Genomic DNA, 47,219 nt, shown 5'->3' on the forward strand with positions numbered 1-47,219 from the left:
AAGTTCCTAAAAAGTAATGATTTTTTTTTTTTTTTTTTGCAGATATATGACCCGCGCACCAGTTGTGGGCGTAGCACCACCAACTGGTAACTGCACCAGTTCCTTATTATGTAAAGTTTCACGTTACACTTGCACCATTAATTGATGCGTAATCTTGTAGTATGAATGGTAATTACATAGACATAACTCCTTATGAGGCTTTGGAAAGAATGAGACAACTAACAGATGTTGGCGTTACGTTCTCCTTTAGTTTTGAATCGCTTAACAAAACGCAAGCTTCTTCGAAAGGATTAGTAGTAGTTAGTAGAGCTATTCTCAGACAAGGTTTGAGAGACGACCAAAGTAACTTATCACAACAGTTAGTAGGTTATAAAGATTTAGATCAAGATGAAGCTCCTAGATTCTTTCACATACCATTGCTGATGACTTTTAACGAACACAAAATAAAACCATAATTATGGAAGTATCTTATGAACAGGGTGGAGCTATCGTATCTACGCCTAAAGTATCATTCACTTATCAGGTTGCAGAAACTCCTAGAGACTTTGACAGAAGGTCTAGCAGTAGTCTTGATGCTTTAAGATGGAATAATATTCAGAATCATATTGGTGAATATATTATCTATCCTTACGGTACTAATAATGATTTACCTCAAATCATTGCAGATATAGTACATAATAGTTATAATGTGCCGGGGTTTCTAAAGAGAAAGACTGAGTTGCTTTGGGGCGCTGGTCCTAAATTATATATAGATAAGCTTGAGAATGGTAAAGATACTCGTGTGCGTGTTAACAATTTTAAGATTCAAAATTGGTTGGATTCTATTGATTTTGAAAAGAAACTACTACAGGCGTGCGTTGACTATCAGCATATTCAGGGAACATTTACAAGGTATGAATTGAATAAAGGTTCTCGAATCGGTAAGCCCTTTATAGCAAATCTTCATCACGTACAACCAGATAAAGGAAGATTAGCTCGTTTACGTTCTAATACCAATTTAGACCCCACACATGTTGTAGTTAGTAATTGGAATTTCAATCATATCAATGCTGTTGCAGATAGTAAAGCCTATCCTTTATTTGACTTTAATAAGCCATTTGCAAATGAGAATAGCATCTTGTATTCTAATATGTATTCTTTTTGCAGCGATTACTATACAGTACCTGATTTGTATGGTTCATTAGAGTGGATTAATCGTTCTACTGCTGTGCCTCTTATATTTAAAGCATTTGCTAAAAATTCAATGAATTTAAAGTATCACATTATTTCACCAGCATCTTATTGGGAAAAGAAAAAGCAGGAACTTCAAGCTTATCATAAAGGGGACTATAGCGATAAGATGCTTCAAGATTTAGAAAAGAAAATCCTTGATCAGTTTGCTGATGTTTTATCAGGTGCTGATAACGTTGGTAAATATTTGCATACAACTGAAATTCTTAAAATGGTTGGCCACGACCTTGTTAAAGAAGGTTGGGAAATTAAAGTACTGGACCAAAAGATTAAAGATTTTGTTGAGGCTCAAATAATGATTTCAGATAAGGCAGACAAAGCTATATCTGCTGGTGTAAATATTCATCCTGTATTAGCTAACATTACTGATTCTGGGCGTGCCAATTCAGGTTCTGAACAAATCTATGCATTACTAAACTATCTTAATACTGGTGTGGATATTCAAGAAATGATTATCTGTAAGCCTTGGAACTATGCTCTTAAAGCTAATTTCCCAGACGACAATGTGAAACTAGGTTTTTTTCATAATGTTCCAGAAGTGCAACAAAATACTAATCCTGATAATAGGTCAAAAAACAATCAATAATATGAAATTATTATTCAACATTACAGATGTAGAAATTTCTGCTGATGAGATTAAATCATCATTAGGATACACTGATGCCGATTTATCATTTAAAAATCTGCTTCCTGATATCAATTCAGCAACTACTTTAGTTAGAAAAGTTATTTCTAGAGAAGTTTATATGCATATCTATGATTTTTACAAAGATAATTTAGAAGAAGACGGAACTTACATTTATGATTATGAAGACATCGAGTCCAATATACTAAGACAAACAAGATATCCAATCCTTGTAAAGGCTTATTCATTATTTGCACCATCGAATGATATTTCACATTCAAATGAAGGTCGACGAGCTCGTACATCAGAAAATGAGAAACTACCTTGGCAATGGCAAATAGATGCAGATAACAAAGAGCAAGAAAAACGATTTTACCGTGCTATGGATGATCTTATCGATTTGCTTGATGATTCAATGCCTGAAGGTTATCAAGGAATGACAGATGAACAAAAGAATGCCACTGTTTATTACAAATGGATTAATAGCGCTGCTTACAAGGAACTGAAATCATTATTCGTCAATTCTATTGATAAATTTAATAAAGTCTTTACAATTGAATCAAGTTTATTGCTACACAAGCTAGCTGCTGGGTTACAAGAATGTGAAGAGTTTGAAATCCTCTCTCGTATAGGTAAAGAGAAATTTGAACAATTGAAATCATCCGAACCAATCGAGGATCCTAAAGATGTTCAATTATTAAAATTAATTCACACTGCTTGCGTGTTTTATTCATTGGCGTGGGCTATTCCAAAAATGTCTATTACAATATTTCCTGAAGGAGTTCTTCAGTATCAAGTTTCAGATAGAGCTAATACAATTGCAAAAAAACCAGCGATTGGTAATGAGCACGAATACGCTATGCAATCATTTGCCAAATCTTGTCAATTGGCATTGTCCCTTATTGAAGAGTTGGTTAAGACGGAACCTGAACCATTAACAGACCGTCCGCCTTTTTTTACTCCTACGGATGATTGTGCACCAGGACTATATTTATAAATCAACAAATCAAAATATTATGAAAAAACTACTTCTAAACATTAAGCAATTCTTTTATACACTTTGGCATATTAAGACCTATCTAAAATGGAAGTCCTATGAAAGAAAAATAAAAAAAGGTATTCTGAATAAGGAGCAAGAAAAAATACTTCTTCTTCGTGAAGCAAGTAAATTAATTCCTCCAAAAACTAAAAAAGGAAAATCCGAATTCATTCCGTTCTCACCAACCACCAAAGCGGAAATCAAAGCAATGATACTTTTTGAATTTGGAAAGAAAATGAAAATATTAGGAATGAGAATTACTGATAATTTAGAGTTTGTATAATGCATATCATCGAGACTGATACACTAAAAAGATATATTCCTGCTGACTTATCCGAATGCGACAGTCAGCAGTATATTGATATGTGCGATCTTCTTTTTAAATTTCATACACACCAAATTTCTTCAGACGAGCTTCTTACCCACGCAGTATACAAACTAATGAATATGAAACCTTCAAAAAGTAGTGTCGAGGCGGATGAGTTGAATAAAATGGGAAATATTTCCCTGATTAAAGAATTACTAGAGGAATCTTTTTTTGAAAAAATTGAAATTGAAGGCGGTTATGATTTGAAAGTAATTCAGAATTATATTGATAATCCGGTTCCTAAGTTTCGTCCTTCTTGGCGCACTTATTACGGTCCTGATGAAATGTTTAATAATGTCAAAATTGGAGAATATACGGATGCTCTCAAATTGTTTTTAAAATTCAATTCTACGGGAGAATTAGAAACATTATATGAGTTTGTAGCGACACTTTATCGTCCGAAAAAACCATTTCATTTTATATTTAAGCATTTAGTTAATTACGATGGTGATTGTCGTGTCAAATACAACCCTAACCACGTAAAAAAGAGAATTAAATCATTGAAGTATGCACCCATCGGTTTTATTTATGGAGTCTATTTATATTTTGCGAGCGTTCAAATTATCATTTCTTCAGGTCAAATTGAGTGGGGAGACAAGACACTTGATTTGTCAATCTTGTTTAAAAGTGATGAAGCTCCTATTGCTATTGATGCCGATGACATCGGTTTGGATTCTATTGTTTTCGCAATGGCGGAAAGTGGAGCGTTTGGCGATTATTCTAAAGTTAAGGAAGCTCCTTTTTGGGATATGATGATTAAAATGTATGATTCCAGGATAAAACATTTACAACAAAAAAAATTAGAAGAAGATGCTAAAAGTCAACAGCCTTCGTGAGTTTATAGTAGAGATTAAGGCGCTCATTCCCGAAATAAAGTATGCTCAGGCAATTATTTCAAATAAAGAATTTGTGAAGTTTCTTGAGGAAAGAAAATCTTCAGACAATATAATGATGTTTGCGGTGATTCCAGATCATAAACCATTTGGTAGAGAAGATGCTACTGAATATACTAATTATCTTCAATTTTTCTTTTTGAATAAATCACCAACTAAAGACCTAAAGCACGACCAAAAGCTTGAAATATTTGATAATGTTCAAACTACTGTTCAAACTTTTATCGATTTATTATTAGATGCCAAAGCTGGTGATGTTGAAGAGCTTTCTAATTGTGGTTTATTATCGAAATTAGACGAATCAAGTATTGAGATAAAAGCTTTTTTTGATGATGTGCAATGCAGGGGTTATGAAGTTTTTTTTGATATTATAACTTAATTATGAACGTGCTAGAAAAACGACAAAATAGGTCTGAAGAAATTCTTCAAGGCAAATTTATTAGAAAGGTTCTGGAAGAAACTTCGCGCGATATCCAAAAAGCTCAAAACCAAAGAATGAGTTCTTTTCGTTCTGAATTTTGGAACAATCGCCAGTACAAAGTTAGTGATGGCCAGTTAGTGCACATGCACGATAAGCGTCAGCGTTTTGTTGATATGAGAACCAGAGCCGATAATAAGGGCAACAAAAACAAGAAGAAAAGTTATGTCGTGCATAACCGGATTATTTGGGGACAATATAATAACCTCACTAGAGATTTAGCTTACGGATACACAGATGCAGTTAAAGATGAATTAAGGAAATTAGAAGAATAATTCTAAATAATTAGTGTTTACAATATTTGCAAATATTTGTAGTTATTATTCTACAAAAATTTGAAAGCTATGTCAAAAAAAAACTCTAAACGAAAACTAAAGGCAGCGCGAAAAACTTTAAAAATGTGGTACAAAATTCTGCTTGAATCACCGTTAATGAATGATGAACTTGATAGAATTGAATTCCGTGATGCCTTAAAAACAATCAAAGATTACTCTTAGGAGTAATTTTTTTTTATATTTGAAATCAACTTTAAACACATTTATATGAAAAAATTATTCTTAGTATTATTAGTAGCTGCATATAATTCATTTGCACAGGAGTTACCTACTAACGCTGATGGGAAGATAACCTTTGAAGAAGTAATAGAAGTTCCGAACAAAAATGCGTTGGATTTGTACAAAAAATCACTTGAATGGTTTGCTATTAAATATAACTCAGCAAATGATGTCATCCAATTAAAAGATGAGGACTTAAAAAAGATTATCGGAAAAGGAACTCAAAGTATTCCATATTATATGAGAAGTCCAAAAATATCTCATTTAATTACTGTTGAAGCAAAAGAAAATAAAGTTAGAATTACTTTAACTGATTTAGCTTATGAAGATTCAAGCGATAGTTTTCAATTAGAAAATTTCCCTAAAGGTTGGTTTGGCAAAAAGAAGCTTTTCAATACCGTTAAAGATAAAACTCTTTTTATTATTGCTGATTATAAAAAGTATATGCTTAATGATGCAAATTCTAAATGGTAATGAAACCAATCTACAAAAATAAATATTCCCTAATCTTTGGGATTTTGTTTCTAATCATTGCTGTTATTATTCAATATTTTTTTGGCAAAAATTCTTAAGTGTGCAGATGCACACTTTTTTTATGTGTTTTTTTTGTCACACAGATTTATATTTGTATGTTTGTCTCGCTAAAATATTTAAAGGGACTTCAAAATACACTTTTTTAAAGTAAAAATAAGCGAACCCTCATTACGGTGAAAGGAATGGAAACTATCCTTAAATCTATCCTTTGGATATTTTAGCACACCTAAGAATGGGGGTTTCGTGCATCTAATATTTTCGATTATGCTAAAAGAAAATCAGGACCAAGACAAAAAGTTACTAGATTTAGGCTGTAACTTAGTAACGTCATTTAAAATGACAGAACCAAAAGGTTTGAAAAAAGTTAGTAATTTTTTTCAAAAACAGTACATTGAACTTTCCTACCATCAGGATTTTGAAGACAACCAGTATCGCGAAGAATGGGTAAACAATCTAGCTTATCTTGAAAATTTCACTAAGGCTTTTAAGGGCTATTCAAGAAAAGAAATTGATATCGCATTAGATACTGCATTTAAGGTTTTAGACAAAAATCGTCAAAATGTGATGCAAGGAAAGGAGGTTGAAAATGCCTAAGCCAGTACTTACCTACCATTATGCCAATAAGGTCACATTAACTACGAAAACCAAGGATTTTAAAGAATCGATTAAATTTGTTTTAGACCGTAAAGAACCAACACAATTCACTCCTTACAAAATGGTTGCTGAAAGCACAGGTGTCACATTTTATTTTGACGAAACCAAATTTAAATCCTTTATTGAAGGAAATTATACTGAATCTGAAATTTGTGAAGCAACCAGATGTGAAGGTTTATTTCGTAATACTAATGATTATGTTATCAGTAAGGACGATATTATCGATAAAGGATCACTTTGGAAACTTATCGACAAACATTATGTTTTAGTTGATGATGATAGGTTCTTAGCTTTTAAAGCTCCAGTTGATGGATTTATAGAAATATAATCATACTTTTTTATGATTATAATAATATTTTTGTATGTTTGCGGTGTTGTTCTACCACCAACGTGTAAGATATTGGTTTAGTTGTAAACCTTAAGAATCCCTTAAAGTGTGTGGTAGCACTTTAGGGGATTTCTTTTTAATAATGATTTTTATGAAAAAATTAGAATCAAAAGCACTAGAATTTATCTATCAAGATGTAAAAATTCATTTTTTGTTATCTCAAGATGAAAACGTAATGGTTAATGCTACCGAAATGGCAAAAGCATTTGGAAAAAGAACTGACGTTTTTTTAAAAACCGATGGAGTTAAACAATTTATTAATTTGTTTCAACAAACACCAAATGGTGGTCGTTCAGAAATTAGAGCAACAGAAAATAGAGGTCATGTTGGTATTTATTTTCATAGAATTTTAGCAATAAAATTTGCTGCTTGGTTAGATACAGAATTTGAAATTTGGATTTACTCAAAAATTGATGAAATTCTCTTCGGTCATTACAAACAACATTGGGACAATCACATTAAACAAGAAGATGCAAAAGAGCGAATGGAAAAAGCAAAAAGTAAACTTTTGTTAGAAGCAACTCAAGAAGATGCAATTGCATACTTTGAAGCTGAGAAAGAATACAAAAACGCCAAAAATGAAAAGTTAAAAGCAATTCAATCACAATATAAGTTATTTGAAAACCTATAAAAATTAACTTATAAGTTAATTTTTATTAAATTTACTAAAATTCCTATTGGGTGACTAAGAATAGGAAATCGATTAAAAAAGCACAAAAAGCCACTTTTTCTAAAAAAGTGGCTTTTTTCACGTTACAACTTTTTTTTTCACATTGTCAGAGCTTTGGTAAAATTTCAGACCAATGGCTAGAACGATCACCGACGAAGAAATAAAATTATCCATTATAATAAATGGAAATCCCGCACAAAAGCAACTTATCGATTTAGAAAAAGCGACTCGAAAATTAACCGAGGAAAACAAAGCTCTCAATATTGAGCGCCGTAAACTTGAGGCGCAAGGAAAAAAAGATACTGCCGAATATAAAGCTTTGACAGCTACTATAAAAGCCAATACCAAAGAAATTGATAACAATAAGGCTTCAATGAAAGAACTGCAAAACCAAATTGGTTTAACAGGTCTTACTATCGCTCAATTACGAGATAAAGCCAATCAATTAAAAATGACTTTAAAAAACTTAATTCCTGATAGTGCCGATTTTAAAAAGTACGATGACGAACTTAGACAAGTTAATACTCGTCTGGGTGAGTTAACAAATAAGGCACAAGCGTCAAAGTTTTCTTTATCATCTATAGCAGATGGATTCAATAAATATGCTGCATTAGGAGCTTCTGTTATAGCTACCTTAACAGGCGTTGCTTTATCCATTCAAAAAATCATTGATATTAATGGTAAGTTATCCGATGCTCAAGCCGATGTTATGAAAACTACCGGAATGACAAAAGATGAAGTCGACGAGTTAACCAAATCATTCGGTTTATTAAAAACAAGAACGCAAAGAATAAATCTTTTAGGTATTGCTGCTGTCGGTGGTGAATTAAATATTGCTAAAGATGAAATTCTTGATTTTGTTAAAGTAATGGATAAGGCAGGAGTTTCTTTAGGAGATTCATTTCAAGGTGGTCCAGAAGAGGTTGCCACGAAATTAGGTAAGATAAAAACTATTTACTCCCAATTAAAGGATGCTTCTGTAGAAACTGCTTTTGAGAGTGTTGGTTCCGCGCTTAATGATTTGGGAGCGGCAGGAAATGCAACAGCCGAAAATGTTGCGGATTTTGTTACACGAGTTGGAACAATGCCTGAGGCATTTAAACCAAGTATTGCTGTAGCACTTGGACTGGGTGCTGCATTTGAAGAGACAGGATTGAATGCTGAAAAATCAGCATCAAACTATAGCAAGGTTATTACTATTGCTGCAAATAATATTGAAGGTTTTGCCCGAGTTATGAAAAAACCTGTTAAGGAAATGGAAAATTTAATGAATACAAATACTAATGAATTTTTTCTACAATTTTCTGAATCAATAAAAGATTTAAAACCAGTTGAATTAGCAAAAGTATTAGATAGTTTAAAGTTAAATGATAATGAAGTTAAGCAAGTTATTTCAGCAGCTGGCAAAAATGTAGATTTGTTTAGAGAGAAAATTGATTTAGCTAATAATTCATTAATTGATGCTACTTCATTAACAAATGAATTCAATATTAAAAATTCAACTTTAGGAGCAACTTTAGATAAAATTAAAAAAACAACATCAGGTTGGTTTTCATCCGAAGAGTTTATAAAATGGTTAACTTCTGCTGTTTCTTGGTTGGCTAAATTAATTGGTGCTACAGATGATACAGATGGAAGTGCAAAAAGAATGCGCGATAGATTTATGTTCTTAGTGAAAGTTATTGCAATTGTTGTAGTTTCATTTATATCATACAATACTGCAATTAGATTAACTGCTATTTGGACAAATGCTCTTTCAACTGCAACTACAATTTTAACTGCAATTCAAAATAGAAGTGCTGTAATTACAGGCTTGTTAAGAAGTGCACAATTACTTTTGGCTTCTTCATATTATGCGATTACTGGAAATACAGTAAGAGCTTCTGCCGCAATGCGATTATTTAATGCAACCGCATCAGCTAATCCTATTGGATTAATCCTAACTGCAATTATTGCTGTAGTAGCTGCAATGGCTCTTTTTAGTAAAGAAACTACTAAAGCAAGTAAAATACAAAAAGACTTATCCGACATTCAAACTGAAGTTGCTAAAAGTATTTCAAAAGAAAAACAATCTTTAGAATCTTTAGTAAAAATTGCTCAAGACAAATCGCTGTCAGACAAAGTTAGAACTGATGCTATAAAAGAGCTAAATAGAATTTCTCCAGAATATTTAGGAAACCTAACTTTAGAAAACATTAGAACAATGGATGCTAAGAAAGCCATTGATTTATATGTTAAAAGTTTAGAGAAAAAAGCAGAAGCACAAGCTATTTCAAACAAACTTGATGAAATAGAAAGCGAGTTATTGGATACTAAAAATAAAACAAGTAAAGATTATAATTGGTGGTCAGATGATGTGATAGATGGAGTTAAAAAAGCCGTTGGCGCTAAAGTTGAAGTTTTCAAAGATCGGGCAGATATTGAAAAAGCAGCCGCTGAAATTTTAGGCATGCAAGGTAAAAACATTAAAAGAATTATTGATAAAACTACAGGTGAAGTAACTGGATATAGTGACAAAAGATATCAAGCAATGGTTAACTCATTAATGAGTAAAAAAGGACTAGATCAAAAAGAGAAGGAAATTAGAGAATTAAATAGTAGGAAAAACTCTTTGCAAGAAGATCAAAAGAAGATTATAGCAGAAAATTTAAAAAATGGATTGAATATAGACGGAACTAATTTAGATGATACTACTACTGTAACAGGTGGTGATCCAAAAACACCAAAGAAAGACCCGAACTCTACTCAAGAAGAAATCAATCGTCTACGTGTTGAAAATGATGCGTTGTACAATGATATTCTATTGAAAAATCGTCGTCAATTAGAGGATGATAAGATAGCCGCTATGCAGGATGGATATCAAAAAGAATTAGCCATCGAAAATCTACGTTACCAACGTGAAGTTGATGACTTAGAACGTCAAAAAGTTCATACTGAAGAAATGGCTAAGATGGACGAAGAAATTTCTAAAGCTAAACAAGCTGGTGATATGACTAAGTATAATGCATTGATTGCCATTAAGAATGAATGGAAAAAAAGAAATGAATTAATTGACGACCAAATTAATGCTATTCAAGAAGGTAAGCTAAAAATCCATAATACTAAATTAGGAATCATCTATGAAAATGCTGAGAAAGCACGAATAGAAAAATTCCAAAAACAATTTGAGCGTCAAAAACTTTTACGTGAAACTGATTTCAACAATCAGTTAGCTGCTTTAGGCGATAATGAGGTAGCAAAGGCAGAACTAAAAAAAGCTTACGACGCAAAAGAGTTAGAACTTACCGAAAAGCATTTACAAAAATTAGTAAATCTTTATAAGGCGAATGTAATTTTAGATAATTCTTTTAACCTACTTACACCAGCGCAAAAGGAGAAGTTACAAAGTGATTTAGACTTTGCATTAAACGCATTATCCAAAATTAAAGCCGCCAAAAATGGTGAAGCTGACAGAAATGATTTAAAAAATGCTGCGCGATCTGTTTTTGGTCAAACTGATGTTTTAGGCTTTACCGCTAATCAATGGGAGTCTACATTCAATAATCTTAAATCACTAGAAAATCAATTACAAGCCGTTAATATGGTTGTGACTGGTTTGCAAAATCTATGGTCTACCTACTCCAATTTTCAAACAGCATCCGAAAATCGAAATCTTAAAACTTTCGAGGTTAATTCTGATAAAAAGAAAGCACGGTTAAAACGTCAACTTGATGCAGGTTACATTAATCAAGCGACTTACGACAAACAAATTAAGCGAATTGACGATGAGTATGAAAAACGAAAGCTTGATATAGAATACAAACAAGCTAAAAGAGAAAAAGCTCAGGCGTTGTTTGGTGCGATTGTAAATACTGCCAAAGGTATTACAGCAGCGATTCCAAATCCTTTTTTAATGTCATTGGCGGCGATTGTTGGAGGTTTGCAAATTGCGACTATTGCAAAACAACCTCTTCCTGCTCGTGGTTACGAAGAAGGTCTGTACCCAGTGAAGCGTGAGCAAGACGGAAAGATTTTTCAATCTCGTTTTGGTGGCACTACCAAGTCAGGTTTAGTCACTAAACCAACTTATTTCCTTACTGGCGAAAATGGACCAGAAATGATTATCGATTCACGTGCTTATTCGCAGATATCACCCGAAACTAAAAATGCATTATTACGTGAGCTTCGAGGAATCAAAGGATTTGAAAATGGTTTGTACAATCAAAGTGCACAACGATTTGAAGTTCCAGCTTCCAGTCCATCTTCATCGGGTTCTTCTAGTGATGAGGCATTAAAAATGAATGCTCTTGTTATGGCTGAAGTTCTTGATGTATTAAAAGACTTGCGCGACAAACCAATCAAAGCATTAGTAGACAAAGACGATAAGCGCTCAATGAAAAACATTAAAGAAGGCGTGGATGATTATAACGATTTTAGAAACAAAAATAAATTCTAATGAACTACAACCAAAAACAAGTTTTTGACATTCCAATGGCAAACAACACAATCGATTTGCTATTTTTCTTAATCGAATCCTACGCGACCAAAAATCAAATTGAAGACATCGATTTAACGAAATATTTTGCACTTTCCGGCAAAGCTGCCAAAGTTTTGCAAGGTGGTTCTGTGACGTCAGTCAATAGCATTACCTTAGTTACTAACCAGCAAAAGATTTATAACATCATTGCCATTATAGTAGACGATATTGATAGTAAAGAGACTTTGAAATTCAAAAATAAAATCACTATTGAAAATTCCAATTTCTTTATCGAAATACACAATTTGCTTGATGTATTAAATATAACGTCTATTGATGGCGTTATAGTGCAACAACTAACCGAAATTCCTGAAAAATTACTTGTATGATAACACTTTCACAACCACAATCATTTCAGCCAACACCGAGCAATGGTTCGATTTATCAAAATTGGGGACCAACAAATGCCATTTTGAATTTGTATTACAATCCAACTGCAGGTTTGATACCTAATCCATTTGCAATTGATTTCAAACTAAAGGATGTTGTCAATACTGCTTTGGCGGATATATACAATTCTTTCCGGTTCTACGTGACTCATCCAGTTACACCATCGTCACCAAATTGGTTGACTAATGATGCACTTCCAGCATCAGGAGTTTTTACACCTATTACTGAAGCTGCTATAAGTATATACACTAACTTCAATTTTGAAAATTTGAATTTACTTACTACTGGCAATTATCAGTATAAGTTCTTGTTTAAAATTCAAGGTGAAAATGATTTAGGCAATTTTGTTGATGTTGCGACTTATCAGTATACAATCAATTTAGCTGTTACCAATGATGTTGTGAGCTTCACTCCTTCTACTTTGAATTTTAATTATTTTCCAAACACTCCACTGCCTAGTCAAATTGTTACAATGAATGGCTCAAATTGGACATTAGTGGCATCGATTTTAACAGCAAACGGTGCGCATTTGGAATTATCCTCATCAGATCCTGGCGTTACGTTTGGAACTGATATTTTTAATGGTCAAGAAATTCAATATGCGCAAGGAAGTGGTACTAAGGAAATATCCGTAGCATTGACAGATTATTATGATGGAACAATTGAACCACAATATTTAAGCGGTTCAATGGGAGTTCTTGCAGGTACTACAATTATATCGGGAATTCCTTTTGAAATTAATATTCTGTCAGTTCCTGATTTAGTTCCATCTCCTAATGTTTTAGATTTTTTTGGAATAGTTTCAATACAGGAACCAGTTCCGGCAGTTGTAAATGTTGCGTGCCCTTCTCCAATTTCTGAAGTAACGCATTCTCCTTGGTTAGAAGTTTCTAATGTCGGAAATCAGTATACAGTTACTCCGATATCAACTAATTCAATGTCGGCTGCAGATTATGTCGGGTTTGTGAAATTCAAGGCTACAATTAATTCTGTTGTAGTCGAAAAATCTGTAGTAGTGAACTACAAGCTGTTGAATTTTTTGTCTAATCCTTATGCCAATGGAAGGAAGGCGTTCACATTAGATGTAGATTTCTTTGAGTGTTTCACTGCGACTGCAGCAACCTATTTTCAGATTAATGCTGAGTTGAAAATCTTTGACTTTTTTGCGACAACATTTAAGACGGTTTTAATTCCATTAAAAATTGTTCCATTTCAGGGCAAAGCTAAATTTAATATTGGTCAGAACATCCATCGTTTGATGAGTAGATTTACTGTGCCGACCGAAGCGCTTTTTCAGTATAAAATCGCAAACTTAAATTTGAACGTGCAAGAAAAAAGAATTAGCGATGATTCTCTTGTGCGTGAAAAAACATTACCCAATATTAATTATGTCGCTGGAATTGGCTCTGAAAACACTACAGGTCTTGAGATATTAGCATTTAATAATAAACCGACTTCGGTTAAAAAGAATTCAATTCATTACTTAAATATGTTAGTTAAAGCCGGAACATACGCTTTACACATTTTCAAAAATGGAACATTGGATAGTTCGGAATTGCTACCAAATGCTAATGATTTTATTCTTCAGAAGAAAATTAGTTTTCAAGACTACAACCAGGGCGATTTAATTAAAGTTGTATTATCAGTTCCTGATCCAACTATAGAAATAGCTTTTCCTCAAGAAAAAATATTTTATATTGTTCCTGATGGTCCACAATCTAATTTGATTGAGTGGGAAAATGAATTTTTGCTTTTAGACGCAATAAATTGCACCGGAGAATATTCAATAAAAACTGAACTCGAAGTACAAGAAAATAAGCTATACTCTAATTTGGTTGAGCGATTAGAGCATATTTCAAATACTTCATCTATTAAACTTGCAATTAATACAGGTTGGCTTATCAAAAATGATGTTGATACTATCGAGAGCTTGATGCGCTCAAAGAGAATATGGCTTACGGCTGAAGATTCAAAAATAGAACTTCGACCAGCTACCAAAACTTTATTAAAACAAGATACGCAAAGAGAGTTAATTGAATTTACTTTAGAATTTACTATCAATAAATCATCCAATGAGAAAACTTACACATTCTAAGTTTGAGTTAGATTTGTCTAATTTCAAAATATCCGATACCGATGAAAACTCTTGGTTTTCGGATAGTTTTTTTACGCGCTACAGTTTCCCATTTGATATTGATTTAGAGGATGATTTAAATAAGGCACTCGATTTTATCGACCACCACAACTCTAACCCCGAAACTTATTATGAAGTAATGTACACTCATAATAATTTCATTTCAAAGGCTATTTTTGAGGTGGAGCAGCTTCAGCAAAAATTAACTTGTACTGTTAGATTCGGGTTTGAGAGTTTGCCAAGTTTTGGCAAAAAATTGGCGGATTTATCTCTAGATAAATTCGTATTGCCTGTAGGAACCAATATTTATCAGCACGCTAATCTAATAGTTAACCAATCGTGGCCAGATGTTAATTATAATTTTCCGCAAGTACACACGGATAAATATAATACGGAAGATCCGCAGTGGAATGCTTTTGAGAAAATCATTAATAATAGGAAAGATGGCGACTTTCTTCAAAATGAGGTTAATGAAATTGAAGAGGCTACTTATAATAGAAATATTATGCAGCCACTTCCCTATTTTCTTCATATACTTCAACGAGGTTTCATTGATGACGGTTATGTTTTAGCTGGTCAAATTCTTGACGACGATTTAATAAAAAAAGCTACTCTGTTCGGAGATGTAGATTATTTTACTACCATCCAAAATGAATCGATATTCATTTATAAAATGGTTGAGGATTTTACTGCAACTGGAACCATCGTTTCTCAAGGAACTTTCAAGCTTGAAGTTCCATTTGTGTTTACTGGATCAACACAATATGATTTTGTTGTTAATCCAACAATTCAAACCAAGCAATTCTTGTTTAGCCAAAATTTACCAAATAAGGGAAAGTATAGAATTTCAGGACAATTTTCGTACGTAAGAAATGCATTCATCGATACTTATTTTAGAATTAAATATCGCGATATCATAATTTTTGAATTTAAAAGAAATAAGCAGTTTTACCAAAATGAGTTCGATGTAGTGTTTAGAGGAACTATCAGAAACCAACCAATTGATATTACATTCGAAACTTTAGCTGATTTGAATGCTGATGAGCTGACATTTGATATTTATGGTTCAGATACTTGGATAACTGAAACTAATATGTTGGATATCTCAATAGATATGATTTATCTAAATGACCAGTCGGGTAATCCACAATCAACTATTATTAATAGAAATGAAGTTGACCTGAAGAGAGCGGTTCCGGATATGCTCTTCGATGATTTCGTTAAAGGAATTAAGAACTGGTTTAATTATGATATCACAAAAGTTATCGGAAATACTATCTATATGGATAGAATTGAAGATAGTGTAAATCATAATGATGCGTTGGATTTTTCAATGTTCGAAGTGAAATATCCTGTTCGGAAATATAGCAAAGGAAATTCATTTCTATTAAAATTTTCAGATGTAGAATCTAAAGAGTTCACGTATCTACCGGTATATCAAAATCAAAATTCGGTTGAATCAGCAAATTTTAAAATTGATGATAAGACAACACCAATAGAAATCAACGCATTGCCTTTACCGCATACTTCTAGAAATGGAGTTCAAACTGCTTTTGCATTTGAAAACAATAACTCTAAAATGTATCTTGTGCCTTATGATGGATTGGTTAATAGTAATAATTATTCGCTACCGATTAATGATTACTTGATTCCTGCAGTGCATAAAAAGTATTGGGAAAAATGGTTTGATTTTAGAATTAATTCTGTCAATTATATATGGAGCTTCAAATGCTACGTTGACAAACTAAATGATCTGACAACTAAATCCAAAATTCGAGCGTATGAGAATACACATATTTTGAAATTAGTAAACAAAACTGAGTATGCACCCGATCAATTTGATGTTGAATTTGATTCCTACACGGTAAGAGTTTAAAAAAAGCGGTCAACTGACCGCTTTTTTGTTTTGATAGAATTTGTCAAGAAGAAACATTTCCTCGTTGGCCTCGGCTTGTGTAATGTGTTCGTAAATTTCCGTTTCTCTTACGCTGGAATGACCGAGAATGATTCTTAATTTTTCTATTTTTCCACCGGCTTTCAAAAATAAAGTTGCAAATGTATGTCTAGCCACGTGAAATGTTATCTTCTTATTAATGTTCAAAGCTTTCATTATATTCTTAAGTTCCCTGTTTAAATATTGGTCGCTAAATTTTTCTACAAATAAATTAGGTTCGTGGTCGATGATTAATTTGGCGGTCCTATTTAAGATCATATTTTTATCCTTGTTTCCTTTAACCAGGATAATTGAAAAATCATTGTTCATCAATTCTTCTCTGTTCAAATTTTGAACGTTTGAAATTCGCAAGCCATTCATACAGGAGAATAAAAAATAGCCAAGCACCAATTTATAGCTATGAGGTATATAGCTTGAAAAATAATAGTCCAAACATTTTTCAAGCTCACTCTCCAGTAAGTAGGTTCTGTTGCCTTTCGTATCTCCTACAAACAAATCTTTCACTTCAAAATTCAGTCTAATACCATTCTTGACAGCAATCAATAAAAATTTTTTTAGTACTGAAAAATTTGATGCAATAGTGTTGTCTTTGTTTTTCAATGTAAATTTCAAATACTTTCTATAATCATTAAGCCATTTTATGCTAAGGTCATTGAAGCTTACATAATTATTATACTCTGTCAGTTTCTTCAGCACAACTTCGTAACGCTCAATTCTCGATGCGCTTACAAATGCTTTTTGTTCTGGAATAGCATTTTTAAAAAAAGCCACAAAATTTACTCGCGATAGTTTATTTTCATATTCCTGTCTTAGCAGTTTTGGGGTTAAAGGGATTTCTGCTAATCTGTAAACTGTTTCAATACTTGTCAACTTCGCTTCGATATTTTTTAAGATCAAGTTGATATCCTCCAGTTCCTGCGAACCATTGGATAAAACACGTTGATTTTTTACGTGCCAAATATCTTTGTCCACATAAAGGTTTAGAAATATTCTCTCGGTCAATTTGATATCGCCACCTGATATTCTTAAATAAATTGGATGTTTATCCTGGACAATTACGTCCTTTCTAATAAAAAATGTTGTCTTCATAAACACTCGCTTTCGTTGCGTGTTTATCAGCGTGTTTAAAAAGTGGTCTGAGGCGGTTAAAATCATAGTCAATGATGTATTTAATGAAACAAAAAAAAGCACACTACATAAGGCTTCCCAAATGTTTGTGTGCTTACACTGACTAGAAATAATTCTAAATTGTGATCCCAGAAGGATACTAAACACATCTGATATACAGTTAGTTAATTGTTATACGTGACTTTCACGTGTTAATTCTTCTCTTAAATCGAGTAAAATAGCCATCGCTTTGTTAAGTTTTTGCAACGGTTCCTCTTTAAATTCTTCTTCAGAATCCCTTATAAGCCAAATGTAATCTACATTCACTTTAGGTGAATTTACAAATGCTTTAATCATATCTCCAGACAAGCGATCAATATTTACATTTTTATTAAATAATGTGTATGGAAAGTTAATCGCCTCTGCAAGTTCCTTTTGGCCTTTAAACCCGTTATCGGCGCAAATTTTCTCAATTTTATCTTTTAAATTCATTTAGAACGTTTCTAAATTAATACTCAAATCATATTTTTATATGATTTTATTTGTTTTAAATCATACTTATTTACTATTTTCGTGATGTAAAAAATAATATATGTCAAAGATAATAGAAAAAAAGAAACAAAACGATGTGCATTCGCATATTGATAGAGCCTACTCGATTATCGAAGGTAATCTTCCAAGAAATTACGTTGAAAAAGTCTATGAAATTTTGAAAGATGATAAGACTTTGACAGACGGCATAATTCGCAATACTAAAAATCGTGTTCACCAGTATCCTTCCTCAAGAATTAATGTACTTAATGCTCTTGTGCAAATTTCTAAGGATTATGCAGTTGAGCTTGAAAAATTAGAACAATTAACTAAATAAATAAAAATCGCCATGTACAGTTCAAAAAACTTATTACCAGGAATGGTAGACGGAAATGTGGAAATTTTCGTCGAAAAAAATGATTTAAAAGCTTTGATGGATGGGAAAGTAATTCCATTTGCTCAACTTCCTTTTACAACAATTGCTCTTTTGAAAGAGGAAATGTATAAGGATAATGATGTATTGATAGCGTTATTCGATATGCATCCTAGATCCGAAATGAAAAGAATCGAACAATTTGCAAAATGCAGATTGGGAGGTTTAGATTTTGCTCCGGATATCGTTGATGGTTCATTACAAGATGGTGAGTTCTGGGATTGCCCAAACCGTGGAACTTGTCCGCACGAAGGTATACTCTGTAAACTTCCTGTAATCAATGGTAAACGTCTTGAAAAAAAAGAGGTGAACATTTTACAATTAACTTCTACGGATATGACTAATGAAGTTATTGCAGAAACTCTTGATGTTTCTCTAGGGTTATTGCACAAGCTTAAAAAGAATTTGTATGCAGCACTTCGCATCCAAACTAAACAAGAAGGAACTCTATTAGCTAAATTTTTCAATCTTATTTAAAATGAACCTACAGCAAAAATATGAGCAGGCAATGTCTGCTAAAGGAGAAGCGATGCTTCAAATTTTAGCTAATTTAACTTCAGCAGAGCAAAAATATATTAATGCAAAAATTATAGTGCAATATCTAGAAGAGGATTTAGAAAGATATAATCCAGACCATCCTTGGAGAGATGCACTTTACATAAAAAAACAGATTTACGATTGGACAGAAATCATTCAACAATTAGAATCTCAATTGCATTTAGCCCAGTGCTAGATAATACGTTCTTACCCATTCTTTCGTGTGCTTACACGACTTTTTAAAACTTGAAAGCCACAGCATTGTGAGCGTTGTGGCTTTCTTTAAAAAAAAAATGATATGCCGAACCTCGAAATATATCACGGTGATAGAATAGTTAATCGAATAGACATTAATTCAGTTAGTCAGGCCAAGGAATATGCTAAAAAAAATTCAGAACCTAACGACCAAAAAACCTTTGTCTATTCAACAGTAAATACTGAAAAGATGATAGAAAATACAATGATTATAAAAAGACCACACTATGGATAATTCAGTCAATGAAATTCAAAACCAAATTCATCAGTTAGAAGCTGCTATCAAACAAATGGAAAATCACGAGCTATTTAATGATATGGAAAAGCGCGACAGAATTAAAGAATACAATATCAAACTTGAGGAATTGTATTTAAAGAAAGCAAAAAACATTGAAGTAAACGAAGAAAAACAAGTATAAAAAATGGGTTACATAAAAGAATCTTGTAAAGATAAAATACTTGAAGCTATCCATATTCAGGAAGTTATTGGTGAGTTTGTCGAATTAAAACGTGCTGGTGCAAACTTCAAAGGATTTTCTCCATTTTCTGATGAAAGAAGCCCTTCGTTTATGGTTTCTCCTGCTAAGCAAATATTCAAATGTTATTCTACTGGAAAAGGTGGTAATGCAATTTCATTTTTAATGGAAAAAGGGATGTCATATCCAGAGGCATTAGAGTACGTTGCTAAAAAATATAACATTCAAATTGAATATGAAGCTGTCGAGTTTTCAGAAAAAAAAGTAAAGCAGCTTGAAGAGAAAGACAAGCTTCGTAAAGTTTTAAAATTAGTACACGATTTATATGTCGAACAATATCATAATAGTACACCTGAACATCTATGCAGAAAGGAAGTTGAAGGCAATAGAGAATATAAAAAAGGAAAAATCATCGATTGGGGCATTGGTTTTGCTCCGGATAATTTTCTTTTTGATAAACTTATATCTTCAGGATATCAAAAAGAAGGCGAAGCTCTAGGTTTAATTCACGTTTCAGAAAAAGGAAATAAGTTTGATAAATATTCTAATCGTGTTATATATCCAATACACGATAGAAACGGATTGCTTATTGGCTTAGCTGGTAGAGATATCACAGATAGCTCCAAGATGGGCAAATGGATAAATCCTCCAGTTAATGCTGAGAATATACTATACAATAAATCTCGCGTTTGGTTTGGATTGCATAAAGCCAAAATGGAAATGCGTCGCAAAAGTGAAGTATTTATCGTAGAAGGTTATAATGATGTAATTGCATTTCAGAGCTACGGCGTTGAAAATACAGTAGCGCCTTGCGGAACTGCAATTACTGAAGAGCAAATAAATGAACTTAAAAAATACTGCGAAAAAGTAATTTTTTGTATGGATCCTGATAAAGCAGGAATGGCAGCAGTATTAAAGCACATTCCAAAATTTATCAAGCAAGGATTTAGAGTTGATGTTCTAACTCTTGATTTAGATCCTGATGATTTTGTTAGGAAATATCACGATGTGATTGCTCTTTGTGGTCTTTATGATATGGTCACTGTTCCAGGAGTTCGAGTGGATGGGTTTCAATTATTGATAAATGAGTACATCAGAAAAGACTATCATCAATTAGAGTTAGAACTAAAGAAAGAATCTGAAATACTTAGCCAGTTAGAAGTAAAATTTAAAAATGATAAGCAAAATTTACTAAATGAAGCTACAGAAATTGAAGGAGATTTACTTCAGGCAAAAAGCCTTTTAAAAGAAATTGAGTTAGCAACTGGAAAAAAATCAGACCAATATTTAGAACAAAGTAAAACTACTACTACTCTAAAGGCAAAACTAGATAGCAAAAAGCATAAACTTAAAAACTTTGAGGAACCTTTGGAGCTGAAGCAACAAAGAGATTTGGTTTATTTAATTAAATTAAACTTTGATAATGCATTTAAGAATTCAGAATTAAGAAGATCTGTTGGTGCTAAGCATTTATCCAGTTTAATAATTGACGTGAAAGACAACGCGTTTTTTGAAATTTATTTCAATTGGATCGCTACAGAGGCGAAAGTTTTAAAGTCGACTTTAAATAGCTGGATAAAAGAGTTCAGGTCACAAAATGAAGATATTGAAGAGCCAGAGTATGATATCGAGTACGAGCTCCCAAAAAGTGTAAAAATTCCTTTTAAAGATTTGGAAAGCGATATCAAACATTATGGAATGTTTATGGCCAATAATCAAATTTGGATGTCACTTCCTGAAGGCCGTGATGGAAAGGTATATTTCAATTCAATGTCAAATTTTGAGATTGAAATTTTACAACATATGCAAGATGAGAAGTTTCCAATGAAACTAATCAGAATTAAAAATGTTCACGGATTAGAGAAGATTTTTGATACACAATCAGAAAACCTGAACACACCGCAGGCATTTGATAATACTGTAACAGGTCACGGAAATTTTAGATTTGATGGCAATCGCTCCGATTTACTTCAGCTGCGTACATTTCTATTTGATAAAATGGGTAATGGTAGAAAGATTGATGTTCTTGGATGGCAACCTGATGGGAAATTTTTCGCGTGGAATAATAAAATTACAACTGAAATTGGTGGAGACATACCAATGAATGAGCACGGAATATTTATTAAAGACGATGTTCATTATTACATTCCTTCAGCTAATCAAATTTATAAAAATAATTCTTTTAAATATGATGCTCAGAAGCGTTTTAGAGTAATTCAAAACACGGTTTCTTTCGAGGTATTTTCTTTAAAAGTAAAAGAAGTTCATCGTGATCATGCAATTTCTGCATTACTTTTTGGAATAGCTTCAATATTTCAAGATATCGTCGTAGAAAAATTAAGCAATTTTCCAATTCTGTTTTTTTATGGTCCTGGTTCTTCAGGTAAAGATGAACTGTCAGCAATTGTACAGAGCTTCACTGGTGTTCCGCAAACCGCCATTAACTTAGAAGGTCAGGTTTCTACAATCAAAGCACAGGTGCGAGAATTTGCGCAGTTTAGAAACGGAATTTCCCAATTATCAGAATATAAAGCAGGTAATCCACAGCTAGATGGTATGCTAAAGGCATTATGGGACAGACGTGGTTACAAGCGTGGAAACCTTGAGAGTCACGTAGGAACCGAGAGCATTCCTATTGAGAGCTCCGCGATACTAACAGGTAATCAATTCCCAAATGAAGAGCCTTTGATTCTTCGGTTAATTTGGAACGAAATGACGAAAAATGAATTTAATCCTGATGAAATGAAAGCTTTTGACGAACTAAGAGATATGAGGGAGAAAGGTGTTTCCGGATATTCGGATATGTTCCTAGCACATAGAATACACTTTCAAGAAAATTTCGAAAAAGAACAACGTAGTTGGAAGGGAATTCTTCAGGAGTTATTTCCTGAAGCGAAAAGTAGAATTATATCTAACTTATCTATACTATCATCGGTATACAGTATGTTCAAAGATAAGGTAAATTTTCCATTTACACAAGAAGAAATGATACAACATTTTAGAAAAGGAATCGATCAACAAATTAGAAAAATCAATTCAGCTTCTATTCTTAATCGTTTCTGGGATTGTTTTATCGCTGCTCTTCGTGGTCAAAAAGAACAACGTCTGCAAGTTAATTACATAGTCACCATAAAAGCGAATAATTTATATATGAATTGGTCACATACATATAATAGAATTCAGTTAGAATGGATCACAAGGTATAAAGAACTTGCTCCAACGAAGCCAGTAATTAGAGAACAACTTGAAAAGTCCGGTTGTTTTATCGAAGATTTAAAAGTATTCTCATTTGACGAAGGTCGTGATGCAAACAGAACTTCAGCAATGGTTATCAATTTGAATGCTTTGTCTGAAGAAATTAAACAGGATATTATTGGCTCAGTTATGTATCAGATAAATGAAGGCACATTCTTCGAGAATACACATAAACCGAAGGAGCCTAATGGGCAGGAAGCACTCCCTTTAGATGGTCTTCCCACCGAAATCGGCGACGACAATCCTTTTTGATTTTTTTTTCCCTGCAACCCATTATAAAAAAATAATTAATAAAAGATGTGGAAACACTACAAAAAACTTCTCGACATTCTCAACATATATAAGTTAATGAGAATCAGTTTTTTAAAGTAGTGAAAATGTTGAGAATGTTGTAGAAGGTTGAGAAAGAAATACATTTTTCTGCAACATTCTCAACATAAAAAGATATAACTAACTGATTTTCAATTAGTGAGAAGTCGAGAAGTTGAGAAGCTGATTTTAATATAAATAGAAGTCAAAAAAAAAATTCAATATGGACTCAAAAAAAATTGATTTAGAGATTTTTAATCAAATTCAAACGATGGCGGAATTTGAAAATATATGCGCTAACTATAATTTTCTTATAGTAAATAATCTTATTCCAGAATGTGGATTCGTGAGAGTTCTAGCAACAATGACCTTCAGAAAATTAATACGAGTAAGTAATGGAGACTAAATATTATTCAATCCGCGGCACTTTGGCCAGATGCTATAAAGAAGATTTTCTTCGAAATGGCAAGATAATAGAGAATGCGACATACTATATTAAGGATGAAAGCACCTTTCAATTCAAAGGTAGATATGTAATAAATTCAATTTATTACAATGAGGTTACTCCTGGAGACGATTTATTGACCGAAAAATACTATTTGGATCAAATTGATTATTTGGTTTCCAGAAGTTTAGTTTTTAAGCTTCAAGAAAATTATGACAGTTTGAAGTTCAATTTCAATTTATACCTGCAAACTGCTACAGAATTTGATGTTTTTTATGGTTCTACAAATCATATGATTTTGAACACAACCTACTACTGTATCACGCCACAAAACCAAATCTTAGGACCATTTATGATTAAAGAAAATCATTCCGGTGAAAAATTTAGAGAATGGTTGGTTAAAGGATTGCTCTTGGTTCCTACCAAAAAACAAACATTTGAACCTTTTAAAATTGCTGCAGCATCGTGAGTGTAAAATATCAAAAATACCATCGAAAAGGAAAGAAGGTTCTAGCGCAATTTAAGCCAGGAACTGTTGTGAAAGCGAAGACATTCAATATGTATAAAGTTAAGTATACTTATCTCCTATTTGTCAAGCTTGATGATGATGAAATAGCTCATCCGTACTTTCCGCAAGATGTCGAAGAATTAACAAATAACAAATTATAAATTTTAAAATTACAATTATGAGTAAAGTAAAAGATTATTACGGAGAAAAATTTTTAAGCAAAGAAGACAACATTAAATTGGATTTTATTCACGCAGAATTAGAAAACCCTTATGAAAAAAATGCACAAACATTAAATTGGTGTTTAACAATAAACACTGGTAAAACTGATGAAAAGGGATATGTCGACGCATTAATTATTGAAATTTCACAAGCTCAGTATCCTTCATTTTTTGAAGCTCCAGAAGGAGAATTTAATACTGTTGAGTATAAAACTATTCAGTTACCTACAGGAATGTCTGCTCAAGAAGCAAAAGAATTAATTTCTAAACTTTCAAAAGAAATTGATTTAGCAATAGAAGAATTTGAAAATGATTTAGATTAATTAAATTTTAAAACAAATGCCATGCACACACATTTTTACGTTCATCGTTCGCACGGAACTCAAACATCGAACAAACTTCAAAAAGAAATCAGCGAATTTCTTTGCTCATTAGACGGTAATTTGATAGACGCAGTAGATCTATCTGAATTTCAAAAAATCGTCATTGAAACGATTGAAAAATTGAATCTTAAACATCCAAGGTGCAAACCTTTCAAAGTTGCATTTGAGCGAGTTAGTCAAGACAGAAGCATTAGGCTTAGTGGTTTTTATCACGAGAATTTCTACCTGTACAAAGCAACACTTACGCATCTATCAACAGTCGAATATAAATCACTATCAAACAATTAAATTATGGCAATTACCAAAACATATTACGTAGCAAAAGTTTCAAATACGCAAGGATTCAACTTTATTTTTGAAAGAGAAAAAGTAGCAGAATATATCTTTTATGATTTATTGAAAGCAAAACTAAAGGAGTTAATTGGAGAAGAAAGAAAGGACCAATTTGACAAATGTTTACAAGATGTTACTGAAGCCTTTGAGAGCAAAACGCCAGTTACAATTGGTGATAGAAATTTTGAAATAAAAAGTGTAATCAAAAAATTTAAGCATGAAGCCAAATAAAATATTCCTTCAGACAATAACTCAGCACATTGGTGAGCCAATTACTAATGTTTCACAAGTAGGAACTTTTAAAACTGATGGACCAGAACTTGAAAGAATTTGCGAAGATTATTACAATGCAAAATTAGAGCAGTCAGGGCTCCGTCATTTTTACATCGGTAAAAAAATAGAATTAATCTTAATTGCATTTTTTGCTGGTTTCGTCTTTTCTGCATTATTCACTTTTATAATCTTTTTTTAATTATGGAAATTTTACAAACAAATGATTATTCCAAGTTCCAAAAGATCGTTGGAAACAGAAATATTAACAATGCAAAAATTGATAAAATAATCAATGATATTAATCAAGGATTCAATATGCTTCCGTATTGTCCAATTATAGTTTCTCTTGATAAGAAAACAGAAAAGTTCAATATAATTGATGGACAGCATAGACGGGAAATATCAGAGAGAACCGGGAACCCTGTTTACTATGTAGTCTGTGATACATTATCTCTAAAGCAAATTGCGCAGTTAAATTCCAGAGGAGAAAAATGGAAACCTTCCGATTTTTTAAGCTGCTATATTAACTTAGGTATTGAAGATTACAAAGATATTGTACTAATAATGAATGAATTTGGAATTAATATAAAAGTCACTATCGACTTATTAATGTATTTCTCGCATTCGGAAAGTAAATCTACTGATATTTTTCAATCTGGTGATTTTAAAACTAATTACCTTAAAGAAACAAGAGAATTATTAGCATTGGTTAATGATTTATTTTCTAGATATACATTTTCGAAAGATAAATATCTTATAGGTGCAGTTCAGAAAATTAAAGAAAGAGGGAAATGTGATTTTGAAGTATTAAAAGCGAAGATTTCGTTAGCTCCAGTAATGATGGATAAACAAGTAGATTTAAAAAATTATATATACAACATTGAGCGGGTCTATAATTTCAAAAATCAAAACAGACAAGTAATTTACTAATTAAAATCATAACCAAGCCAATGCAGAAAATACGTGTTCTGCATTGGCTTTAAAACTAAACTAAAATGATAAATACAGAGCTAAGAATTGGAAATTATGTTGAAATAAACAATCAAGTTACTAAAATGGAAGTTGGTTGGTTTTCATCAACAAGCATTCGCAGAATTGAAATTACAGAAAAATGGCTTTTAGATTTTGGATTTGAAAAAATTGATAATCATAGATTTAAAATAAAACCTTCTGATTTTTTTGATTATTACTATACTTATTCAATAACAGACCAAACTTTTAGAGTTTATTTAGATAATGAAAAAACAATTATTTGTATTTCCTGTGCTTTTTCTGTTCACGAATTACAAAACTTGTTCTATTCTATTACCAAGCGTGAGTTAGCTATTGCATAACGTTTGCCACTTGGCGAGGTTGGGAAAAGTAAACCCGAACACTCGATTAATCACTAATTATAAAAACACAAAACAATGCCGAAATTAAAGACCGATACCCAATCTTGCCAAATGGCTGTTACTGGCTGTTTCTCTCTTTTAGCAGATAATCCGATTGTAACTACTGGTTCAGACTTTTCTGGAGTTGGAGCATTTGACCAAGCACTTGAAAGATTAGGAATTAAGCAAAACAAAAAGTTTGCTTGTGATATGGATAAATACGCTCGACAAACTTATATCTACAATTTTGGAGAACCTGATTATTATCCGGAGAATGTTTATGAACGTGAAATACCAAAAGAAAGTTTAGATATTTATATGACTTCTCCGCCTTGCCAAAGTTTCTCGCTTGCAGGAAAACGTAAAGGAGAAGATTCTAAAAATGGAGTTTTGTTCTATAATTCACACGAATTTATTGTAAAAAACAATCCTCGTTATTTTATTTTTGAAAACGTGAAAGGATTACTTTCTGACGATAACGGAAAAACGTTTCAAAGATGGATTGATTATTTAGGCGGAAAATCAGTAAACGGAAATCCTGTAATATTTCCTCACGAAAACGCAACACCATATCACGTTTATTACCAGGTTATGAATGCCAAACATTACGGAGTTCCACAAAATCGTGAACGCATTTTTATTATTGGGATTCGTGATGATGCAGATAATACTTTTAGTTTTCCAAAACCATTTCATTTAGTAAAAAGATTGAAAGACGTTCTTGAAAGTGAAGTTGATGAAAAGTATTTTTTGAGTGATACAATGCTTACTTGGATTGATAAGTATAGAGAAAAAAGAAGTAGTTCAGGAAAATATCCATTTACAGAAGATGATGATTATAGCGGTTGCATTACAGCACGATATAATAAAATGGGTGCAGAAGATATATTTATCGGAGCAATACGAGGTCGTAACCCACAAAATCCATTAAGTAGAGTTTCAGGATTACCAACAGAACAAATGCTTGAAATAAATGAAAACGGAACTTCAAACGCATTAACAACCGTTCAGAAAGATAATGTTGTAATAATTCCTGCTAATAACTCAAAAGGATATGATATTGCACAAGAAGAAGAAGATTCTATAAATTTTAGCAATCCTAATTCAGAAACAATACGAGGACGAGTAGGAAAAGGAGTTGCACAAACATTAGACATAAGCTGCAATCAAGGTGTTTTAGTTAGTATTCCAAATCCAATTGTAGAATATCAATTAACTGGTGGCAAATGGGATAAAACACACGAACAATCAGGACGAGTTTATGATAAAAACGGAATTGCACCAACGATACATACAATGGGTGGCGGAAATCAAGAACCTAAAGTATCAAATATGCAAAGAATAAGAAGATTAACTCCTTTTGAATGTTTTAGATTAATGGATTTTAACGAAAACTTCAAATGGAATGTGAGCGATTCACAAGCATACAAACAAGCTGGAAATTCGATTGTAGTAAGTTGTTTAGTCGAGATTATAAAACGTCTTGATTTACATCAACCGAAATAGCCAGTAACTAATGGATAGGCGCTACTAATAGCGCCTATCACTATAAAAAAAATAAATTAACAATCAAAAAATTATGTATTACAAAATCGAAAACAAAGAAAGTGAAGTATATAAAAAACTACACGAACAAAGAACTAAAGAAGAGCAAATGGAGCTAAAAAATACCGCTTCCATTATTGAAAAAACAGGTTTAAATTTTACTAACTTTTTTGGCAGAATAGGACAACAGAATTTTAGAAGAGTTACTTCTTATAGTGGGTTTGAGTTTACAGAACCTGAAAAAGTAGATTTAAAAATATGGAAACGTCTTAAAGAACATCCTGAAATATTCGTTCCTAATACAAGAACGAAATTAGGTAGAGAAATGCAAGAATTTTTAAGCAATGGTTTAGAAGGAAGTAGATACGATATTATAAACGATATTTTAGGTTTAAAAAGTTTAAGAAGTTTTACTTTTCCATTTGTTGAAATTATTGGAGAAAAAATAATCCTCTATGTAGATGATCAATATGATTTAGACGATAAAGATATTATTGAAATTACAAAACGTGAATTTAAGGAGTTACGTCAATTGCATTAGCAATAATGTTAAGTTATCTACTAACAGTATTTTCAATAAAACACTGTTAGTAGATTGTTTTTTTTAATTTTTATCTGCTGTTGTGAATTTCTTGTTTTCAGCATTATAAAATTCTAAAATTCCCGAATTTGTTAAGATGTAATACTCTCCATTTCCTTCTGATTTTTGGTCAAGTCTAATTCCATCTGTTACTTTTTTTCTGCTCATTTCATCAATCGATGAACTACCATCTTTAAATGCTATTTTAACAAAAGTTTTGTTATCTTTTTCATAAACTGTAAAAGAGGCATTTACGTATTGCTTTTCAAAAAACTCTCCTAATATTTTTCCGTCAACGTTTTTACTTTGACCTTTAAGTTTAGTTTCTTCTTCTAAAGTTGAACCAATTATTTCTACGTTTAAGTTTGGAGTAAAATGTGAAGTTGCCCAAGCTCCTGAATCTACTTTCATTCCAGGCAAATAATAAAATATCCATAAATTATCATAAGTTGTTCTAGTTTCTCTTAATTCATTCGCAATTTTGGTTAATTCATCAACACTAATTTTTTCTCTTAATTCAATGTTAATATTACACTTATTAATTCCAAATTCTGGTTTAACATTTTCCTCTTCAGATAAAATTTCATACTTAATGGTTTTATCTTTATTCTCAATTGTTGTTTCAACTTCGTTCGAAGTTTCTGAATTTTGTTTACAAGAATTTAAGGACAATACACTTGCAGTGATAATAATTAATTTTTTCATAATTTGTTTTTATTAATTTGAATTCTACTTTATATACCTTATCCAAGCTGACTGACAACTAATATAAAGGCGCAATTGATAACGTTATTACCCCAAAATTAGGACAATAAACGATACAATTACTTGTTGAAAGTAGCTTTTTTCATATAATCATATTTTTATATGATTGTAATAATACTTTTGTTATATTTGACTAATCAAATTTTTGGTATGGCATTGTTAGATAAAGTATTAAGCAACGTTCACGCTTGTGGCATCGAGTTAGCATTTGAAGGCGATGCAGTTCCTTCAAACATTATAGGATGGCAGCCATTCTATAATTCACTATTTGATAATGCTACCTTCGAAAAAGCTTACGCTTCTTTATCTTCAATTTTTTTCAATGAAGAAAGCACTCCTACTCCTTCTGGTCCTTCATACAAGCAAAAATTAACTTGGAGATTTCCAGAACACGATCCTTATAGATCCGAAAGAATTGCATTGATTCACAAAATCAAGTTTGTGAAGTTCAAATTTACATCCGGTTTAGATTTGGTAGTAGGTCGAAATGATGTTTTTCAAAATGCTAAGCCTGTGATCAAAGTTTCTTCAGACGGTCAACTGTGTGTTGTTGAAGTTGAGACGATGAGTATTTCTCCAGCAGGATTTACGCCAAATCCTAACGCATACGGTTTACCAACATTTATTCCACTAAGTTTTTTATAGTTATGATACCAAATCCATTTCCATTAAATATTACTCCAAAAGTTAATTCACCGCAATTATTAGCGTGGTTAGCTCAGTATGGTGATGATAAATATGCTGATTCAGAATTTTTTAATAAAATAGTTCAGGCATTAAATTACCTTTATGAGAATTTAGGTTCTGGCGGTGGTTCGAGTCTCTTCCTTGGAGATCATGTATCACTTGAAGCTCTACAGACTGCGCATCCAAATCCTATTGCCGGAAATACTGCAAACATAATTGTAGAAGGTGCTGCCAATGATTTAGCAGTTTGGGATAATGACGATAGCAGCTGGATAGTTTATCCTGGTGCCGGATATAGTTTTACTACTCCAAGCTTTCAAGAAACTACAGACATTAGTCCTACTACTACCAATGCTATTAATGTAGGTGGATTGACAATCACAGACAAAATCAATTTCATAACTGGTCTAATCACCCAAATTCGAAATGTACGATTTCAAGACAAAGATGGCGATGTAGCTTATACTTCTGATATAGCAACTCTTTCACAAACAACTCCTTCCAAGCAATCAGCTGAATTATTACTTTTAAATGCTGACGTGGTTCAAGGTCCTGGATTACCGCGCATCTCAGGATTAACCAAACAAGGGCATAACTTGACTACAACTTCAAGAATTATAGTCACAGAATATAATGTTCCTGGATTCAATGGTATTTATAGAATTGGTAGTGGACCTGATCAAATTAATGGGCATTATAATTTGACAAGAGTTTCTGATGCAAATACAAGTGCATCGTTGAATAATGCTATAATAAGTGTTACTAACGGAACCTTTGCTGGTAAAACCTTCAGACAAACAACTCCAAATCCTGTTGTAAATACAACTGCAATTGCTTTTGAAGAGTTTGGTGGAGCATCAGTTGCTTTTGCGACAAACATTCTAGCTGGCATCGCAAAATTATACAATGGAATTGGTACAGAAACTGATGGCGGAATTACTCCAAATGCTGTTTTAAATGCTTTGAATGCTTTGAATCCTCTCAATAAAAGATTGTACTATGATGATTTTGTAAATTTAGGAGATAACGGAATAGGTTTGTTAACAGTAAGTGCAGCAACTCTGGAGTCTGAAGGAGGACTATCCAATATTATAAAGATTGGAGGAGGAACCAGTTTTACAAAAATGCCAGCTGAATTAAATAGAGATGGTATTTTAAGAGCAACTATAGGGAATATTAATGGATCTATAAGAATTAGACATAGTAACTTGTGGATAAAATCTACAGACTCCGTAATGTTTGCATCCAACTTTAGAATTCAGACTTTAAGCACTGTGACAGAAAGATATACATTGTCTTTCAGATTTTTTAATGACAATAACAATTTTATAACTTGTACTTACAGTGATAATACCAATTCAGGTAGATTCCAGTTTATAACGTCACTTGCTGGAGTAACAACAACTGTAAACACTTCCGTAAATGTTGCAATTAATACTTGGTATGATTTAGAAATTATATTAATAAATGGAGTTGCTACTTTATTTATAAATGGAGTTGCAGAGCTGCCAATATCAACAAATATTTTATTGAATGCAAGTTATGATGTACAATGTGTTTTGACAAAAACTGTCTCACAAGCAAATGCACCTAGGACAGTAGATTTCGACTTTATATTATTTAAAGATTTATAAGATATGATAGTATTTGTATTAGAATTTGAAAACCAAAGAATTGAGTTTCCAACAATTGAATTAGCTAATCAATACAAAATTGATAACGATATTGATGCAATTCCTTTTGAATTTGAAAAGGTAGTTGAAGAAATAATTATAGATAACTCTGATATTCTCGCAATTGAAATAAAATATCCTGAATTATTAGGGATGAATTACAAGCTTTTGAGCTTGGATAATCTTGAGGGAATTAAGCGCGATTCTACATTAGCAGATAAAGGATTGAAAGGCGAAAAAAAATACCGTAAAGACGGCGTTTTAATTTGGTCTTCAGAGAAAAAATACTGGTTTCAAGAAGGCGGATATGTTGGTGGTTTTAGAAGATTGACCAAACTTTTTAATATGGATGAGTCTGTAGCGATGGAGTGGGAAAACTTCTATGATTTATCTCCAGATGATAAGAAATTATTTGAAAAACAACAGCGCGAATTCATCTTTGAATATTTCAAAAGTCAACAGCCGGAACTATTTAATTTCTTATATACTTTCTTTTCTAAAGAAATCAACGATTACATAATGGCCGATGGTGACAATTTAAAAAATACTTTAATTAATATGGCTGAAAATCATCCATATCAAGATGAAAATGGTGTTTATATTGTTAGAGCTACGCTCAATCAAGTAATTCCAACTTTAACGCCGGGTGTGACCACAACAGTTTTACAAGGAATAATTGACGAATTGGTATGATAAAAAATAGATTTTATAAAGACTTCACTCCTATCCAGCTTTCCGTTGGTGATGCTCTTATGAAATCAGAAATGGTTGGGTTGGATTATAAACATCCAATTCGAACATTACATCTCGAAGCTTGGCAAAGTTTTGAGCGTGGCGAATGGAGCTACGACGGAGCTACGTTTGTTAAAGAAAAATTTTCACATAGTCTTTTCGAACTCGCGTCATTCATTCACGATTGGAGGAACTCTATGGGTTATGTCGGTTCCTGGGTAGATAAAGAATTCATCGATATAATGATATGCCTCAACTATCCTTTTGATAAAATATTGATTCGATATCTACTAATGCGGCTGACCTTTATTAATGTGATGTTGCATAAGATAAAAAAAAATTACAAAACAGACAAACCTTCTTTGATATACAGTTTATGAATCAAGTTCTAGTAACTATTAGACCTCACTTAATTCCTTTCTTCTTTGAAGAAATGGAAGGAACTTTAGCGAGTTATGAAGGTCAAAAAGTTAATATGATTCGACTGTTACCATCTTCCTCATTGGCTAATTATCTGTATACTCAAATTAATTACGTTAAAAAGAATAGCCGAAATTTTCCAAATGATCAGTTTCTTTTTTATCTGAGCATCCAATTCAAGCAATTTTATATCTTATCCGGAACCGTTTATTTGGACCAAAAAGGAGAAAGGTCTGAATTAAAAATGGAATTGGATAAGGTTCGAGATTTGAATAATTTGTTAGAGGATATCTTCAGAACATCATTAGTGATGTTTGTGGATGGATGTCGCGCTGGTAAATTAGGCGTTTCTAAATCGGTTCTTTTGTTTATGGAAAAATACAATCTTATTGAGTATGGTTTTGAAGTTCCAACTATGCGAAAGATGTATTACGAACAAAAGAAAAAAAAAGTACTTAATAGATTCCAAAAACGCAGCACTAATCAAGTTATTGGCTTCTTTTAGAAATTTTACATTCACAACTTATGTGAAATTTTCGCACGAATTTCGTTGAAAATTATTAGCAATGACGTTCTCAAGAAAAAACTACAACAAAAGAAAACCTTCTTGGTTTTTAAGAGTGAAGAAAGCAATCACTTTGCTTTCTGATGCAGCAACCATAATTCTATTAGGAATTGGATATGCAGAAAATAGTTTGTTGATTTTGATTTTAAGAGTCGGAATCAGTGCTATTCTTGAGAGTGTTCAACTTTTGATTAGCGATGAAGACAATGCATAATTTATTTCACCTATTAGACCTAAAGCTATCGATAGCCGGAATAGCTTTTTTAGCTGTTTCAGTATCTAGTCTTGACGTATCACTTAAAATATTAGGTTCCATATTGTTTATTGGTTTCAATATTCGCAGATGGTACATTATGGAGAAAAATCACAAAAAAGAAAATGATCACAAAAATCAATAGAGCTCAGTTTTATAAGAATTTCCGAAAACAATTCGGGAAGCTTTCTCAACTTCAAGTTGAAGGAATTGAGGCGATATTTAATGAATGGGAAAGATTAGAACTATCTGATTTAAGATGGCTTTCTTATATTTTGGCAACAGCTTGGCACGAGACAGACAAAACTATGCAGCCAATGGAAGAATATGGGAAAGGTAAATCTAAAAGATACGGAAAGAAAATCAAGCATTCTGGAGTTTCTTACATAGCTCCAAATAAAATTTATTTTGGTCGTGGCCACGTGCAATTAACTTGGTATGAGAACTACGAATTAATGGGAAAATTAATTGGCGTTGACTTATTGAGAAATCCAGAACTAGCATTAGTGATGGAAAACTCAATCAAAATAATGTTTGAAGGAATGTTGCGTGGAGCTTCTTCTTTTGGTGACTTCACTGGCAAAAGTTTGGAACAATATTTTAATGAAGCAAAGAATGATCCAATTGGTGCTCGAAGAATTATAAACGGAACCGATAAGGCTGAATTGATAAAAGGGCATCACGATAAATTTTTAAACTGTTTAACAACTTAGAATATGAAATTAAGTAAAATTATTACCGGAGCATTGCTAACTATTGTATTGATTTTTCTTTTTGCTATTGCTTTTAGTAGCTGTAGTTCTGTGAAAAAGCAAAAACAATCAGATGCTTTAAAAACTGAAAATACTACTTCTGTAGATTCTAGTTCTCAAGCTGCTGTAAAAAAAGAAGAGACTAAAAAAGAGTCTGAAGTAAAAAAAGAAGAATCTACAGCTGAAGGAACTGAGATTAATTTAAAGCCAGGCGATTCTCTAGAAGTTACCAATTATGACCAAGATGGTAAAAAAACCGGAAGTAAAAAATATATAGGTTCTGGGAGTATAAAGGACTTTAAAGAATCAAAAAAAAAGCAAGAAACGAAAGTAATTGATGTTTCTAAAAAATCAGATTCTATTGGTAAAACTGATTTGTCAAAAGCATCATCAGATAAAGTCTCATTAGAAAGTAATTCGCTAGATGTAAACAAAAAAGGAGCTTCGTTTATGAATCAATTTTTGTGGCTTGCAATAATAATTTTACTAGTTGGTTTGGAGTTGCGATTTAGCGCACTATCAAAGCTTTTTATATATCTATTTAAAAGAAAAAAAGATGAAAGTAAATAATCTAATTACTGATTTGTATAAAGGTCAATGGGCTATTTCCATAGATGCATCAGGGTATTTGTACAGAATTGCAAATGATATTGTTGCAGGTAAGGAAATGAATTTAAATTTAAAAGCTAAGCAGCTTATTGATTTTTATGACGAAAATAGCGAACCGATAAAACCAAATGAAGATGGTTTTGTAGAAATTCCTGAAGGCTCTACGGCAGTAATTAATATGATCGGTCCAATTATCACTTATGGTGATTATTGTACATATGGAGCTGATGAAATCATCAAACAATTTGAGAAATTAGACCGTAACCCAAACATAAAATCAATTATTGTTTTTATGGATGGTCCTGGAGGAGCTGTGTCTGCAATTTCTCCATTCTTAAACTTTGGAGCTACCAGAGATAAAAAGAAAGTTTTAGGAGTTGTTTACGAGCAAATGTGCTCAGCGCATCTTTATATAGCTTATGGTTTACAGCCGGACTTTGTTTGGGCATCAAATAATATTACAGCTAATGCAGGTTCATTAGGTGTAATGGTTTCTTGGATTAATGACAAGAAATATTTAGAGCTTCAAGGTTTAGAAAAAGTTGCGGTTTATCCTGATGAAAGTTCAGATAAAAATTTGCCACTCCGCTTAGCTATTGAAGGAAATTATGATATGATTAAAACGGAAATGCTTTCTCCGTTAGCACAGAGATTTCAACAGGATATGATCCGTTTAAATCCTAATCTAAAAAGTAAAGTACCTGGTGTTTTAACCGGGAAAGTATTTTATGCTGATGATGCCATTGAAGTTGGTTTTGCCAATAGAGTTGGAACAATGTCTGAAGCTATGAAGTACGTTCAAACTTTGAGTGAACTGAATCACTATAAACCTAATGTTTAATTTAAATTATTTAATCCTATGAAATGGAAATTCATGGCTAAAACAGTTGGGTTCTTAATTGCCTTATTCGGCACTACAGAACTACCAGTAAACGCCGAAAACAGAACAATGGAATTAACGCCCGAACAGGAAGCTATGGCAAAAAGTGCTCTTGGTGAAAAGTACGAGGATGTTAGAAACGCAATCAACGGAGAGTTGAAACAAATGGCTGAGAACAATTTTGACTTGAAAGCAATTCAAGACGAATTAGATGCAGCTAGACAGGAATTAGCTTTAAACACAGAAGCCAATGCTGATGATGGAAAGCCTAATGAGGAGCGTGGAAATACGCCTATTCACGCACAAATTGCAGATTTACGTAAAGAGTATGATGCAAAATTCAAAGCGTTAGTTAACGAAGGCGTTGGCGATCAAGGTCAAGCTATTCACCAAAATGGAAAACAAATGAATCATTCTTCAACACACTTATTTGGTATTTCAGAAGACTACAACGCTTTTGATGGTAGACCTTGGAATGCTAAAGCTGCTGGTCAAATAAAAGCGGGTGTTTCTAACTTTAATGATAAAGTTGATATTCCATTGCTTCAAGGAGATATCGAGCATTTTGTTAGAAAAAATCCAACAGCAATTGAATCAATTTTTGACGATTTTATCGGTCTTCCTAAAGATTGGGGAATGCAGTCAGGAATTATCGACAGAGTTGTAAGCGGATTAATCGCTCCTTCAGAAATCACTCAAGGTGATAACGGTGGATGGAACCCTAAAGGTGAAGTTGTAATCGAGACTGAAGAAGGAAGAGTTTACGATAAAAAAATTGATATCACTTTAACAGGAGAAAAACTTAAGCAAATTGAAAAAAGTTGGTTAAGTTATATGAATACTGCTGATGGTTCTCATCCTTGGAAAACAACATTTGTTGGATTCTTGTTAGGAGAATATATCAAGCAAGCTGTTCTTGATTCTCGTATAGCAATGGTTAACGGTATCTATGTAAAAACTCCTAAAGAATTAACAGGTTTAAATGTCAACTCTCAAAATGGTATTAGAGCATTATGGTACTACTACAGAGATATTGAGAAAAAATATAAAGCGTTTGATATTGGCGAACCAACGAAAGAAAACATTGTCGATTATGTGAAAACAATGATTGAATCGATTCCTTTACACAAAAGAAATCAGCAAGGTTGGGAAATTCAGTTGTCTAGTGATTTAATGTTGTGGTACGCTGAACGTGCGGGAGATTTCTACCAGTTGCAATACACAACTGATCAAGGAAAGACTAATTATATGGGAGCAACTCCATTGAATTATCCAAACTTTAAGTTCCAGCCATTAGTGGATCAAACTGACACATTATTTATTGGTATCACAAAATCTAAAAATGTTGAGCCATTATATTATCGTCAAAATGAAAAAGGTGAGTTCACTATAACGAGAGAAAAAAGAGATACTCATATGTTTGCTGATTTCAAGGAAGGAATTAGATTTATACAGGTTGGTAGAAAATATACTGAAGGAGAGCCTAAAGAATTTGAATTCCAAATGCTTTACTCTAACAGTGTGCCTATTTTCTCATCAGATACTAAGATTCCTTTGTTTGATCCAAAATCAACAACAATTTCATTTAAGTATCCATACTTCTATCCTCATTTAGAAATTGTTCAAAATGATTATGGTCAAGACATCACAAATATAACAGGTGTTGTTGCGGGTCAAATTGTTACTATTACTGGTTTAACTACTTTGAGCGCTGCTCGAAAAGTTAAGAACAATGCTAACTTAATTATTGGAGCTGACTTTGAATTAAATTCAGGAGGTACCTTAACCTTAGTTGTACAAGATGATTTGAAATTGAAAAAATTATATGCAACAACAGGACCTGCTGCTCCAGCGCAAACTGATAAAGAATTCAATGGAACTTCTTTTGATAGCAAAGGTGGTAATGTGTTTAGATTTACTGGTGCTGCTAATACTACATTAGCAAATATCTTGAATGGTGTTGATGGTAAACAAATTACTATCTATGGAAATGATACTGCAAACGTAGCTTTAACAGTTACAGATGTTGCTGGTGTAATTGAAGTTGCATCTAATGCAGTTCTTGGAGCTTCTACGGACTTTATCAAATTAACGCGAGTTAATGGAGTTTGGTACGAAACTAGTCGTTTAATCGCTTAATTTTAATATAAAAATGGCAAAAGTAAATTTAGTAAAAGCATCAGGAGGTAGTTCTTCTGGTGCTCCTGCTCCAAAAAATGAAATAATCATTTTTGAAGCTGATGGAGTTATATTTCCAAATTCAGATCAAGGAGGAGTTTTGATTGAAGGAAGTTTCGTTTTACCTAATGGAGATAAAATGGTTACCGTTTATTCTACCAAATCTAAAACAGAAGCTAGTATGGAAACTGAAGGAGATGAGGATTCAATGTCTTTCAAATCAATGGTTAAATTACAGTATCCTGGAAACAGTAAAGCTGTTAAAGAATTTGTTCAGTATTGGACTGGTAGAAATGTAATTGTAATGCATAAAGCGTGCGGTGAAAATCACTACGAAGTATGTGGGACACCTTGTGCTCCATTACAATTAAAAGCTGCGAAAAAAGATGATAATGAAGGCAGAACTTGGACTTTATCATTTGAGCCTTTTGCGAAATCTGGATTTGTACCAAAAATCTATGAAGGAGCTGTGGTAATTGCAGAACCTCATACTGTTGCAGACGTTGCAGCATTGCCTTTGTTGAAAGCAAATGGAGTTCAGTATCAATTACCATCTTTAGCAGTTACAGATGTAATTGAAGTTGATGGAATTGATTTAGATCATGGAACTATTGTTACACTACTTGGTGGTGGTGGCGCAAACCCCGCTACTTTAGCAAGCGCTGCTTCAGGTGATGTTACTGCTGTGTTAACATCAGGAACTACTTGGGTAGGATTATTGAATGCTGTTATTCATTTGAAAGTATTCAAAGCTGGTGCAACAACTTATTTATTTGAATTATCTCGTAGTTAGTTTTTTTTATAGTTTGTTTGATTAGTTGAAAACCTCCTGTTTATTCAGGAGGTTTTTTTATGTAAAGTTTCACGTTACACTTTTTAATAAATGTAATTACCAATTTTGAATAACGTAATTACATAAAAAATATCGACATGTCACACGAAAAAAAACAAGAAGTAATCCTTTTTCTTAGAGAAAAAGATTCAATGCCGCCTTACGAACAATTTAATAAGGCGTTTAATTTTTACAGAAATCATCCAAGAAAGAGCCGTTCATTAGAATTGAGTTATAATCGTCTTGGATATTCGGAACAAAGCCTGAAGAACATTATTTATGATTTACATAAAATGTTTGATATTTCAGAAGTTGAAGTACAGAATGCTTCGTTAGTTTCAATGGTCGAAGAAGAAAATGACATAAAAAAGCTTTTTATAATCGCTTTTGGAGCTTTGTCTGATGCTGTTAAAGAATTGGCATTTCAACTGTTTAAAGTTGCTCAAACTTATGGGGAAGAAATATTAACAGTTCCTAGTATCGAAGATTATTTTGAAAAAACAAATCAAGAATTAGTTAGTTTAATAAGTTCAAATGATTTGTTTTTAGAGATGAATGATTCTGCATTAGATTCGTTGACTAATCATTTTAAAAATGAAATTGAAAATATTGAAATTTCTGAGGAAGTTAGAGTTTTAATAGATGCTATTACTCCTGGAACTCCTGTTGTTGCAATTAATGCTAAAAAGCAATTTTTGAATGAATTGTCAGAGAAAGCTGCTGCCGTTATCAGTTCTGTTACTGGAGAAAATTTTGAAGGTATTAAAGTTGAAGATTTTCAGAATGTACGCGAAGAGTTTCCATTTTTAAATGAGGATAATTGTCCGGATGTAATGCTAATTGTGGTGGGTAAAAGAATTACAGCTTTTAAAAAATACCAAGCTTTACACGCTAAACTTCAAGAAGTAAATGAAGGAAAGCATCCAGAAACTACTGAGGAAGAAAAACTGCAATTAGCTAAAGATGCCGAAGCTGCGTTTGCAGAAAATCGTTTATGTTGGGAAGAATTAAAGCACTATGATACAAATAAAACTTTCTTAGGAAAGCATCCAGTGTTTTACGAAAGTAATATCAAAAATGAAGTTGATTTGATGACAAATGAAGAATTGATTAAATTCAAAAGTTCATCTGTAAAATACTTCAGCACGAATAAAAAGGATTTAATAACGTTTGCAGGTAATACTGAAAAAGTTGAAGCAATTAATAAACGAATTGCCGATCGAGAATTTAAATTGTCATTGGTAAACGCTAAACTAGGTGTTTCTCAGGATGTCAAAAAATAAATTCTTTGATTTTAACAATCAAAAAAAAGAAGAAAAGAAAGAAAAACCATCTGAGTTATTCACTTCAAAGTTTATCGCTAGTCACTATCAAAAAATAAAAAATGTAGGTGAAGACTTAATGAGGGTTCCAACGAAAGATGAGTTTTTCTTTCTTCAAACGGATAAAGCATTTAATGCCTTCACGTTTATTCCATTTGTCGCTAAAACTTATCCAATCAAACATTTATACGCCTGTACTTATAGTATAAGTAGAAAAGTGATTGATGCCTTAATTGAAATGCACGATAAGGGAATGATTGAGCAAATTACACTTTTAATTTCTGAAAGTATGATAAAGCGAAATCCGGTTACCATAGAAAATCTGAAAGCGATGTGTACAACTAGACCTAATTTAAAAGTACAATATGCCTGGTCACACGCAAAGGTTTGTTTGATGGAAACTCACGATTTTCATTTTGTGATTGAAGGTTCTGGAAATTGGGCAGAAAATGCGCATTTCGAACAATATGTTTTTGCGAATTCCAAAGGGTTGTATGATTTTAGATTACAACTATTTACTAATGTTGATATGATAAAATACTGATGAAACTATTTTTAAAAATTGTTGCAATCGCATTTATGCTTTTATCATTCCTAATTGGAATAACGTTAGAAATTACAGAAGTGAAATTGCCATATCAACTATTGGTTTTTATGGCATTTTGCTTTTTTCTATTATCGATATTCATTTTTATAAAACTAAAAGATAGCAAATGAAAGAATTGCCAATACATATTAGCGATGAAGATTTAGAAACAGTATTCAATATGGCTGCTTGTAATTATGCACCTAGCGATATTGCATTACAACTCGGAGTTGATAAGAAGTCATTCTTAGCTTTATATAATGATAAAGAAAGTGATGTGCGTCAGTCATATAATGCTGGAAAGCTCTCCACAACATTTGCAATAATGAGCAAACAAAAAGAACTTGCTGAAAGTGGAAATATTACTGCAGCACAAATATTTTTGAGAGAAAGCGAAAGAATAGATGTTGAGAATATTAAGAACCGATTATTATTTGGATATGAAATTGATTGAAAACGTAAAGCTTGATGATATCTATCGTTTTTTAGAAACTGGCAATCCAGACAATGCTCCTCAAGAAATAGTTTACTATTTGGAGCTTCTTTCTAAAATCGATGGGATGATTCGTAGAATTGACAAATTTGGTTCTAAAAAAATGGTTGTAAACCATTTAATTATTACAGAAAAGCTATCTGAGTATAAAGCAAAGCAGATGTATGAAGAGGCAATTGAGTATTTTTATAACGATACTACAATTACCATTAAGGCCTGGAGTAATTTTTATGCAGATATTATTGATCAAGAAATCAATTTTATGCGATTAGTGAAGAAAGATACTGCCGATAGCAAGCGAATAATTGATGCTGCTAAAACCGCATTTGAAGTTCGCGGCGGAAATAAAGAACAACAGGAAGAGCTTCCTCCTGAGTTGTTCCAAAAACCTTGGGTTGTCTACACAACTGATGTAGAAGCTTTAGGATTAGCAAAAGTAGACAGAAATAGAATCAAGGATTTTATTGACAAAAAAGTACCAGAATTGAACGAAAAAGAACGTCAGCGCCTTTATATGGAAGCTGATATTATCCCATTTATAGCATTACCAAATGACGAAGAGAATCCGCGTAAAAACTGATGCTGAAAATGTAGACAACAGATTTGTTTCTAAGGCAAAAATGTTAGTCGATTTAATTGATCCTAAAGACTTTTATGGTGTTTTAGGTCGTGCAACGGGTAAAACAGCCGATATTGTTGCAGAACGTTCACAGCGCATTATCTATGATATGCCTAGAAGTTATCAAATGTTTGTCTCTGATACTTATATGAATGCATTGACAAACGTGTTGCCAGCACTAATTGAAGGGTGGCAAAGAAAAGGATGGCGTGAAGGAATACATTTTGTTACTGATAAGCGTCCGCCATCACATTTTAAACTTCCTTATAAGCCACCTTTGCATTACAAGCATACTATTTCATTATATAATGGCACATTTTTTAATCTTGGAAGTCTTGACCAACCATCAGGCTTAGCAGGTTCTTCGTATCAGCACAGGTATGGTGACGAAGCTCGCTTATTGAAAAAGAAAAAACTAGACCGCTCTACTCCTGCTCTTCGTGGTGAGTTTGTCAATTTTGGCCATTCTGTTTATTATATGGGAAATACTTTTACTACCGATATGCCAAACATTCTTACTTCTGATGATGATTGGATTCTTCAGATGGAAAAAGAAATGGATCCGGAACAAATAGAACTTGCTTTGTATGCTGCTGTAGAATTAAACAATGTCAAGCGCGAGATTATGGCTAATGCTCAAATTGGTAATTTGTCGGAAAAAGACCGTTTAGACAAATCTTATCGCAAATGGTATGAGTTGTGGATAAGAATTCGCAAAGATTCTACTTTTTTTTATGCTGCATCTTCTTTGGTTAACTTGGATATTTTGACTGATGGTTATTTTAAGCAGACATTAAAAGCTCTCGGACCTGAAGAATTCAGAAGTGCCATTTTATCATTTAAAATAAATGTATCCAAAGGTGAAAAGTTTTATAGTCATTTGGGTGACCATCATTTTTTTGAAGACGGAACTGATGTTTCTTACTTTGAAAAGTTTAGCATTTTTGATACTATTAAAGATAGTTGCAAGTCAATGAGTAAACGTTACTACGACATCGATTCGCCATTAGAATGTGGTGTAGATTTTGGCGATATGAGTTCGATGGTTTCTGGTCAAAGAAGAGGAAACTATCTTTATGCTCTAAAAGAATTTTACACATTGCATCCAGAAGATGAAATGACGCTTGGTGCTAAATTTAGAGAGTTCTATCAAGATCATAAATACAAAGTTTTGTATATGTATTACGATAGAGCCGGAAATCAAAACGCTAAAATGAAAACCGATAAAGCAAATTATCTAAAAAATGCGATCGAGTATCTTCCTGATGGAAGCTCAAGCGGTTGGATTGTCCATTTAATGAATGAGTTTCAAGGAAATATTTATCAGGAAGAGGAATTTAATTTAGCAAAACAATTGATGGGAGAATCAGTGCCAGGATTGCCAAAGCTTCGAATAGATAAATTAAAGTGCAAATGTTTGACAAGTTCCTTGAAATTGACAAAAATTATTTTGAAAACGGATAAGATGGGAACCAGAACCATTCACAAAGATAAGTCTTCAGAAAAATTGCCTTTACAATCTAGACCAATGTTTTCTACAAATTTCAGTGATGCATTTAAGTACTGGATATGTCGTCCTGACTTCTTTGATGTAGCAAATATTCATAACGTATATTCCGGAATGGATCCTTCAGTAATCGGAAGGTAAAATTTGTATATTTGTGTATTGATAATTAAATAAGAATGCTATGGATGCCATCATACAAAAAGACTTTCAAAACCTTGTGGTTTTAGATCAATCTCGTGAGACTGCGAAAGAAATTTTACTTGATAAATATGATGAAACTGTAGCTCCTTTTGTTAGAATTATTCAACAAGTTATGAAAGCTAATGATGAAAATCATTTTGAAGCTTTGAAGCGCATCCAGGATAAAACAGATTTAGCTACTGCTCCAGAAAAGAAAATTTTATTTGCTGCTGCTTTGATGGAAATTGTGGAAGAAGTAAACTTAAAACCTATAGTATAATGAAAGATGAAATCAAAACAAAAAAAATTTTACAATTAGAAAATGGTTCTGAAGTTGCTGCTATTATATCGCGTGTATTAAATAAAACTTCAGGTATTCATTTAATTGAATCTATTTCTGTTCATCCTTTTCCTAAAGTTAAAATGGCTCAAGTTGGAGGTCGACCAATTGTTGGTGAAAGAATTTCTTCGGAACCAATTATAGATAGATTTGGAAATATAAAGTATATCCACTCAGAAGGTAGAATAATTAAAGAAATACGTTAGTATGATAGAAGATGTAAATAAAATTTTAGAATTTATAGTGCAAAATAAGCTAATCCTTATTGATTGGAATTTTAGTATTGGAGGCGGTGAGTTGGCGATGCATATTAAAAAAGACGAACATATAGTTTTTATACGTATGGAAGAGGATGAAGATAATTCAATTACTAAAGAAAATTTTGAAAGAAAATTTAACTGTTTTTTAGCCGATAAAGTTTAAAAATACGTTAGTATTTTACAAAAAGAAGAAAGAAGACGCAAAACTCCGCCCGTTTGGGCGGAATTTTTTTTACATAGAAAAAACGGCTTTAAATTAGCCGTTTTTAGCGCTTGGATAGTAAAATATACACTTTGTTTCGTGTTTCCAAAATTCGTAATTTGTGACTAATGAAAAGCGGTAATTATTCATCATTAGTGCATCGTGGCAATGTATTTCTGCTCTGATTTCGTGAAAGCACAAATTAATGGCTGTCATTTTGCAACAAATCGGGTCTAAATCTTCGCAAACGTAATAATTACCTTTACAATGTTGGTTTGCTGCTAGAATCATTCTGCCACTTCCGCACGTTGGTTCGTTCATTGTTTTGCCCCAGTCGTTAGAATCGAATAAAATTTTAGCCATAAAATCACAAATCGGACGAGGTGTAAAAAATTGACCGAATGAAGATTTTTTATAATTACTCGCTAAACATTCGTAATAATCGCCTAACGGGTCGCACCAAATACCAAATGTTTTATTTTGGTTGTAGATTTTCATTAGCTCTCCAAAAAGTTTACAAAAAATGTCAATTTCTTGGCGGTTGTATTTTTTGATAGTTTGTAAATATAAATCCTCCTGTGTTTGGTGTCCCATTGCACAAATAATCATCGTTAGTAAATCATCAAAAATTTGACTTAAATCAAATTTATAGTGAAATTCATAAAATAAGGAGTTGAAAATTTTCAACTCCTTTGGTACGTCTCTATTTTTTAGCATCGTTTTAAAACTTGAGCATTAGAAAATAAATAACAAAGCGGGTAAAATTCTTCTTCTTCCTCTTCTTGGTTCTTGCTCTGCTTGTGCTCCTCGCCTTTTGTCTTTTGTTTTGGTTTTCCCCAGATAATAAAAGCTTTTGAGCCTTTTTTTACTTGAAATCCTTCTTTGCTCCAATCGTGCAAAGTTTTGAATTCAAAATTATTTTTATCTGTGTAAAATTCATTTACTAGGATTTCATTTACTGTCATTCCTTCGCAATCTGCATTCATTCGCATTTTTGCTATTTTGGAAAGCTCTCGCAACTCTTTGCGCTTTTCTCTGTGTATTTCTTGTTTTTCGGTCATTTTGGCTTAAATATTAATGATTTCACTTTCTTTAGTAGTCATATAATAAACGTTGTCGAGGTTAAAACCTTTTTTTATCATAAACTCTTCGGGTTCTGCTTGATACTTTTTTTTAAGTTTAGTTTTATAAACTTTTCCGTTTTCGTAATTGAAGATAAAAATGTACATTACTCTGCTTTTGTTATTATTAGTTTGTTTTCAAAAACTTCAATTTTGACTTTTTCTCCTATTTCAAAACCGGCTTTATTTAGCCAGTTTCCGGATATATTTAATTTTGGCTTTAAATAGGATTTCTTCCAACGTGGGCGCACACATAAAGCCGATATAGTGCTAATGCGTATATTAAAAAACATAATCGTTAAAATCTGAATTAGTATTTTGATTGTCTTGAATGAATAGTTCTGCAATGGCTTGTGCTTTGTTCCAAGCGTTTTTACATTGCGTTTTGAAGTATTCGTAATCCGAATAATTAAAGACTTTAGAAAGTCCTTTTTCGTGAAGTATAGATTTTACTTGCGTAGATAGTTTGAAAGCGTTATTTTTGCTCTCAGTTGAGTTTTTGTGCATGGCGTATAAAAATTTGATTATCAAAAACCCGAAGTGTTCCACCACTTCGGGTTTGTTGTTTTTGTTAAACGATAAAAGATTTTACTTCCTCGTCTGCTTTTGAAATGAAAATACTTAAATCTTCTTGAATTACTTTCAAAACCTTTTCAATAGTTTGAGAATTTGTTACCTCAAATTTAAAACCGCTTGCGTTACTTAAAGAAATTTTTTCTTTTGTTCCGTCACTTGATAAAACAAACTTGTTTAGTTCGTCTTCTTTAGTTTTTAAAAACTTGAATTTCTCGCCTAAAATTAGAAATTGGTCAAGTCTTTTTAGCCTTACTTCTGCGCTTGGGTTTAAAAGATTAGAAACTTCTTGTTTCTCGATTGGTTTTTTTGCATCCTCTGTTGGTGCTTTTTCGACATTTACCGCAGGTTTTAAGTTTTCCACAACTTTCAAAACGTTATCTTTTTTAACGTCTTTAACCTCTTCTTTTGTGTTTGCTTTTTGGCTCATAAAAAATGTATTTATTTGATTATCAATACTTAAAGATACAAAAAAAGGTAATTACTACAAAATAAATAGACTAAAAAACACTATTTTTTCACTATAAATTAATAATTTTTAATCTTTCTAAATAGGTTAAAATCATTTTAAAAAAGTTCAAAAAATGACTTCTAAAAAAAAATAAAAAACACAATTCGTTAACAAACAACATTTTAACCCGTTCTAAAAACGTGTTAAATGTGTTTGGTTGAACGAAAAG

General features: G+C 32.4%; 58 protein-coding genes. 49 read left to right on the forward strand and 9 right to left on the reverse strand.

Translation table 11 applies throughout. From position 1 onward, the window contains the following. Positions 1-161: 161 nt before the first annotated feature. The 15 genes from Q0049_RS09920 (at position 162) to Q0049_RS09990 (ending at position 16,348) form a co-directional block, all read left to right on the forward strand. On the forward strand, positions 162-455 hold the full coding sequence (locus Q0049_RS09920; RefSeq protein ID WP_298119277.1) for a hypothetical protein: 294 nt from the start codon (positions 162-164) through the stop codon (positions 453-455). Positions 456-457: 2 nt separating this feature from the next. After that, the gene (locus Q0049_RS09925; RefSeq protein WP_298119279.1) at positions 458-1,816 is read left to right on the forward strand and encodes a hypothetical protein; all 1,359 of its coding nucleotides are present in this window, start codon (positions 458-460) and stop codon (positions 1,814-1,816) included. Then, entirely contained in the window at positions 1,758-2,852 is a 1,095-nt protein-coding gene (locus tag Q0049_RS09930; RefSeq protein WP_298119281.1) for a DUF6712 family protein, read from the forward strand. The genes Q0049_RS09925 and Q0049_RS09930 overlap by 59 nt, the downstream gene beginning before the upstream one ends. Positions 2,853-2,871: 19 nt before the next feature. Then, positions 2,872-3,177, forward strand: coding sequence for a hypothetical protein (locus Q0049_RS09935; protein WP_298119283.1), 306 nt, complete (start codon positions 2,872-2,874; stop codon positions 3,175-3,177). Positions 3,178-3,341: 164 nt separating this feature from the next. After that, a complete protein-coding gene (locus Q0049_RS09940) occupies positions 3,342-4,097 on the forward strand; it encodes a hypothetical protein (protein WP_298119284.1) in 756 nt (251 codons plus the stop codon). Further along, positions 4,072-4,533, forward strand: coding sequence for a hypothetical protein (locus Q0049_RS09945; RefSeq protein WP_298119286.1), 462 nt, complete (start codon positions 4,072-4,074; stop codon positions 4,531-4,533). Before Q0049_RS09940 ends, Q0049_RS09945 begins: the two co-directional genes overlap by 26 nt. A gap of 2 nt (positions 4,534-4,535) precedes the next feature. After that, positions 4,536-4,907, forward strand: a complete 372-nt coding sequence (locus Q0049_RS09950; protein ID WP_298119288.1) for a hypothetical protein — start codon at positions 4,536-4,538, stop codon at positions 4,905-4,907. A gap of 267 nt (positions 4,908-5,174) precedes the next feature. After that, a complete protein-coding gene (locus tag Q0049_RS09955; RefSeq protein WP_298119290.1) occupies positions 5,175-5,660 on the forward strand; it encodes a DUF4468 domain-containing protein in 486 nt (161 codons plus the stop codon). Between the two features lie 324 nt (positions 5,661-5,984). Continuing rightward, on the forward strand, positions 5,985-6,314 hold the full coding sequence (locus Q0049_RS09960) for a hypothetical protein (protein WP_298119292.1): 330 nt from the start codon (positions 5,985-5,987) through the stop codon (positions 6,312-6,314). Then, a complete protein-coding gene (locus Q0049_RS09965; protein WP_298119293.1) occupies positions 6,307-6,702 on the forward strand; it encodes a hypothetical protein in 396 nt (131 codons plus the stop codon). Before Q0049_RS09960 ends, Q0049_RS09965 begins: the two co-directional genes overlap by 8 nt. Before the next feature lie 151 nt (positions 6,703-6,853). Beyond that, complete coding sequence (locus Q0049_RS09970) at positions 6,854-7,393, forward strand: KilA-N domain-containing protein (protein ID WP_298119295.1); 540 nt, start codon at positions 6,854-6,856, stop codon at positions 7,391-7,393. Positions 7,394-7,565: 172 nt separating this feature from the next. Beyond that, on the forward strand, positions 7,566-11,867 hold the full coding sequence (locus Q0049_RS09975; protein ID WP_298119297.1) for a phage tail tape measure protein: 4,302 nt from the start codon (positions 7,566-7,568) through the stop codon (positions 11,865-11,867). Beyond that, positions 11,867-12,277, forward strand: a complete 411-nt coding sequence (locus Q0049_RS09980) for a hypothetical protein (RefSeq protein WP_298119299.1) — start codon at positions 11,867-11,869, stop codon at positions 12,275-12,277. The genes Q0049_RS09975 and Q0049_RS09980 overlap by 1 nt, the downstream gene beginning before the upstream one ends. Next, positions 12,274-14,433 (forward strand): hypothetical protein, encoded by a 2,160-nt coding sequence (locus tag Q0049_RS09985; protein ID WP_298119301.1) that lies wholly within the window; start codon positions 12,274-12,276, stop codon positions 14,431-14,433. The genes Q0049_RS09980 and Q0049_RS09985 overlap by 4 nt, the downstream gene beginning before the upstream one ends. Then, positions 14,411-16,348, forward strand: coding sequence for a hypothetical protein (locus tag Q0049_RS09990; RefSeq protein WP_298119302.1), 1,938 nt, complete (start codon positions 14,411-14,413; stop codon positions 16,346-16,348). The genes Q0049_RS09985 and Q0049_RS09990 overlap by 23 nt, the downstream gene beginning before the upstream one ends. A gap of 9 nt (positions 16,349-16,357) precedes the next feature. Here Q0049_RS09990 and Q0049_RS09995 read toward each other — a convergent pair whose 3' ends face one another. Both Q0049_RS09995 and Q0049_RS10000 read right to left on the reverse strand, forming a co-directional pair. Next, positions 16,358-17,515 (reverse strand): site-specific integrase, encoded by a 1,158-nt coding sequence (locus Q0049_RS09995; protein WP_298119304.1) that lies wholly within the window; start codon positions 17,513-17,515, stop codon positions 16,358-16,360. Between the two features lie 210 nt (positions 17,516-17,725). Then, positions 17,726-18,025: a hypothetical protein gene (locus Q0049_RS10000; RefSeq protein ID WP_298119305.1), complete on the reverse strand. Its 300-nt coding sequence runs from the start codon at positions 18,023-18,025 to the stop codon at positions 17,726-17,728. A 100-nt stretch (positions 18,026-18,125) separates the two neighbouring features. On the opposite strand from Q0049_RS10000, the gene Q0049_RS10005 reads away from it, so the two are divergent. The 16 genes from Q0049_RS10005 to Q0049_RS10080 all read left to right on the forward strand — a co-directional run bounded on the left by Q0049_RS10005 (position 18,126) and on the right by Q0049_RS10080 (position 28,951). Then, positions 18,126-18,401 (forward strand): hypothetical protein, encoded by a 276-nt coding sequence (locus Q0049_RS10005; RefSeq protein WP_298119307.1) that lies wholly within the window; start codon positions 18,126-18,128, stop codon positions 18,399-18,401. A 12-nt stretch (positions 18,402-18,413) separates the two neighbouring features. Then, the gene (locus Q0049_RS10010) at positions 18,414-18,974 is read left to right on the forward strand and encodes a hypothetical protein (protein ID WP_298119308.1); all 561 of its coding nucleotides are present in this window, start codon (positions 18,414-18,416) and stop codon (positions 18,972-18,974) included. 1 nt (position 18,975) lies between these two features. Beyond that, entirely contained in the window at positions 18,976-19,230 is a 255-nt protein-coding gene (locus tag Q0049_RS10015; RefSeq protein ID WP_298119310.1) for a hypothetical protein, read from the forward strand. A gap of 102 nt (positions 19,231-19,332) precedes the next feature. After that, entirely contained in the window at positions 19,333-19,524 is a 192-nt protein-coding gene (locus Q0049_RS10020; RefSeq protein WP_298119311.1) for a hypothetical protein, read from the forward strand. Beyond that, complete coding sequence (locus tag Q0049_RS10025) at positions 19,517-19,708, forward strand: hypothetical protein (protein WP_298119312.1); 192 nt, start codon at positions 19,517-19,519, stop codon at positions 19,706-19,708. The genes Q0049_RS10020 and Q0049_RS10025 overlap by 8 nt, the downstream gene beginning before the upstream one ends. Positions 19,709-19,711: 3 nt before the next feature. After that, the gene (gene dnaG, locus Q0049_RS10030) at positions 19,712-23,272 is read left to right on the forward strand and encodes a DNA primase (RefSeq protein ID WP_298119314.1); all 3,561 of its coding nucleotides are present in this window, start codon (positions 19,712-19,714) and stop codon (positions 23,270-23,272) included. Between the two features lie 280 nt (positions 23,273-23,552). Beyond that, on the forward strand, positions 23,553-23,735 hold the full coding sequence (locus Q0049_RS10035) for a hypothetical protein (protein WP_298119316.1): 183 nt from the start codon (positions 23,553-23,555) through the stop codon (positions 23,733-23,735). Then, positions 23,725-24,243 carry a hypothetical protein gene (locus Q0049_RS10040; protein ID WP_298119318.1) on the forward strand — a complete coding sequence of 173 codons (519 nt, stop codon included), beginning with the start codon at positions 23,725-23,727 and terminating at the stop codon, positions 24,241-24,243. The genes Q0049_RS10035 and Q0049_RS10040 overlap by 11 nt, the downstream gene beginning before the upstream one ends. 217 nt (positions 24,244-24,460) lie before the next feature. Continuing rightward, positions 24,461-24,826: a hypothetical protein gene (locus tag Q0049_RS10045; protein WP_298119320.1), complete on the forward strand. Its 366-nt coding sequence runs from the start codon at positions 24,461-24,463 to the stop codon at positions 24,824-24,826. Positions 24,827-24,847: 21 nt separating this feature from the next. Continuing rightward, positions 24,848-25,174 (forward strand): hypothetical protein, encoded by a 327-nt coding sequence (locus Q0049_RS10050; RefSeq protein ID WP_298119321.1) that lies wholly within the window; start codon positions 24,848-24,850, stop codon positions 25,172-25,174. 3 nt (positions 25,175-25,177) lie between these two features. Next, a complete protein-coding gene (locus Q0049_RS10055; RefSeq protein WP_298119323.1) occupies positions 25,178-25,450 on the forward strand; it encodes a hypothetical protein in 273 nt (90 codons plus the stop codon). Continuing rightward, positions 25,437-25,691, forward strand: a complete 255-nt coding sequence (locus Q0049_RS10060; RefSeq protein WP_298119325.1) for a hypothetical protein — start codon at positions 25,437-25,439, stop codon at positions 25,689-25,691. The genes Q0049_RS10055 and Q0049_RS10060 overlap by 14 nt, the downstream gene beginning before the upstream one ends. A 2-nt stretch (positions 25,692-25,693) precedes the next feature. Further along, on the forward strand, positions 25,694-26,422 hold the full coding sequence (locus Q0049_RS10065) for a hypothetical protein (protein WP_298119327.1): 729 nt from the start codon (positions 25,694-25,696) through the stop codon (positions 26,420-26,422). A 65-nt stretch (positions 26,423-26,487) separates the two neighbouring features. After that, positions 26,488-26,826: a hypothetical protein gene (locus Q0049_RS10070; protein WP_298119329.1), complete on the forward strand. Its 339-nt coding sequence runs from the start codon at positions 26,488-26,490 to the stop codon at positions 26,824-26,826. Positions 26,827-26,901: 75 nt separating this feature from the next. Next, positions 26,902-28,371 (forward strand): DNA cytosine methyltransferase, encoded by a 1,470-nt coding sequence (locus Q0049_RS10075; RefSeq protein WP_298119331.1) that lies wholly within the window; start codon positions 26,902-26,904, stop codon positions 28,369-28,371. 73 nt (positions 28,372-28,444) lie between these two features. Then, a complete protein-coding gene (locus Q0049_RS10080) occupies positions 28,445-28,951 on the forward strand; it encodes a hypothetical protein (RefSeq protein WP_298119333.1) in 507 nt (168 codons plus the stop codon). Between the two features lie 63 nt (positions 28,952-29,014). Here Q0049_RS10080 and Q0049_RS10085 read toward each other — a convergent pair whose 3' ends face one another. Continuing rightward, positions 29,015-29,695, reverse strand: coding sequence for a hypothetical protein (locus tag Q0049_RS10085; RefSeq protein WP_298119335.1), 681 nt, complete (start codon positions 29,693-29,695; stop codon positions 29,015-29,017). Positions 29,696-29,905: 210 nt separating this feature from the next. On the opposite strand from Q0049_RS10085, the gene Q0049_RS10090 reads away from it, so the two are divergent. The 18 genes from Q0049_RS10090 (at position 29,906) to Q0049_RS10175 (ending at position 44,806) form a co-directional block, all read left to right on the forward strand. Next, positions 29,906-30,400: a hypothetical protein gene (locus Q0049_RS10090; protein ID WP_298119337.1), complete on the forward strand. Its 495-nt coding sequence runs from the start codon at positions 29,906-29,908 to the stop codon at positions 30,398-30,400. A 2-nt stretch (positions 30,401-30,402) separates the two neighbouring features. Beyond that, the gene (locus Q0049_RS10095) at positions 30,403-32,076 is read left to right on the forward strand and encodes a hypothetical protein (RefSeq protein WP_298119338.1); all 1,674 of its coding nucleotides are present in this window, start codon (positions 30,403-30,405) and stop codon (positions 32,074-32,076) included. Between the two features lie 3 nt (positions 32,077-32,079). Continuing rightward, positions 32,080-32,808, forward strand: coding sequence for a hypothetical protein (locus Q0049_RS10100; RefSeq protein ID WP_298119340.1), 729 nt, complete (start codon positions 32,080-32,082; stop codon positions 32,806-32,808). Positions 32,809-33,223: 415 nt separating this feature from the next. Then, entirely contained in the window at positions 33,224-33,772 is a 549-nt protein-coding gene (locus Q0049_RS10105; RefSeq protein ID WP_298119342.1) for a hypothetical protein, read from the forward strand. Between the two features lie 61 nt (positions 33,773-33,833). Next, positions 33,834-34,046 (forward strand): hypothetical protein, encoded by a 213-nt coding sequence (locus Q0049_RS10110; RefSeq protein WP_298119344.1) that lies wholly within the window; start codon positions 33,834-33,836, stop codon positions 34,044-34,046. Between the two features lie 164 nt (positions 34,047-34,210). Continuing rightward, on the forward strand, positions 34,211-34,798 hold the full coding sequence (locus Q0049_RS10115; protein ID WP_298119346.1) for a glycoside hydrolase family 19 protein: 588 nt from the start codon (positions 34,211-34,213) through the stop codon (positions 34,796-34,798). A 3-nt stretch (positions 34,799-34,801) separates the two neighbouring features. Continuing rightward, positions 34,802-35,407, forward strand: a complete 606-nt coding sequence (locus Q0049_RS10120; RefSeq protein ID WP_298119348.1) for a hypothetical protein — start codon at positions 34,802-34,804, stop codon at positions 35,405-35,407. Continuing rightward, a complete protein-coding gene (locus Q0049_RS10125) occupies positions 35,394-36,287 on the forward strand; it encodes a S49 family peptidase (RefSeq protein ID WP_298119349.1) in 894 nt (297 codons plus the stop codon). Before Q0049_RS10120 ends, Q0049_RS10125 begins: the two co-directional genes overlap by 14 nt. A gap of 18 nt (positions 36,288-36,305) precedes the next feature. Beyond that, the gene (locus Q0049_RS10130) at positions 36,306-38,465 is read left to right on the forward strand and encodes a hypothetical protein (protein WP_298119351.1); all 2,160 of its coding nucleotides are present in this window, start codon (positions 36,306-36,308) and stop codon (positions 38,463-38,465) included. Between the two features lie 13 nt (positions 38,466-38,478). Then, positions 38,479-39,297 carry a hypothetical protein gene (locus tag Q0049_RS10135; RefSeq protein ID WP_298119353.1) on the forward strand — a complete coding sequence of 273 codons (819 nt, stop codon included), beginning with the start codon at positions 38,479-38,481 and terminating at the stop codon, positions 39,295-39,297. Between the two features lie 137 nt (positions 39,298-39,434). Further along, positions 39,435-40,619 carry a hypothetical protein gene (locus Q0049_RS10140; RefSeq protein ID WP_298119355.1) on the forward strand — a complete coding sequence of 395 codons (1,185 nt, stop codon included), beginning with the start codon at positions 39,435-39,437 and terminating at the stop codon, positions 40,617-40,619. Next, positions 40,606-41,202: a hypothetical protein gene (locus Q0049_RS10145; protein ID WP_298119356.1), complete on the forward strand. Its 597-nt coding sequence runs from the start codon at positions 40,606-40,608 to the stop codon at positions 41,200-41,202. The genes Q0049_RS10140 and Q0049_RS10145 overlap by 14 nt, the downstream gene beginning before the upstream one ends. A gap of 169 nt (positions 41,203-41,371) precedes the next feature. Then, positions 41,372-41,698 (forward strand): hypothetical protein, encoded by a 327-nt coding sequence (locus Q0049_RS10150; RefSeq protein WP_298119358.1) that lies wholly within the window; start codon positions 41,372-41,374, stop codon positions 41,696-41,698. After that, positions 41,649-42,317, forward strand: coding sequence for a hypothetical protein (locus Q0049_RS10155; RefSeq protein WP_298119359.1), 669 nt, complete (start codon positions 41,649-41,651; stop codon positions 42,315-42,317). Before Q0049_RS10150 ends, Q0049_RS10155 begins: the two co-directional genes overlap by 50 nt. Then, complete coding sequence (locus Q0049_RS10160; RefSeq protein WP_298119361.1) at positions 42,289-44,004, forward strand: hypothetical protein; 1,716 nt, start codon at positions 42,289-42,291, stop codon at positions 44,002-44,004. Before Q0049_RS10155 ends, Q0049_RS10160 begins: the two co-directional genes overlap by 29 nt. A gap of 40 nt (positions 44,005-44,044) precedes the next feature. Continuing rightward, positions 44,045-44,323 (forward strand): hypothetical protein, encoded by a 279-nt coding sequence (locus tag Q0049_RS10165; RefSeq protein WP_298119363.1) that lies wholly within the window; start codon positions 44,045-44,047, stop codon positions 44,321-44,323. Continuing rightward, positions 44,323-44,589: a hypothetical protein gene (locus tag Q0049_RS10170; protein ID WP_298119365.1), complete on the forward strand. Its 267-nt coding sequence runs from the start codon at positions 44,323-44,325 to the stop codon at positions 44,587-44,589. The genes Q0049_RS10165 and Q0049_RS10170 overlap by 1 nt, the downstream gene beginning before the upstream one ends. 1 nt (position 44,590) lies before the next feature. Further along, positions 44,591-44,806: a hypothetical protein gene (locus Q0049_RS10175; RefSeq protein ID WP_298119367.1), complete on the forward strand. Its 216-nt coding sequence runs from the start codon at positions 44,591-44,593 to the stop codon at positions 44,804-44,806. A 93-nt stretch (positions 44,807-44,899) separates the two neighbouring features. On the opposite strand, the gene Q0049_RS10180 is transcribed toward Q0049_RS10175, so the two are convergent. The 6 genes from Q0049_RS10180 to Q0049_RS10200 form a co-directional block, all read right to left on the reverse strand. Continuing rightward, positions 44,900-45,562 (reverse strand): N-6 DNA methylase, encoded by a 663-nt coding sequence (locus Q0049_RS10180; RefSeq protein ID WP_298119369.1) that lies wholly within the window; start codon positions 45,560-45,562, stop codon positions 44,900-44,902. Then, complete coding sequence (locus tag Q0049_RS10185) at positions 45,556-45,906, reverse strand: ArdC-like ssDNA-binding domain-containing protein (RefSeq protein ID WP_298119371.1); 351 nt, start codon at positions 45,904-45,906, stop codon at positions 45,556-45,558. The genes Q0049_RS10180 and Q0049_RS10185 overlap by 7 nt, the downstream gene beginning before the upstream one ends. A gap of 6 nt (positions 45,907-45,912) precedes the next feature. Continuing rightward, the gene (locus Q0049_RS10190) at positions 45,913-46,074 is read right to left on the reverse strand and encodes a hypothetical protein (RefSeq protein WP_298119372.1); all 162 of its coding nucleotides are present in this window, start codon (positions 46,072-46,074) and stop codon (positions 45,913-45,915) included. Beyond that, entirely contained in the window at positions 46,074-46,259 is a 186-nt protein-coding gene (locus tag Q0049_RS16660; protein WP_367178977.1) for a SymE family type I addiction module toxin, read from the reverse strand. Before Q0049_RS16660 ends, Q0049_RS10190 begins: the two co-directional genes overlap by 1 nt. After that, entirely contained in the window at positions 46,249-46,473 is a 225-nt protein-coding gene (locus Q0049_RS10195) for a hypothetical protein (RefSeq protein ID WP_298119374.1), read from the reverse strand. Before Q0049_RS10195 ends, Q0049_RS16660 begins: the two co-directional genes overlap by 11 nt. Positions 46,474-46,537: 64 nt before the next feature. Beyond that, positions 46,538-46,969, reverse strand: coding sequence for a hypothetical protein (locus tag Q0049_RS10200; RefSeq protein WP_298119376.1), 432 nt, complete (start codon positions 46,967-46,969; stop codon positions 46,538-46,540). Positions 46,970-47,219 lie beyond the last annotated feature (250 nt).

The organism is Flavobacterium sp. (assembly GCF_027484205.1).
Classification (GTDB): Bacteria; Bacteroidota; Bacteroidia; order Flavobacteriales; family Flavobacteriaceae; genus Flavobacterium.

Coding starts and splice junctions, on each gene's coding strand:
- Q0049_RS10165 (WP_298119363.1), top strand. CDS start 44,045: ATGGATGCCATCATACAAAAAGACTTTCAAAACCTTGTGGTTTTAGAT.
- Q0049_RS10000 (WP_298119305.1), bottom strand. CDS start 18,025: ATGAATTTAAAAGATAAAATTGAGAAAATTTGCGCCGATAACGGGTTT.
- Q0049_RS10005 (WP_298119307.1), top strand. CDS start 18,126: ATGTCAAAGATAATAGAAAAAAAGAAACAAAACGATGTGCATTCGCAT.
- Q0049_RS09920 (WP_298119277.1), top strand. CDS start 162: ATGAATGGTAATTACATAGACATAACTCCTTATGAGGCTTTGGAAAGA.
- Q0049_RS10155 (WP_298119359.1), top strand. CDS start 41,649: ATGTTGAGAATATTAAGAACCGATTATTATTTGGATATGAAATTGATT.
- Q0049_RS10090 (WP_298119337.1), top strand. CDS start 29,906: ATGGCATTGTTAGATAAAGTATTAAGCAACGTTCACGCTTGTGGCATC.
- Q0049_RS10185 (WP_298119371.1), bottom strand. CDS start 45,906: ATGACCGAAAAACAAGAAATACACAGAGAAAAGCGCAAAGAGTTGCGA.
- Q0049_RS10050 (WP_298119321.1), top strand. CDS start 24,848: ATGCACACACATTTTTACGTTCATCGTTCGCACGGAACTCAAACATCG.
- Q0049_RS10055 (WP_298119323.1), top strand. CDS start 25,178: ATGGCAATTACCAAAACATATTACGTAGCAAAAGTTTCAAATACGCAA.
- Q0049_RS09960 (WP_298119292.1), top strand. CDS start 5,985: ATGCTAAAAGAAAATCAGGACCAAGACAAAAAGTTACTAGATTTAGGC.
- Q0049_RS10195 (WP_298119374.1), bottom strand. CDS start 46,473: ATGCACAAAAACTCAACTGAGAGCAAAAATAACGCTTTCAAACTATCT.
- Q0049_RS09970 (WP_298119295.1), top strand. CDS start 6,854: ATGAAAAAATTAGAATCAAAAGCACTAGAATTTATCTATCAAGATGTA.
- Q0049_RS10200 (WP_298119376.1), bottom strand. CDS start 46,969: ATGAGCCAAAAAGCAAACACAAAAGAAGAGGTTAAAGACGTTAAAAAA.
- Q0049_RS16660 (WP_367178977.1), bottom strand. CDS start 46,259: ATGTTTTTTAATATACGCATTAGCACTATATCGGCTTTATGTGTGCGC.
- Q0049_RS10085 (WP_298119335.1), bottom strand. CDS start 29,695: ATGAAAAAATTAATTATTATCACTGCAAGTGTATTGTCCTTAAATTCT.
- Q0049_RS10105 (WP_298119342.1), top strand. CDS start 33,224: ATGAATCAAGTTCTAGTAACTATTAGACCTCACTTAATTCCTTTCTTC.
- Q0049_RS10065 (WP_298119327.1), top strand. CDS start 25,694: ATGGAAATTTTACAAACAAATGATTATTCCAAGTTCCAAAAGATCGTT.
- Q0049_RS10060 (WP_298119325.1), top strand. CDS start 25,437: ATGAAGCCAAATAAAATATTCCTTCAGACAATAACTCAGCACATTGGT.
- Q0049_RS10150 (WP_298119358.1), top strand. CDS start 41,372: ATGAAAGAATTGCCAATACATATTAGCGATGAAGATTTAGAAACAGTA.
- dnaG (WP_298119314.1), top strand. CDS start 19,712: ATGGGTTACATAAAAGAATCTTGTAAAGATAAAATACTTGAAGCTATC.
- Q0049_RS09940 (WP_298119284.1), top strand. CDS start 3,342: ATGAAACCTTCAAAAAGTAGTGTCGAGGCGGATGAGTTGAATAAAATG.
- Q0049_RS10135 (WP_298119353.1), top strand. CDS start 38,479: ATGGCAAAAGTAAATTTAGTAAAAGCATCAGGAGGTAGTTCTTCTGGT.
- Q0049_RS10080 (WP_298119333.1), top strand. CDS start 28,445: ATGTATTACAAAATCGAAAACAAAGAAAGTGAAGTATATAAAAAACTA.
- Q0049_RS10130 (WP_298119351.1), top strand. CDS start 36,306: ATGAAATGGAAATTCATGGCTAAAACAGTTGGGTTCTTAATTGCCTTA.
- Q0049_RS10175 (WP_298119367.1), top strand. CDS start 44,591: ATGATAGAAGATGTAAATAAAATTTTAGAATTTATAGTGCAAAATAAG.
- Q0049_RS10120 (WP_298119348.1), top strand. CDS start 34,802: ATGAAATTAAGTAAAATTATTACCGGAGCATTGCTAACTATTGTATTG.
- Q0049_RS10170 (WP_298119365.1), top strand. CDS start 44,323: ATGAAAGATGAAATCAAAACAAAAAAAATTTTACAATTAGAAAATGGT.
- Q0049_RS10110 (WP_298119344.1), top strand. CDS start 33,834: ATGACGTTCTCAAGAAAAAACTACAACAAAAGAAAACCTTCTTGGTTT.
- Q0049_RS10020 (WP_298119311.1), top strand. CDS start 19,333: ATGCCGAACCTCGAAATATATCACGGTGATAGAATAGTTAATCGAATA.
- Q0049_RS10145 (WP_298119356.1), top strand. CDS start 40,606: ATGTCAAAAAATAAATTCTTTGATTTTAACAATCAAAAAAAAGAAGAA.
- Q0049_RS09990 (WP_298119302.1), top strand. CDS start 14,411: ATGAGAAAACTTACACATTCTAAGTTTGAGTTAGATTTGTCTAATTTC.
- Q0049_RS10125 (WP_298119349.1), top strand. CDS start 35,394: ATGAAAGTAAATAATCTAATTACTGATTTGTATAAAGGTCAATGGGCT.
- Q0049_RS10190 (WP_298119372.1), bottom strand. CDS start 46,074: ATGTACATTTTTATCTTCAATTACGAAAACGGAAAAGTTTATAAAACT.
- Q0049_RS09980 (WP_298119299.1), top strand. CDS start 11,867: ATGAACTACAACCAAAAACAAGTTTTTGACATTCCAATGGCAAACAAC.
- Q0049_RS09925 (WP_298119279.1), top strand. CDS start 458: ATGGAAGTATCTTATGAACAGGGTGGAGCTATCGTATCTACGCCTAAA.
- Q0049_RS10045 (WP_298119320.1), top strand. CDS start 24,461: ATGAGTAAAGTAAAAGATTATTACGGAGAAAAATTTTTAAGCAAAGAA.
- Q0049_RS10140 (WP_298119355.1), top strand. CDS start 39,435: ATGTCACACGAAAAAAAACAAGAAGTAATCCTTTTTCTTAGAGAAAAA.
- Q0049_RS10075 (WP_298119331.1), top strand. CDS start 26,902: ATGCCGAAATTAAAGACCGATACCCAATCTTGCCAAATGGCTGTTACT.
- Q0049_RS10070 (WP_298119329.1), top strand. CDS start 26,488: ATGATAAATACAGAGCTAAGAATTGGAAATTATGTTGAAATAAACAAT.
- Q0049_RS09985 (WP_298119301.1), top strand. CDS start 12,274: ATGATAACACTTTCACAACCACAATCATTTCAGCCAACACCGAGCAAT.
- Q0049_RS10035 (WP_298119316.1), top strand. CDS start 23,553: ATGGACTCAAAAAAAATTGATTTAGAGATTTTTAATCAAATTCAAACG.
- Q0049_RS10015 (WP_298119310.1), top strand. CDS start 18,976: ATGAACCTACAGCAAAAATATGAGCAGGCAATGTCTGCTAAAGGAGAA.
- Q0049_RS10100 (WP_298119340.1), top strand. CDS start 32,080: ATGATAGTATTTGTATTAGAATTTGAAAACCAAAGAATTGAGTTTCCA.
- Q0049_RS10025 (WP_298119312.1), top strand. CDS start 19,517: ATGGATAATTCAGTCAATGAAATTCAAAACCAAATTCATCAGTTAGAA.
- Q0049_RS09935 (WP_298119283.1), top strand. CDS start 2,872: ATGAAAAAACTACTTCTAAACATTAAGCAATTCTTTTATACACTTTGG.
- Q0049_RS09995 (WP_298119304.1), bottom strand. CDS start 17,515: ATGAAGACAACATTTTTTATTAGAAAGGACGTAATTGTCCAGGATAAA.
- Q0049_RS09930 (WP_298119281.1), top strand. CDS start 1,758: ATGTTCCAGAAGTGCAACAAAATACTAATCCTGATAATAGGTCAAAAA.
- Q0049_RS10040 (WP_298119318.1), top strand. CDS start 23,725: ATGGAGACTAAATATTATTCAATCCGCGGCACTTTGGCCAGATGCTAT.
- Q0049_RS09965 (WP_298119293.1), top strand. CDS start 6,307: ATGCCTAAGCCAGTACTTACCTACCATTATGCCAATAAGGTCACATTA.
- Q0049_RS10160 (WP_298119361.1), top strand. CDS start 42,289: ATGACGAAGAGAATCCGCGTAAAAACTGATGCTGAAAATGTAGACAAC.
- Q0049_RS10115 (WP_298119346.1), top strand. CDS start 34,211: ATGATCACAAAAATCAATAGAGCTCAGTTTTATAAGAATTTCCGAAAA.
- Q0049_RS10010 (WP_298119308.1), top strand. CDS start 18,414: ATGTACAGTTCAAAAAACTTATTACCAGGAATGGTAGACGGAAATGTG.
- Q0049_RS09945 (WP_298119286.1), top strand. CDS start 4,072: ATGCTAAAAGTCAACAGCCTTCGTGAGTTTATAGTAGAGATTAAGGCG.
- Q0049_RS09955 (WP_298119290.1), top strand. CDS start 5,175: ATGAAAAAATTATTCTTAGTATTATTAGTAGCTGCATATAATTCATTT.
- Q0049_RS09975 (WP_298119297.1), top strand. CDS start 7,566: ATGGCTAGAACGATCACCGACGAAGAAATAAAATTATCCATTATAATA.
- Q0049_RS10180 (WP_298119369.1), bottom strand. CDS start 45,562: ATGCTAAAAAATAGAGACGTACCAAAGGAGTTGAAAATTTTCAACTCC.
- Q0049_RS09950 (WP_298119288.1), top strand. CDS start 4,536: ATGAACGTGCTAGAAAAACGACAAAATAGGTCTGAAGAAATTCTTCAA.
- Q0049_RS10095 (WP_298119338.1), top strand. CDS start 30,403: ATGATACCAAATCCATTTCCATTAAATATTACTCCAAAAGTTAATTCA.